This is a genomic window from Pseudomonas sp. ENNP23 (assembly GCF_001728945.1).
Taxonomy (GTDB): domain Bacteria; phylum Pseudomonadota; class Gammaproteobacteria; order Pseudomonadales; family Pseudomonadaceae; genus Metapseudomonas; species Metapseudomonas otitidis.
Window position 1 is genome coordinate 1 of the sequence record NZ_LYSP01000025.1, and the last position, 56871, is coordinate 56871.

50 protein-coding genes (1 of these 50 only partly in view) are annotated in these 56871 nt (G+C 65.9%); 38 read left to right on the forward strand and 12 right to left on the reverse strand.

The features are described from left to right. Positions 1 to 275: 275 nt before the first annotated feature. Together A9G05_RS15000 and A9G05_RS15005 are read right to left on the reverse strand one after the other, a co-directional pair. Complete coding sequence (locus tag A9G05_RS15000) at positions 276 to 1313, reverse strand: AraC family transcriptional regulator (RefSeq protein ID WP_069561743.1); 1038 nt, start codon at positions 1311 to 1313, stop codon at positions 276 to 278. Further along, positions 1310 to 2380 carry a carbon-nitrogen hydrolase family protein gene (locus tag A9G05_RS15005; RefSeq protein WP_069561744.1) on the reverse strand — a complete coding sequence of 357 codons (1071 nt, stop codon included), beginning with the start codon at positions 2378 to 2380 and terminating at the stop codon, positions 1310 to 1312. Before A9G05_RS15005 ends, A9G05_RS15000 begins: the two co-directional genes overlap by 4 nt. 205 nt (positions 2381 to 2585) lie before the next feature. Between A9G05_RS15005 and A9G05_RS15010 the strand changes: the two genes are divergently transcribed. The 5 genes from A9G05_RS15010 (at position 2586) to A9G05_RS15030 (ending at position 8832) form a co-directional block, all read left to right on the forward strand. Beyond that, the gene (locus tag A9G05_RS15010) at positions 2586 to 4616 is read left to right on the forward strand and encodes an NADPH-dependent 2,4-dienoyl-CoA reductase (protein WP_069561745.1); all 2031 of its coding nucleotides are present in this window, start codon (positions 2586 to 2588) and stop codon (positions 4614 to 4616) included. A gap of 66 nt (positions 4617 to 4682) precedes the next feature. Next, the gene (locus tag A9G05_RS15015) at positions 4683 to 5114 is read left to right on the forward strand and encodes a nuclear transport factor 2 family protein (protein WP_069561746.1); all 432 of its coding nucleotides are present in this window, start codon (positions 4683 to 4685) and stop codon (positions 5112 to 5114) included. Between the two features lie 210 nt (positions 5115 to 5324). After that, a complete protein-coding gene (locus A9G05_RS15020; RefSeq protein WP_069561747.1) occupies positions 5325 to 6695 on the forward strand; it encodes a chromosome partitioning protein ParA in 1371 nt (456 codons plus the stop codon). A 62-nt stretch (positions 6696 to 6757) separates the two neighbouring features. Further along, the gene (locus A9G05_RS15025; protein WP_171902719.1) at positions 6758 to 7732 is read left to right on the forward strand and encodes a 1-aminocyclopropane-1-carboxylate deaminase/D-cysteine desulfhydrase; all 975 of its coding nucleotides are present in this window, start codon (positions 6758 to 6760) and stop codon (positions 7730 to 7732) included. Continuing rightward, positions 7729 to 8832: a cyclic nucleotide-binding domain-containing protein gene (locus tag A9G05_RS15030; protein ID WP_069561748.1), complete on the forward strand. Its 1104-nt coding sequence runs from the start codon at positions 7729 to 7731 to the stop codon at positions 8830 to 8832. The genes A9G05_RS15025 and A9G05_RS15030 overlap by 4 nt, the downstream gene beginning before the upstream one ends. Positions 8833 to 8850: 18 nt before the next feature. Here A9G05_RS15030 and A9G05_RS15035 read toward each other — a convergent pair whose 3' ends face one another. Beyond that, positions 8851 to 9789, reverse strand: coding sequence for a DUF1853 family protein (locus A9G05_RS15035; RefSeq protein WP_069561749.1), 939 nt, complete (start codon positions 9787 to 9789; stop codon positions 8851 to 8853). A 96-nt stretch (positions 9790 to 9885) separates the two neighbouring features. On the opposite strand from A9G05_RS15035, the gene A9G05_RS15040 reads away from it, so the two are divergent. The 13 genes from A9G05_RS15040 (at position 9886) to A9G05_RS15100 (ending at position 28442) form a co-directional block, all read left to right on the forward strand. Then, positions 9886 to 10776 carry an NAD(+) kinase gene (locus tag A9G05_RS15040; protein WP_044408577.1) on the forward strand — a complete coding sequence of 297 codons (891 nt, stop codon included), beginning with the start codon at positions 9886 to 9888 and terminating at the stop codon, positions 10774 to 10776. Next, positions 10776 to 11750 (forward strand): metallophosphoesterase, encoded by a 975-nt coding sequence (locus A9G05_RS15045; protein WP_069561750.1) that lies wholly within the window; start codon positions 10776 to 10778, stop codon positions 11748 to 11750. Before A9G05_RS15040 ends, A9G05_RS15045 begins: the two co-directional genes overlap by 1 nt. Further along, positions 11747 to 12610 (forward strand): rhomboid family intramembrane serine protease, encoded by an 864-nt coding sequence (locus tag A9G05_RS15050; RefSeq protein ID WP_069561751.1) that lies wholly within the window; start codon positions 11747 to 11749, stop codon positions 12608 to 12610. The genes A9G05_RS15045 and A9G05_RS15050 overlap by 4 nt, the downstream gene beginning before the upstream one ends. Before the next feature lie 90 nt (positions 12611 to 12700). Then, positions 12701 to 12961, forward strand: a complete 261-nt coding sequence (locus A9G05_RS15055) for a YeaC family protein (protein WP_044408569.1) — start codon at positions 12701 to 12703, stop codon at positions 12959 to 12961. A 14-nt stretch (positions 12962 to 12975) separates the two neighbouring features. Beyond that, positions 12976 to 13812 carry a DUF2797 domain-containing protein gene (locus A9G05_RS15060; protein WP_069561752.1) on the forward strand — a complete coding sequence of 279 codons (837 nt, stop codon included), beginning with the start codon at positions 12976 to 12978 and terminating at the stop codon, positions 13810 to 13812. A gap of 70 nt (positions 13813 to 13882) precedes the next feature. Continuing rightward, positions 13883 to 16543 (forward strand): aminopeptidase N, encoded by a 2661-nt coding sequence (gene pepN / locus A9G05_RS15065; protein WP_069561753.1) that lies wholly within the window; start codon positions 13883 to 13885, stop codon positions 16541 to 16543. A gap of 513 nt (positions 16544 to 17056) precedes the next feature. Beyond that, positions 17057 to 19033 carry a DUF1302 domain-containing protein gene (locus A9G05_RS15070; protein ID WP_069561754.1) on the forward strand — a complete coding sequence of 659 codons (1977 nt, stop codon included), beginning with the start codon at positions 17057 to 17059 and terminating at the stop codon, positions 19031 to 19033. Between the two features lie 61 nt (positions 19034 to 19094). After that, a complete protein-coding gene (locus A9G05_RS15075; RefSeq protein WP_069561755.1) occupies positions 19095 to 20462 on the forward strand; it encodes a DUF1329 domain-containing protein in 1368 nt (455 codons plus the stop codon). Positions 20463 to 20663: 201 nt separating this feature from the next. Next, positions 20664 to 21749 (forward strand): YCF48-related protein, encoded by a 1086-nt coding sequence (locus A9G05_RS15080; RefSeq protein ID WP_069561756.1) that lies wholly within the window; start codon positions 20664 to 20666, stop codon positions 21747 to 21749. 18 nt (positions 21750 to 21767) lie between these two features. Next, positions 21768 to 24143, forward strand: coding sequence for an RND family transporter (locus A9G05_RS15085; RefSeq protein ID WP_069561757.1), 2376 nt, complete (start codon positions 21768 to 21770; stop codon positions 24141 to 24143). A 197-nt stretch (positions 24144 to 24340) separates the two neighbouring features. Continuing rightward, on the forward strand, positions 24341 to 24874 hold the full coding sequence (locus A9G05_RS15090) for a sigma-70 family RNA polymerase sigma factor (RefSeq protein WP_069561758.1): 534 nt from the start codon (positions 24341 to 24343) through the stop codon (positions 24872 to 24874). Next, positions 24871 to 25830, forward strand: coding sequence for a FecR family protein (locus A9G05_RS15095; RefSeq protein WP_069561759.1), 960 nt, complete (start codon positions 24871 to 24873; stop codon positions 25828 to 25830). The genes A9G05_RS15090 and A9G05_RS15095 overlap by 4 nt, the downstream gene beginning before the upstream one ends. A 128-nt stretch (positions 25831 to 25958) precedes the next feature. Next, the gene (locus tag A9G05_RS15100; RefSeq protein WP_069561760.1) at positions 25959 to 28442 is read left to right on the forward strand and encodes a TonB-dependent receptor; all 2484 of its coding nucleotides are present in this window, start codon (positions 25959 to 25961) and stop codon (positions 28440 to 28442) included. A 242-nt stretch (positions 28443 to 28684) separates the two neighbouring features. On the opposite strand, the gene A9G05_RS15105 is transcribed toward A9G05_RS15100, so the two are convergent. After that, on the reverse strand, positions 28685 to 29365 hold the full coding sequence (locus A9G05_RS15105) for a type 1 glutamine amidotransferase domain-containing protein (protein WP_069561761.1): 681 nt from the start codon (positions 29363 to 29365) through the stop codon (positions 28685 to 28687). Positions 29366 to 29462: 97 nt separating this feature from the next. Continuing rightward, positions 29463 to 29933 (reverse strand): DUF1456 family protein, encoded by a 471-nt coding sequence (locus tag A9G05_RS15110; RefSeq protein WP_069561762.1) that lies wholly within the window; start codon positions 29931 to 29933, stop codon positions 29463 to 29465. A gap of 82 nt (positions 29934 to 30015) precedes the next feature. Between A9G05_RS15110 and A9G05_RS15115 the strand changes: the two genes are divergently transcribed. Further along, positions 30016 to 30333 (forward strand): hypothetical protein, encoded by a 318-nt coding sequence (locus tag A9G05_RS15115; RefSeq protein ID WP_069561763.1) that lies wholly within the window; start codon positions 30016 to 30018, stop codon positions 30331 to 30333. Here A9G05_RS15115 and A9G05_RS15120 read toward each other — a convergent pair. Both A9G05_RS15120 and A9G05_RS15125 read right to left on the reverse strand, forming a co-directional pair. Continuing rightward, complete coding sequence (locus A9G05_RS15120; RefSeq protein ID WP_069561764.1) at positions 30330 to 30659, reverse strand: low molecular weight protein tyrosine phosphatase family protein; 330 nt, start codon at positions 30657 to 30659, stop codon at positions 30330 to 30332. The two genes, A9G05_RS15115 and A9G05_RS15120, sit on opposite strands and share 4 nt — an antisense overlap. Further along, complete coding sequence (locus A9G05_RS15125; protein WP_069561765.1) at positions 30656 to 32692, reverse strand: S9 family peptidase; 2037 nt, start codon at positions 32690 to 32692, stop codon at positions 30656 to 30658. The genes A9G05_RS15120 and A9G05_RS15125 overlap by 4 nt, the downstream gene beginning before the upstream one ends. A gap of 99 nt (positions 32693 to 32791) precedes the next feature. Between A9G05_RS15125 and A9G05_RS15130 the strand changes: the two genes are divergently transcribed. From A9G05_RS15130 to A9G05_RS15145, 4 genes are read left to right on the forward strand one after another with little or no spacing between them, the layout of a single operon-like run. Then, the gene (locus tag A9G05_RS15130; protein WP_069561766.1) at positions 32792 to 33283 is read left to right on the forward strand and encodes an MFS transporter; all 492 of its coding nucleotides are present in this window, start codon (positions 32792 to 32794) and stop codon (positions 33281 to 33283) included. A gap of 39 nt (positions 33284 to 33322) precedes the next feature. Beyond that, positions 33323 to 33769, forward strand: coding sequence for an HIT family protein (locus A9G05_RS15135; RefSeq protein WP_069561767.1), 447 nt, complete (start codon positions 33323 to 33325; stop codon positions 33767 to 33769). A gap of 3 nt (positions 33770 to 33772) precedes the next feature. Beyond that, positions 33773 to 34546, forward strand: coding sequence for a class II glutamine amidotransferase (locus tag A9G05_RS15140; protein WP_069561768.1), 774 nt, complete (start codon positions 33773 to 33775; stop codon positions 34544 to 34546). 13 nt (positions 34547 to 34559) lie between these two features. Then, positions 34560 to 35084: a DUF2937 family protein gene (locus A9G05_RS15145; protein WP_069561769.1), complete on the forward strand. Its 525-nt coding sequence runs from the start codon at positions 34560 to 34562 to the stop codon at positions 35082 to 35084. Here the strand turns inward: A9G05_RS15145 and A9G05_RS15150 are convergent, their stop codons facing one another. Beyond that, positions 35085 to 36509: a PLP-dependent aminotransferase family protein gene (locus A9G05_RS15150; RefSeq protein WP_069561770.1), complete on the reverse strand. Its 1425-nt coding sequence runs from the start codon at positions 36507 to 36509 to the stop codon at positions 35085 to 35087. A 98-nt stretch (positions 36510 to 36607) separates the two neighbouring features. On the opposite strand from A9G05_RS15150, the gene A9G05_RS15155 reads away from it, so the two are divergent. From A9G05_RS15155 to A9G05_RS15180, 6 genes are read left to right on the forward strand one after another with little or no spacing between them, the layout of a single operon-like run. Further along, entirely contained in the window at positions 36608 to 37546 is a 939-nt protein-coding gene (locus tag A9G05_RS15155) for a DMT family transporter (RefSeq protein ID WP_044408517.1), read from the forward strand. 3 nt (positions 37547 to 37549) lie between these two features. Next, complete coding sequence (locus tag A9G05_RS28475) at positions 37550 to 38002, forward strand: Mov34/MPN/PAD-1 family protein (RefSeq protein ID WP_044408514.1); 453 nt, start codon at positions 37550 to 37552, stop codon at positions 38000 to 38002. A 26-nt stretch (positions 38003 to 38028) separates the two neighbouring features. Then, on the forward strand, positions 38029 to 39444 hold the full coding sequence (gene moeB / locus A9G05_RS15165; RefSeq protein WP_069561771.1) for a molybdopterin-synthase adenylyltransferase MoeB: 1416 nt from the start codon (positions 38029 to 38031) through the stop codon (positions 39442 to 39444). A gap of 9 nt (positions 39445 to 39453) precedes the next feature. Further along, positions 39454 to 40368, forward strand: a complete 915-nt coding sequence (locus tag A9G05_RS15170) for a PLP-dependent cysteine synthase family protein (protein WP_069561772.1) — start codon at positions 39454 to 39456, stop codon at positions 40366 to 40368. 23 nt (positions 40369 to 40391) lie between these two features. Next, a complete protein-coding gene (locus A9G05_RS15175; protein WP_069561773.1) occupies positions 40392 to 41378 on the forward strand; it encodes a serine O-acetyltransferase in 987 nt (328 codons plus the stop codon). 4 nt (positions 41379 to 41382) lie between these two features. After that, a complete protein-coding gene (locus tag A9G05_RS15180) occupies positions 41383 to 42111 on the forward strand; it encodes an alanyl-tRNA editing protein (protein ID WP_069561774.1) in 729 nt (242 codons plus the stop codon). Between the two features lie 39 nt (positions 42112 to 42150). On the opposite strand, the gene A9G05_RS15185 is transcribed toward A9G05_RS15180, so the two are convergent. Both A9G05_RS15185 and A9G05_RS15190 read right to left on the reverse strand, forming a co-directional pair. Then, complete coding sequence (locus tag A9G05_RS15185) at positions 42151 to 42822, reverse strand: TIGR04211 family SH3 domain-containing protein (protein WP_069561775.1); 672 nt, start codon at positions 42820 to 42822, stop codon at positions 42151 to 42153. Positions 42823 to 43032: 210 nt separating this feature from the next. Beyond that, the gene (locus A9G05_RS15190; RefSeq protein ID WP_044408498.1) at positions 43033 to 43554 is read right to left on the reverse strand and encodes a GNAT family N-acetyltransferase; all 522 of its coding nucleotides are present in this window, start codon (positions 43552 to 43554) and stop codon (positions 43033 to 43035) included. Positions 43555 to 43861: 307 nt separating this feature from the next. Here A9G05_RS15190 and A9G05_RS15195 point away from each other — a divergent pair, with 307 nt between their 5' ends. Next, the gene (locus A9G05_RS15195; RefSeq protein ID WP_069561776.1) at positions 43862 to 44947 is read left to right on the forward strand and encodes a polyamine ABC transporter substrate-binding protein; all 1086 of its coding nucleotides are present in this window, start codon (positions 43862 to 43864) and stop codon (positions 44945 to 44947) included. A gap of 78 nt (positions 44948 to 45025) precedes the next feature. Here the strand turns inward: A9G05_RS15195 and A9G05_RS15200 are convergent, their stop codons facing one another. After that, positions 45026 to 46768 (reverse strand): amidohydrolase, encoded by a 1743-nt coding sequence (locus tag A9G05_RS15200; protein WP_069561777.1) that lies wholly within the window; start codon positions 46766 to 46768, stop codon positions 45026 to 45028. A 106-nt stretch (positions 46769 to 46874) separates the two neighbouring features. Between A9G05_RS15200 and A9G05_RS15205 the strand changes: the two genes are divergently transcribed. Both A9G05_RS15205 and aceK read left to right on the forward strand, forming a co-directional pair. Continuing rightward, the gene (locus A9G05_RS15205) at positions 46875 to 47789 is read left to right on the forward strand and encodes a LysR family transcriptional regulator (protein ID WP_069561778.1); all 915 of its coding nucleotides are present in this window, start codon (positions 46875 to 46877) and stop codon (positions 47787 to 47789) included. Between the two features lie 114 nt (positions 47790 to 47903). After that, the gene (aceK, locus tag A9G05_RS15210; protein WP_069561779.1) at positions 47904 to 49634 is read left to right on the forward strand and encodes a bifunctional isocitrate dehydrogenase kinase/phosphatase; all 1731 of its coding nucleotides are present in this window, start codon (positions 47904 to 47906) and stop codon (positions 49632 to 49634) included. A gap of 426 nt (positions 49635 to 50060) precedes the next feature. Here the strand turns inward: aceK and sohB are convergent, their stop codons facing one another. Further along, positions 50061 to 51086, reverse strand: coding sequence for a protease SohB (gene sohB / locus A9G05_RS15215; protein ID WP_069561780.1), 1026 nt, complete (start codon positions 51084 to 51086; stop codon positions 50061 to 50063). A gap of 210 nt (positions 51087 to 51296) precedes the next feature. Between sohB and A9G05_RS15220 the strand changes: the two genes are divergently transcribed. The 6 genes from A9G05_RS15220 to A9G05_RS15245 form a co-directional block, all read left to right on the forward strand. After that, the gene (locus tag A9G05_RS15220) at positions 51297 to 52007 is read left to right on the forward strand and encodes a histidine phosphatase family protein (RefSeq protein WP_069561781.1); all 711 of its coding nucleotides are present in this window, start codon (positions 51297 to 51299) and stop codon (positions 52005 to 52007) included. A 56-nt stretch (positions 52008 to 52063) separates the two neighbouring features. Then, positions 52064 to 52378, forward strand: coding sequence for an SCP2 sterol-binding domain-containing protein (locus A9G05_RS15225; protein ID WP_021221784.1), 315 nt, complete (start codon positions 52064 to 52066; stop codon positions 52376 to 52378). Positions 52379 to 52587: 209 nt separating this feature from the next. Beyond that, positions 52588 to 53658, forward strand: coding sequence for a phosphotransferase family protein (locus tag A9G05_RS15230; protein ID WP_069561782.1), 1071 nt, complete (start codon positions 52588 to 52590; stop codon positions 53656 to 53658). 24 nt (positions 53659 to 53682) lie between these two features. Further along, a complete protein-coding gene (locus tag A9G05_RS15235; RefSeq protein ID WP_069561783.1) occupies positions 53683 to 54450 on the forward strand; it encodes an SDR family oxidoreductase in 768 nt (255 codons plus the stop codon). Positions 54451 to 54603: 153 nt separating this feature from the next. Next, entirely contained in the window at positions 54604 to 55623 is a 1020-nt protein-coding gene (locus A9G05_RS15240; protein WP_044408452.1) for an AraC family transcriptional regulator, read from the forward strand. 447 nt (positions 55624 to 56070) lie between these two features. After that, a protein-coding gene (locus tag A9G05_RS15245) for a histone deacetylase family protein (RefSeq protein ID WP_069561784.1) crosses the window boundary here: on the forward strand, positions 56071 to 56871 show its 5' portion. 240 nt of this gene lie beyond the right edge of the window; the window shows 801 of its 1041 coding nt (coding positions 1–801); it begins with the start codon at positions 56071 to 56073; its stop codon lies beyond the right edge, outside the window.

Consider the following 56871-nt stretch of genomic DNA (forward strand, 5'->3'; position numbering starts at 1 on the left):
TTTTCTTTGCCTTCCTTTTTATAGGCCTGCCGGGGGCCTGGCCGGTTGGCCTGGGCTCCCTTGCTTTCCCGAACCGCTGCACGGCCCCGGTGCCATGGTGTGCGCTGGATGGGGGATTCCTGGATTTCGCTTCAGCCGGTTCGTTACCTCCCAAAGGGGCCCGCACGGGGCCGTCTGGAGGGTGAGAGATGGACGATTACCAAGAGGAGTTGCTCGACCTGCATGCCTGCGAGCGCGACCTGCCCGAGCCCGCCGATGACGCCACCGAACTGTGATCAGCCGACCTGGCGTTGGGCGCGGCGGAATTCGCCGGGGGTGTTGCCGCTCCAGCGCTTGAACGCGCGCTGGAAGGCCTCGGCGGAGGCGAAACCCAGCAGGTAGGCGATCTCGCCGAAGGCCAGTTCGGTGTCGCGTATGTAGGCCATGGCCAGGTCGCGGCGGGTGTCGTTGAGAATGCTGCGGAACTGAGTGCCTTCCTCGGCGAGCTTGCGCCGCAGGGTCCAGGTGGGCAGTTGCAGGCGCGCCGCGACCTCTTCCAGGTCGGGTTCGCGCCCGTGGAGCAGGGGGCCGAGCAACTGGGCGATGCGCTCGCGCAGGCTCCGGGTGCGGGTCAGTTGCTCCAGCTCGCGCTCGCACAGTTCCAGCAATTGGCGCCAGGTGCTGGGGCAGTGGGCCGGGTTGCGCAGGGCCAGGGTGTCCCTCGACAGGCGCAACTGGTTGGTGGCGGCGCCGAACTCCACCGGGCAGCCGAACAGCTCGCCGTAGCGCTCGGCGTAAGTCGGGGCGGGGAATTCGATCTCGACTCGTTCCGGCTGCAGCGCTCGGCCCGCGAGATGGCCGAGCTGGCAGGCCCAGCTTGCCAGCACCGAATCCACCACGAAGCGGTTGTAGGCGTTATACGGGCTGATGGAATAGAAGCGCAGCCAGACCCCGCTGGCGTCCTCGTGGAAGCTCGATTGGCCCCGGTAGTTCTGTGCATAGAGCGGCTCGAAGCGGGTCAGCGTGCGGGCCGCCTCGCGCACGTTGGGCGCTTGTTCAGCCGTGACGCCGGCCAGCCCCAACTGGCTGAAGCGCCCCAGGCGGCCCATGGCCAGGCCCAGGGCGGGTTCGTCCAGCAACTGGCTGGCGGCGTGGCCCAGGCGCATGTAGCGGGGGATGGACAGCCGGCCACGGGGTTCGGCCAGGCGCGCGGCGTCCAGGCCGTACTGGTCCAGCAGCGGCACCGGGTCATGCCCGTGGGCGCGCAGGGTTTCCGCCAGGTTCTGCACGAAGCCGACGGACAGGTCCCCCAGTTTGACCCGGGGCGCCTTCATAGCCAGATGTTCACCAGCTTGGCGCCGCGCCCGGTATCGGCCACCGCCGTGTCCGTGGCGGTGCCCACCAGGCTGCGACCATCGCTGCCCAGGTCCCACAACTGACCACGCAGGAATACCGCCAGCGTCGCGCGGGCATGGGGGGCGTGCAGCTGTTCACGCCAGAGATCCAAGGCGTGTGCGCCGCCGGCCAGTGGACGATCCCAACTGCCGTTGCCGGGAGCGAAGGCCGGGTAGGCCAGCAGCTCCGCACCCTGTTCCGCGAGGGCCTCCCGGCCTTCGGGGCTGCGGCCGTCTTCTCCGAGGAGGACGCCCAGGCGGCCGGTGGGAGTGTCAACGGCGCTCAGCCTGGCGATCGGGCCGGCCTGGGTGTAGGCGCGCTCATGGTGGTCGGGGTGCAGCTTCGGCTGCGGCTGGCCGATGGGCAGGCCGTGGCTGTCGAAGACCAGGCTGACGTTGTAAAGCGGGCCGTCGCTGGCCTGCAGGGCGCCGCCTTCGACTCGGGGCGCGGGTAGCAGGATGGAGCCGGCCACCAGGGTCACGCCGAAATCCTTGGCCAGGCCGCCGAACAGCGCCTGGTAGTCGTCGGCCATGCGCCGGGCCTTCATGCGGAAGACCGCGTCGGTGAAGCGGTCGTCACCGTGGCCGCCGGCCAGGGCGCGGACCAGGCGCAGGGGGTTGGCGGCGGCCAGCCAGAGCATCGCCTCATCGAGGTGGTGGGCCTGGTAGACCTGGGGTTTCTCACCGGCGGCCACTAGCCAGGTGCCGATATGCTCGGGCAGCACGACGATGGTGCGCTCGTTGAGCAGGCCCTGGTCACGGGCCTTGCCCAGGTAGGCGGCCAGTTTCAGGCGCAGGCGCTCCACGCTCTGGTAGTCGGCGGCGAAGAGTTCGGGCTGGATGCCCAGCAGGTTGCCGCGCTCGCCGGGCTGCCCCTGGTTGATCGCCACTTCGCTGCGCAGGTCCGACAGGTAATGGCCGACAGGGCGCTGGTCGGTCCACAGCGAGTAGGCCACCAGCAGGCCGGCCAGCAGGGCACAGGCGAGGGTGTAGAGCAGTTTGCGCATGTCGGCTCGGTCATCGTGAAGGTGCCGGCCAGGGTAGGGGAGCGGGCTCGGATTGCCAAGGGCCGCTGCGCGCTTGGATCAGTAAGTTGTCACTTTCGATCATTGAGCGGCTTCGTATCGCTGACTATCGTCTGGCCCATAACCGACCACAGCCAGTGAGGCCGTGGCACCCGTGATAGAAAAAGTCTGCTGGAGATCCCACCCCATGGCCGCTTACCCGCACCTGCTCGCGCCCCTCGATCTGGGCTTCACCACCCTGCGCAACCGTACCCTGATGGGGTCGATGCACACCGGCCTGGAGGAGAAGCCCAACGGCTTCGAGCGCATGGCCGCCTATTTCGCCGAGCGCGCCCGTGGCGGCGTCGGCCTGATGGTGACCGGCGGCATCGGCCCGAACGAGGAGGGCGGCGTCTACTCCGGTGCGGCCAAGCTGACCACCGAGGAGGAGGCCGAGAAGCACCGCATCGTCACCCGCGCCGTGCACGAGGCGGGCGGTAAGATCTGCATGCAGATCCTCCACGCCGGCCGCTATGCCTACAGCCCCAAGTCCGTCGCGCCGTCCGCCATCCAGGCGCCGATAAACCCCTTCAAGCCCCACGAGCTGGATGAGGCGGGTATTGAGAAGCAGATCCAGGACTTCGTGAGCTGCTCCGTACTGGCGCAGAAGGCCGAGTACGACGGCGTCGAGGTGATGGGCTCCGAAGGCTATTTCATCAACCAGTTCCTCGCCGCCCACACCAACCAGCGCACCGACCGCTGGGGTGGGAGCTACGAGAACCGCATGCGCCTGCCGGTGGAGATCGTCCGCCGCGTGCGCGAGGCCGTGGGCCCGAACTTCATCATCATCTACCGCCTGTCCATGCTGGACCTGGTGGAAGGCGGCAGCACCTGGGACGAGATCGTCACCCTGGCCAAGGCCATCGAGGCTGCCGGTGCCACCCTCATCAACACCGGCATCGGCTGGCACGAGGCGCGCATCCCCACCATCGCCACCAAGGTGCCGCGCGCGGCCTTCACCAAGGTCACCGCCAAGCTCCGCGGCGAGGTGAAGATCCCGCTGATCACCACCAACCGCATCAACACCCCGGAAGTGGCCGAGCAGGTGCTGGCCGAAGGCGACGCCGACATGGTGTCCATGGCCCGTCCGTTCCTCGCCGACCCTGACTTCGTCAACAAGGCCGCCGAAGGCCGCAGCGACGAGATCAACACCTGCATCGGCTGCAACCAGGCCTGCCTGGACCACACCTTCGGCGGCAAGCTGACCAGTTGCCTGGTGAACCCGCGTGCCTGCCACGAAACCGAGCTGAACTACATCCCCACCACCCAGGTGAAGAAGATCGCCGTGGTCGGTGCCGGCCCGGCGGGCCTGGCCAGTGCCACCGTCGCCGCCGAGCGCGGCCACAGCGTGACCCTGTTCGACGCGGCCGCCGAGATCGGCGGCCAGTTCAACGTGGCCAAGCGCGTGCCGGGCAAGGAGGAGTTCTACGAGACCCTGCGCTACTTCAAGCGCAAGCTGGAAACCACCGGTGTCGACCTGCGCCTGAACACCCGCGTCAGCGTCGAGGACCTGGTCAAGGGCGGTTTCGACGAGATCATCCTGGCCACCGGCATCGCTCCGCGCACCCCGGCCATTCCGGGCATCGACCATCCGAAGGTGATCGGCTACCTGGACGCCATCCTCGAGCGCAAGCCGGTGGGGCAGACCGTGGCGGTGATCGGCGCTGGCGGCATCGGCTTCGACGTCTCCGAGTTCATCACCCACCAGGGCACCTCCACCAGCCTCGACCGCGAGGCGTTCTGGAAGGAGTGGGGCATCGACGGCGCGCTGGAAGCCCGTGGCGGCATCGCCGGCGTCAAACCGCAGCCCCATGCGGCGGCCCGCCAGGTGTTCCTGCTGCAGCGCAAGAAATCCAAGGTGGGCGACGGCCTGGGCAAGACCACCGGCTGGATTCACCGCACCGGCCTGAAGAACAAGCAGGTGCAGATGCTCAACTCGGTGGAGTACCTCAAGGTCGATGACGCCGGCCTGCACATCCGCATCGCCGAGGGTGAGCCCCAGGTGCTGCCGGTGGACACCGTCATCGTCTGCGCCGGCCAGGACCCGCTGCGCGAGCTGCACGAGGGCCTGGTGGCTGCCGGGCAGTCCGTGCACCTGGTGGGCGGGGCCGACGTGGCCGCCGAGCTGGACGCCAAGCGCGCCATCAACCAGGGTTCGCGCCTCGCCGCCGAACTCTGATCGACAGACGCCCCGCCTCGTGCGGGGCGCTCTCTTTAATAGGCTGATAAAAACAAGGAGAAGCCGATGTCCCACGACGCCCGACTCAACCCTGCCGCGGCCGCCAGCCTGCAGCGCTGGCACCAGTTCATCGCCAGCCAGGACCTCAGCCGCCTGCCCGAACTGCTGCACCCCGAGGCGGTGTTCCGCTCGCCCATGGCCCACACGCCCTACCCGGGCGCGCAGGCGGTCAACCTCATCCTCAATACCGTGCTGCAGGTGTTCCAGGACTTCGCCTACCACCGCGAACTGGTCAGCGACGATGGCCTCAACGTGGTGCTGGAGTTCAGTGCGCGGGTGGGCGGGCGTGACCTCAAGGGCATCGACATGATCCGCTTCGACGAGCAGGGCCTGATCCGCGAATTCGAGGTGATGGTGCGCCCGATGAGCGGCCTGGCGGCCCTCGGCGAGGAGATGGGGCGGCGCCTGGCACCCTATCTCGCCACCCTGAAAGGCTGAAACTCTCCAACCCCATCACAAAACAGCCGTGCACTTCGTCCGCCTCTCGCCAGGGGCCGGACGAGTGCCAACCCAGTCACATTGCCCGCCTCGGCTTTTACCCTAGACTCCGACGATCAGCCGGTGCGCCTGTCAAAAAGGCCCCGTTTTACCGACAAGGAAGTCGCCCGTCCCACCTGGGACTCACCGCGTTGGCCAGAGGTAAACCCGATGAGCATGCAGAACAAGCCGCAGATGGTTGAGGCCGTGCTGTTCTTCAATGAACGGGGCATCTGCAAGGAAATGCTCTTCCCCGAGTTCGAGGCGATGCTCGATGGCGTGGTGAACATGCCCGAGTTCGCCGACCAGCAGATGCGCCTGGTCTACGTCCTGATCAACCCGCGCCTGATGGTCCGCTCGCTGGTCTTCTTCTACCTCGACTTTGACGAAAAAGGGCAGGCCGACACCGGCTGGAACATGCCCCTGCGCCACCTGGCCGAACGCGCCGGGCGCGGCCCCGATCTGGGCGCCGGCCCCATCCGCCTCGCCTGCCGCAGCCAGTGCCCGGTCTCCTGGCACCAGATGCACATGTGGGACCCGAGCCTCGCCCCCGGCCAGAACGATCTGGCCCTGGTTCGCGACACCGTGCGCCGCAACGCCCTCGGCCTGATGGTGGAAGAGGACGCGCCCCAGGTGGTCGAGCCCCAGCGCCTGCAGATGGCGCCGGAGGACAAGTGGTACGCACCGCCGGATGCCGCCGCCGAAATGGCCGAGAAGCTGGCGCAGCAACTGGAGCAGGAGCACCGCCTCAAGACCGCGCAACTGATCAAGCAGCAGCGCCTGCGCATCGCCAGCCTCGGCCAGCAGAACGAAGAGGCCCTGGCCAAGTACCGCCTGGCCGCCGAGGAGAAGGCGCGCGAACAGCAGCAGACCATCGAGTCCCTGCAGTTGGAGCTGCGCCAGCAGCAGGAGATGAACGCCGACCTCAAGCGTCAGTTGCAGGTCCAGGCCGAAGGCTTCCAGAAGTCCCGCGAGGAGATGAGCCAGCAACTGCGTGCATTGGAACGCCACGGGCGCACCGAGGTGGACATTCTCCGCTCCCAGTTCGAAGGCGAGCTGCAGGCCAAGGTGGCCGCGGCCGTCATGGACTACAAGGAACAGATCGCCATCCGCGACGTCGAGCTGGCCTACCGCAACGAGCTGGATACCCAGCTGCAGCAGGAAATCGACCGCCTCAAGCAGGAGCGCGAGCAACTGGTGAACCAGGGCGGCGACCAGATCCTCGAACGCCTGGCCCGCCTGGGCGTTGTGTTCGTGGTCTACCATCCGGGCGCCGGCCACCTGACCATCCCGCTGCAGGATATTGCCCGCTACCAGGACAACCCCTACGCCTACGCGGCGGCCAAGTGCTTCGTCTCCGAGGCGCAGTACCGCCAGTGGCTGGCCCACTACCAGCAGCCCACCTGCGAAGCGTCCCTGCCCAGCGGCGAGCGCTGCGGCATGCCCATCGACCGGGTGGACACGCCCAGCCGCTTCGTGGTGGGCGATTCCAACTGTTGTGCCCGCCACAAGGCCACGGCCCGTCTGCGCACGGTGAGCTGATCGCCATGGCGTGGCGCTTGCCGTAAGCTCCGCGCCTTTTCCGAGCGAGCCCTGCCGTGCCATTGCCGCCTCCCGACTGGAACCCGCAAGCCCTCCTCGAACCCTTGCGCCTGGGCTGGCTGGAGCGTGCGGGCGTCGAGGTGGCCATGTTGCGCCTCGACCGCATCGACCCGCTGGTGAGCGGCAACAAGTGGTTCAAGCTGGCGCCCCATTTGCAGCGGGCGGCGGCTGCCGGCTGCAATGGAGTGATGACCCTGGGCGGGGCCCATTCCAATCATCTGCATGCGGTGGCGGCGGCTGGCCAGCGCTTCGGCTTCGACACCGTGGGCCTGCTGCGTGGCACCCCCCAGGACACCCCGACCGTCGCGGACCTGCGCCGTTTCGGCATGACCCTGCACTGGCTGGGCTATGGCGGCTATCGGGCCCGCCATGCGCCGGGCTTCTGGGACGATTGGCAGGCCCGCTACCCCGCGCTGATGCCGGTACCCGAGGGCGGTGGCGGATTACCGGGCGCCCTCGGCTGCGCGCCATTGGTGGCGATGATCCAACGGCAGTTGCCGGTACTGGGCTGGGCCGACTACGACGCGCTGTGGACCGCTGTCGGCACCGGCACCACCCTGGCCGGGCTGGTGCTCGGCGAGACTGGCCACCACCCAGTGGTGGGGGCCCTGGCGGTGCCGGCGGACCACGGCGTGGCGGAGCAGGTCTGCGCGCTGCTGAACGAGGTGGGTGTGGCCGATGGCGGGTACCGCCTGCTGGACGCCAGCCGAGGCGGTTTCGGCCGGGTCGACGCCGAGCTGGCCCGCGCCATGCTCGCCTGGGAGGCCGAGGGTGGCATCGAGCTGGACCCGCTCTACACCGTCAAGGCATTGCTGGCGTTGCGCCAGCAGATCGAGGCCGGTTACCTTGCTGCCGGCAGTCGGATCGTCCTGCTGCACACCGGTGGACTGCAGGGGCGTCGCGCCCTTTCAACGCGCCTGCATCTCCTGGCTGGCTACACTTCCACCTCCGCCGACGCTCTGGAAATCAATCGATGACCGAACCGCTCAATCCGGATCAGTTGCGCAGCCTGACACCGCTCAATGCGCTTTCCGAGCAGCAGTGGCGGGAGCTGCGTGGGCAACTGGTGCCCCAGCCCCTGCTGGCGGGTCAGGTGCTGTTCCGGCGTGGTGACCAGGCCCGGCTGACCTATTACCTGCTGGCCGGCGAGCTGCTGCTGCGGGACGCTTCGGGGGCGGAAATCCGCCTGGTGGCCGGCAGCGAAGCCAGTTGCCACCCGCTCTCGCCAAGCCTGCCGCGTCTGCAGGAGGCTGTGGCACTCACCGAGGTCAGCGTGCTGGCGATCGACAGCGCCACCCTCGCGCGCCTCATCACCTGGCGTTCCGCCTACCAGGACCTGTTGCTGCAGATGGACAGCGATGACGTCGAATGGCTGGAGCGCCTGCTGGAGAACCCGCTGTTCAGCAAGGTACCGCCGGCCAACGTCCAACGTATGGTCGGGCGGCTGCAGCGGATCGAATTGCCGGCGGGCAGCGAGGTGCTGCACGAAGGCGAGGCAGGGGATTGCTGCTACTTCCTCCGCGAGGGCCGCGCGGAGGTGATCCGTGGGACCGGCAGTGATCACCAGGTGCTGGCGGAGCTGGAGGTGGGGGCCTGCTTCGGTGAGGAGGCGCTGCTGTCCGACCGGCCGCGCAACGCCAGTGTCACCCTGCTGGAGGACGGGGTGGTGATGCGCCTGGACCGCCAGGATTTCTTCGCCCTCCTGCGTGCCCCCGTGGTGGACGAGGTGTCCCTCGGTGAGGCGTCGCGCCTGCTGGCGGCAGGTGGCCAATGGCTGGATGTGCGCCTGCAGGACGAATACGAGCGGGCCCATGCCCCCGAAGCGCTGAACATGCCGCTGCATCTGCTGCGGCTGAAGACGCGCCTGCTTGATCCATCACGGGACTACCTCTGCTATTGCGACAGCGGCAAGCGCAGCGCAAGCGCAGTGTTCCTGCTGTCCCAGTTGGGGTTCCGCGCCTACGCCCTGCGGGATGGCCTGGACGCGCTGCCGGCGGTGCAACGCGATGCGCTGTTGTGCGAGAGCGGTGCCGGTTACCTGGCCCGTTCCGGTGGGCGCACCGAGCGCAGTCGCTGACCGGTCGCTGCGGCGGGCTCAGCCCGTCGCGGGCCAGTCGTCGTTCACCACCAACCCTCTTTCCACCTCCCGCCAGTGGGAGCCCTCCGGCGCCAGCCTTGTCAGTATCCAGGGCGGCCCGCCGGGTGGCTGTGCAGCCAGCCATTGCATCAGTTGTGTCCGTGGCCAGGCCTGCTCGGTCGCTACCTGCGCCGGGCCCAGCCAGTCCGGGCGGGGCAGGGGGTACCAGCGGGCGTGGGGATGCTGGTCGATGAGGGCCTGGCAGTGGCGGCGATGCAGCCACAGGCCGCGGTTGTGGCCAGGGCTGGCGATGGTCGGCGCTGCGCACCCTTCAGGCCAGGGGTAGAACAGGTAGCCGCCCAGCCAGGCCGATGCCTGGGCCGGCCAGGCGCCGACGCTCTCCAGGGCAGAGCGGCTGACAGCAAGGCTGGAAAGGGGCAACTGGCGCTCGCGCAGGTGGGCGAGCTTGAGGTCGAGGCGGTCGCTGATATCGGTGCCGCACCAGTGCTCCGCGTCATGCCCGCCCCCTGCCTGGGGGCCGAGGTAGAGCTTGATGGCCAGCTCCACATGGTGGATGCCGTGGTCGTCCTGCAGCAGCAGGTCCATTTCCCCTAGCGTCTTGCCTTGCTGGCGCACCGGCAGGTTGCTGGCCAGCAGGCGCACGCCCGGTGCCTGCGCCAGGGCGTACTGCCAAAGCCGCTCGAAGCGAAGCCCCAGGCGGCTGGAGGTCAGGCCGGCGAGCCATGCTTCCAGCGGTTGCGGCGCCTGCTCAAGGTTTTGCAACCAGGCTTCCAGCCGGTGGGGCGCGGCGGCCCACTCGGAGGCGCTCAGCGGGTGCCGCTGGGTCAGCCCCGGGCGCGCCAGCAGGGGTGGGGCGAGCAGTGCCCAGGCGAGGTCACGCACGGCGGGGTGGTGCAGGTGACGGGGCAGGTCGGTGAGGGTGGGGAGGGGCGTCATGCAGGCAGCATAGTCGAGCAGCGGTTTGCCGCTGCCAGGGGCTTTCGCCCATAATCGCCGGCATTTCCTCCCGTCGTAGAGCCTTGCTGGAGCCCCATGGAGCAATTCCGCAATATCGGCATCATCGGACGCCTGGGGAGCCCCCATGTGCTCGATACCATCCGCCGCCTGAAGCGATTCCTGCTGGATCGCCACCTCCACGTGATCCTCGAGGACACCATTGCCGAGGTGCTGCCTGGCCACGGCCTGCAGACGTCGTCGCGGAAGATCCTTGGCGAGGTCTGCGACCTGGTGATCGTGGTCGGCGGTGACGGCAGCATGCTCGGCGCCGCCCGCGCCCTGGCTCGCCACAACATCCCGGTGCTGGGCATCAACCGTGGCAGCCTGGGCTTTCTCACCGACATCAAGCCCGATGAGCTGGAGGTGAAGGTGGCCGAGGTGCTGGACGGCCACTACAGCGTCGAGACGCGCTTCCTGCTGGAGGCCGAGGTGCGCCGCCAGCACGGCGAGGCCATCGGCCAGGGCGACGCGCTGAACGACGTGGTGCTGCACCCGGGCAAGTCGACCCGGATGATCGAGTTCGAGTTGCACATCGACGGCCAGTTCGTCTGCACCCAGAAGGCCGACGGCCTGATCATCGCCACGCCCACCGGTTCCACGGCCTACGCGCTGTCCGCCGGGGGGCCGATCATGCACCCGAAGCTCGATGCCATCGTTGTCGTGCCCATGTACCCGCACACCCTGTCCAGCCGGCCCATCGTGGTGGACAGCACCAGTGAGCTGAAGATCGTGGTCTCGCCCAACCTGCAGATCTATCCGCTGGTGTCCTGCGATGGCCAGAACCACTTCACCTGCGCCCCCGGCGACACCATCACGGTGCGCAAGAAGCCGCAGAAGCTGCGCCTGATCCACCCGCTCGACCACAACTATTACGAGGTGTGCCGCACCAAGCTCGGCTGGGGAAGCCGCCTGGGTGGTGGCGACTGATGGAACTGGACGCCGGGCGTGGCTACGACCTGATCGGCGACATCCATGGGTGTGCGCACACCCTGGAGCGCCTGCTGGATCGGCTGGGCTATCGCAAGCAGGGCGATGTCTGGCGCCACCCGTGGCGCATGGCCCTGTTCCTCGGTGACCTCATTGATCGTGGGCCGCGCATCCGCGAGGCGCTGCACCTGGTCCACGCCATGGTCGAGGCGGGCCAGGCCCGCTGCATCATGGGCAACCATGAATACAACGCCCTCGGCTGGGTGACGCCGGCGCCGGCCGGCAGTGGCCGGGCCTTCGTACACGACCACACGCAACGGCATACCCGTCTGTTGAAGGAGACCCTCGAGCAGTTCGAGGGCCACCCCGGCGATTGGCAGGATTTCCTCCGCTGGTTCCAGGACCTGCCGCTGTTCATCGACGGTGGCCGCTTCCGCCTGGTGCATGCCTGCTGGGACCACGACCTGATCGAGGCGGTGCGCCGCGACTACCCGGATGGACGGATCGACGCCGCCTTCATCCGGGCCTCGGCCGAGCGCGGTGGCTTCGCCGAGCGGGTGTTCAAGCGCCTGCTGCGGGGGACCGACCTGCCACTGCCCGGCGGCATGACCCTGACCGGCAGCGATGGCTTCACCCGCTCGGTGTTCCGCACCAAGTTCTGGGAAGACAACCCGCGTACATACGGCGACGTGGTCTTCCAGCCCGATGCGCTGCCGGAAGACGTGGCGCGGCAGCCGCTCTCCGACGCCCACCGCTCGGCGCTGCTCAGCTACGGCGTCAACGAGCCGCTGCTGTTCGTCGGGCATTACTGGCGCCGTGGGCGCCCGGCGCCGCTGCGCCCCAACCTGGCCTGCCTGGACTACAGCGCCGTGATGTACGGCAAGCTGGTGGCCTACCGGCTGGACGATGAATTGCACCTGGACCCCGCGAAGTTCGTGTGGGTCGAGGTGGAACGCCCGGAGGAGCCCCGATGACGGTGGTGGCCGCGATGCGTCTGCCGGCCTCGGTGGACTTGAGTGGATTCGTCACCCTGCTGCAGCGCCTGGAGGTGCCGCACCGGGTCAGCGAGGAGCGCGAGGAGCAGGTGCTCTGGGTGCCCGGCGAAGACTGGGCGGAGCAGGTGCGTAGCCTGTATGCGCGCTTCCCCCAGGGTGATCCTCAGTTCGTGCTGGGGCACGCGCTGGCCGAGCCGGTACGCGAGTCCTGGGGGGCGCGGCTCAAGGCCACGCCTTTCACCGTGGCCCTGCTGCTGGTGACCCTGGTCTGTGCCGGTGTGACGGCGCTGGGTGACAACCTCCAGGCCGTCAGCTGGCTGACCTTCCTCGACTTCCGCGTGGAAGGCGATTACGTGTTCTTCACCCCGCTGGCCGACAGCCTGCAGGCCGGCCAATGGTGGCGCCTGGTGACGCCCATGCTGGTGCACTTCGGCATTCTGCATCTGGCCATGAACGGCATGTGGGTGTGGGAGCTGGGGCGGCGCATCGAATACCGCCAGGGCGGCTGGATGCTGCTGGGGCTCACCTTTCTGCTGAGCCTGGTGTCCAACCTGGTGCAGTACGGGGTGAGCGGGCCGAGCCTGTTCGGTGGCCTGTCGGGTGTGCTCTATGGCTTGCTCGGGCACTGCTGGCTGTTCCAGCGCCTGGCGCCGTGCCCGGCCTACCGGCTGCCGCCGGGGGTGATGGTGATGATGCTGGTGTGGCTGGTGGTGTGCCTGTCTGGCGTGGTCAGCCTGCTGGGATTCGGCGCAATCGCTAACGGTGCCCACGTGGGCGGCCTGCTGGCGGGCTGCGCCACCGGCCTGATCGGCGGCCTGCTGGCCCGCTTGCGCCGCTAGATCGGGACTCGGGCGGCCTCGCCTGGCGCTCGCTGCGAGCTGCTAGAATGCCGCTCCTTGTTCCCCCGAACGAATGCAGCGAGTCATGCCATGTCGTCTTTCGCCCAACTGATCAGCAACATCACCGAAGATGTCTACCAGAGCCTCAAGCTCGCCGTTGAAATCGGCAAGTGGGCCGATGGTCGCAAGCTCACCGAGGAGCAGAAGGAGCTGAGCCTGCAGGCCATCATCGCCTGGGAGGCCAAGAATCTGCCGGAAGACCAGCGCACCGGGTACATGGGCCCGCAGGTCTGCAGCTCCAAGTCCGAGCCCGTGCCGAACATCCTCTTCAAATCCGACTCCATCCACTGATGGGGGCTGAAACCATGCTGGAGCTGGGGCGCGGTGCGCTGAGCAAGATGTCGGTGCAACTGGGCGACCCGGTGGTGCAGTACGCCTTCCGCCTGGGCGATGAGCAGGTGTCGGTGAACCCGCTGTTGGGCAAGCGCATCCGCCTGGAATACCTCGGCGGCATCCATTGCAGCCATTGCGGGCGAAAGACCAGCAAGAGTTTCAGTCAGGGCTACTGCTACCCCTGCTTCACCTCGCTGGCCCAGTGCGACACCTGCATCATGAGCCCGGAGCGCTGCCACTACGACGCCGGCACCTGCCGCGAGCCGAGCTGGGGCGAGTCGTTCTGCATGACCGACCACATCGTCTACCTGGCCAACTCTTCGGGCATCAAGGTTGGCATCACCCGCGCCAGCCAGGTGCCCACCCGCTGGATCGACCAGGGCGCCCGCCAGGCGCTGCCCATCCTGCGGGTCGCCACGCGCCAGCAGTCCGGCCTGGTGGAGGACCTGCTGCGCACCCAGGTGGCGGACCGCACCAACTGGCGCGCGCTGCTCAAGGGTGAGGCCGAGGCGCTCGACCTGCTCGCAGTGCGCGAGGCACTGTTCGACACCTGTGGCGAGGGCCTCCAGGCCCTGCAATCGCGCTTCGGCCTCCAGGCCATCCAGCCGCTCGATGACGTCGAGCCGCTGGAAATCCGTTACCCCGTCGAGGCCTACCCGACCAAGGTGGTGAGCCTCGACCTGGACAAGACGCCAGTGGTGGAAGGGACCTTGCGCGGCATCAAGGGGCAGTACCTGATCCTCGACACCGGCGTCATCAACATCCGCAAGTTCACGTCCTACCAGGTCGCGGCCAGCTGCGAAGGCTGAGCCACTGGCAGGCAGCAATCCAACCATGCGCAGGCGGGCCACGAGCCCGCGCTGAACCGGAGAGGCAAGCATGCGAACCGAGCAACCGAACGTCATCCACCTCAAGGACTACCAGGCGCCGGACTACCTGATCGACGAGACCGCCCTGACCTTCGAGCTGCACGAGGACCACACCCTGGTCCATGCCCAACTGGTGATGCGCCGGAACCCCGAGCGTGCCGATGGCACCCTGCCGGCGCTGGTGCTGGACGGCCAGCAACTGGAACTGCTGTCGCTGTCCATGGATGACCGCGAGCTGGGCGCCGCCGACTACCAGTTGACCGACAGCCACCTGACCCTGCAGCCGGTTGCCGAGCAGTTCACCCTGGACAGCACCGTGCGCATCCACCCGGAGAGCAACACCGCGCTGGAAGGCCTGTACAAGTCCGGGAAGATGTTCTGCACCCAGTGCGAGGCCGAAGGTTTCCGCAAGATCACCTACTACCTCGACCGCCCCGATGTGATGAGCCGCTTCACCACCACCGTGAGTGCCGAGCAGCATCGCTACCCGGTGCTGCTGTCCAACGGCAACCCGGTGGCCAGCGGGGCCGGGGAGGGCGGGCGCCATTGGGCGACCTGGGAGGACCCGTTCAAGAAGCCGGCCTACCTGTTCGCCCTGGTAGCGGGCGACCTGTGGTGTGTGGAAGACGTGTTCACCACCATGAGCCAGCGCAACGTGACCCTGCGCATCTATGTCGAGCCGGAAAACATCGACAAGGTTCAGCACGCCATGGACAGCCTGAAGAGGTCCATGCGCTGGGACGAGGAGGTCTACGGCCGCGAGTACGACCTGGACATCTTCATGATCGTCGCGGTCAACGACTTCAACATGGGCGCCATGGAGAACAAGGGGCTCAACATCTTCAACTCCAGTTGCGTGCTGGCCCGTGCCGAAACTGCCACCGATGCTGCCCACCAGCGCGTCGAGGCGGTGGTGGCCCACGAGTACTTCCACAACTGGTCGGGTAACCGCGTGACCTGCCGCGACTGGTTCCAGCTGTCGCTCAAGGAAGGCTTCACCGTGTTCCGCGATGCGGAATTCTCCGCCGACATGAATTCGCGCACGGTCAAGCGCATCGAGGACGTGGCCTTCCTGCGTACCAACCAGTTCGCCGAGGACGCGGGCCCCATGGCCCACCCGGTGCGCCCGGACTCCTTCATCGAGATCTCCAACTTCTACACCCTGACCGTCTACGAGAAGGGTTCGGAAGTGGTGCGCATGATCCACACCCTGTTGGGCGCCGAGGGCTTCCGCAAGGGCACCGACCTGTACTTCGAGCGCCATGACGGCCAGGCCGTGACCTGTGACGATTTCGTCAAGGCCATGGAGGACGCCAATGGCGTCGACCTCACCCAGTTCAAGCGCTGGTACAGCCAGGCCGGCACCCCGCGCCTGGTGGTCGAGGACGCCTACGATGCCGCCGCCAGGACCTACAGCCTGACCTTCCGCCAGAGCTGCCCGGCCACCCCCGGTCAGACCGAGAAGCTGCCCTTCGTCATCCCCGTGGAGCTGGGGCTGCTGGACGCCGCCGGAAACGACCTGCCATTGCGCCTGGCGGGCGAGGCGAAGGCCGAGGGCGCCAACCGGGTGGTCGCCGTCACTGAGGCCGAGCAGACCTTCACCTTCGTCGACGTGGCGGAAAAGCCGCTGCCATCCCTGCTCCGCGGTTTTTCCGCGCCGGTGAAGCTGAGCTTCCCGTACAGCCGCGATCAACTGATGTTCCTCATGCAGCACGACAGCGACGGCTTCAACCGCTGGGATGCCGGCCAGCAGCTTTCCGTGCAGGTGCTGCAGGAGCTGATCGGGCAGCACCAGCGTGGCGAACAACTGGCACTGGACAGCCGCCTGCTGGATGCCTTCCGTACCTTGCTGGAGGACCAGGCCCTGGACCAGGCGATGGTGGCGGAGATGCTGTCGCTGCCCAGCGAGGCCTACCTGACCGAGATCAGCGAGGTGGCGGATGTGGACGCCATCCACGCGGCCCGCGAGTTCGCCCGTCGTTCGATCAGTGATGCCCTGTTCCCGCAGCTGCTGGCGCGTTACCAGGCCAATCGCGCCCTCTCGCGCGAGACGCCCTATGTCGCCTTCGCTGAACATTTTGCCCGCCGCACCCTGCAGAACATCGCGCTGTCCTACCTGATGCTCAGTGGCAAGGCCGAGGTTCTCCAGGCCTGCCTGGAGCAGTTCGAGGCTTGCGACAACATGACCGAACGCCTGACGGCACTCTCGGTGCTGGTCAACTCCAGCTTCGAGGACGAGAAGGCCAAGGCGCTGGCGAGCTTCGCCGACTACTTCAAGGACAATCCGCTGGTGATGGACCAGTGGTTCAGCGTCCAGGCCGGCTGCACCCTGCCGGGCGGGCTGGAGCGGGTGCAGGCGCTGATGGCCCACCCGGCCTTCACCCTGAAGAACCCCAACAAGGTGCGTGCGTTGATCGGGGCGTTCGCCAACCAGAACCTGGTGAACTTCCACCGGGCCGACGGTGCGGGTTATCGCTTCCTTGCCGACCACGTCATCACCCTCAACGCGCTCAACCCGCAGATCGCCTCGCGTCAACTGGCGCCGCTGACCCGCTGGCGCAAGTACGACGTGGCCCGGCAGGCCCTGATGCGTGCCGAGCTGGAGCGCATCCTCGCCTCTGGCGAGCTGTCCAGCGATGTCTTCGAGGTGGTCAGCAAGAGCCTCGCCTGATCCGAGGAGGGCTTGCCCCTCCGTGTCGGATTCCTCCCTCTGGAAAGTGTTACTGGCAAACTGCCGGTAACACTTTTTTGTTACTCATGGGAATAATTGGTCCCCTTCTTAGGCGTAAAAAGCGTGAAGGGCGTCGTATTTTCCTTGACCGTACGGAGAAGGTGTGAGTTGGCCATCGCTCAAGGTGTGGTTTTGAGTGACAAATCGAGCCAGCTTGTAGGACAAAATCGGCCGAATTTTCCGATTTGATCAGTGGATGATCAGTCACACGTTTGAATGATAGTTGCCCGGGTGATCAAGTCGGGTTTTCGACTTCAGTCGTACGGATTTGGCACCTTGGTTGCACGTGCGCAATCCGATCCAGGTTCGTCCGACCGGCAGTTGATCGCTGGAAAGTGCGAGCCAGACGCGTTGGGGCTTCGAAGTGCCAACGCCGGAGCCGCCCCAGGCGGCCGAAACAGCTCCCATGACGGGAGCCATAACAAATGATCTGTCCACGGAGTAGACACCTCGATGGAACTCAAGTCCCGCAAGCCCCAATTGCGTTTCGCACCGGCCAAGGCCGGTTTCGCCCTCGCCGGCCTCCTGCCCCTGATGTGCGCCGTCCAGGCCCAGGCGGTTGAATTCAGCTTCGCCGACGACGAGATCAGCGGCTCCATCGACACCACCGTCTCCTACGGCCAACTGTGGCGTGTCCAGGGCCAGGACAAGACCAACAACGACATCAACACCAACGACGGCAACCGCAACTTCGACACCGGCCTGGTTTCCGAGGTGTACAAGATCACTTCCGATCTGGAAGCGACCTACAAGAACTACGGTGTGTTCGTCCGCGGCACCGCTTTCTATGACACCCAGATCATGGACAAGCGCAACGACTACTACGACAACAACAACCCGCGTCAGCCGAGCCAGAGCTACCCGAACGACAGCAGCTTCACCCGCGAGACCCGCCACAAGGCCGGTCGCGATGCGCAGATCCTCGACGCCTACCTGTATGGCAACTGGGATATTGCTGACATGCCGGTCACTGGTCGTATCGGTAAGCAAGTATTCAACTGGGGGGAGGGCATCTTCTATCGTGGTGGCGTCAACACCACCAACCCGGTCAACGCTGCGCAGTTCCGCCTGCCGGGTTCCGAGCTGAAGGAGGTGCTGGTGCCGGTTGAAGCCCTGAGCTTCAGCATCGGCCTGACCGACAACCTGTCGATGGAAACCTTCTACCAGTTCAACTGGAAGGAAAGTGCTATTGACCCGGCAGGTACCTATTTCTCTGAGACCGACCTGTTTGCTGATGGCGGTAACAGGGCATACACCACTAGCTCCGGATTTGCTAACCCGTTGATTTCTACTCCGACCGTAGGGCTTTACGACCAACTGGTCGCGGGTGGTCTCCTGAAGGGGACGCAGTACTACGACCGGCAAGCCGGGGTCGTAAAAGTCGCCCAGGTTGGTCCTGATCTGAATGCGAAGAACGACGGCCAGTTTGGTGTCGCCTTCCGCTATATCGCTGAAGAGCTGAACTCCACCGAATTCGGGGCTTACTTCGTCAACTACCATTCGAAAGAGCCAACTATTTACGCGGATCTCAACTCGTCCTACACCGGGCTGAACGCGAATGCCATTTGCAGCACCATTGGCGGCACCACCTGTGCCAACCTTCAAGCTGCAGCAGCAGGCGGTAGTGCTGCCGCTGCCGATGCCTTGGCTGCTGCTGGTGGTGTCGCAGCCATCGACGTAGCAAATCAGGTCAACGCCCGCCGCGAGTACGCCGAAGATATCCGCATGTACGGATTTAGCTTCAACACCACTGTCGGCGATGCTTCAGTCTTTGGTGAATTGGCTTATCGCCCCAATCTCCCCATTGGCGTGGCGACCACCAACGACTTGCTGGGTGATCTGTTGAATCAGGCCCTGACCCTTGGCGGTGGCGGTACTACCAACATTGGTGGTCAGAGCGTCCGGCTGGGTGATCAGATCCACAACTACGAGCGTGTTGAGGCTTACAACACCTCGTTGGGCACCATCTACAACTTTGGGCCTGCGTTGGGCTTCGACTCGCTCTTCGGCGTAGCCGAACTCGCCTCCGAACACCTGCGTGGTTCCGATCTGAAGTACACCGCCTATGACGGTTCCACTCGCTACTACTCCGGCCGTGGTAACAACTCCTATGTGTCCGGTGGTGATCGTGACGATCAGGTCAACAAGAACGCCTATGGCTACACCCTGGTGCTGAACGGTACCTGGAACGACGTGATTGCCGGCGTAAACGTCTCCCCGTTCGTCGTCTACAAGGATGACTTCGAAGGTAACTCCTACCAGACCGGTAACTTCATCGAAGGGCGCAAGGCCTACACCCTGGGCTTGAAGGCGAACTACCTGAACAGCCTGGAAGGCGAGATCCAGTACACCGAGTTCTTCGGTGGTGGCCAGAACAACTCCATCCGCGACCGCGACAACATCGGCGTCAACGTCAAGTACTCCTTCTAACTAGAAAAGAACGCGGGGGCCTTCATGGGCTCCCGCCGCTGAACCCTCACGGAGATTCAACATGCTGAAAAAGCTTTCGCTGATTGGCGCAGCAGTCGCGTTTGCGCTGTCCGCCGGTAGCGCGCTGGCGACAGTGTCTGCACAGGAAGCCGCCAAGCTGGGCGCCAGCCTGACCCCCTTCGGCGCCGAGAAGGCCGGCAACGCTGCCGGTACCATCCCCGAGTGGACCGGTGGCATCACCCAGGCCCCGGCCGGCTACAAGCCGGGCCAGCACCATGTCGATCCGTTCCCGGGCGACAAGCCGCTGTTCACCATCACCAAGGCCAATCTGGACCAGTACAAGGCCAACCTGACCCCCGGTCAGATCGCCCTGTTCAATGCCTACCCGGACACCTTCCAGATGCCGGTTTACCCGACCCGTCGCTCCGGCTCCGCACCACAGTGGGTCTATGACAACACCGTCAAGAACGCCACCACTGCCAAGCTGCTGGATGGTGGTAACGGTTTCGCCGATGCCTACGGTGGCATTCCGTTCCCGATCCCGCAGAACGGTGTCGAGGCCCTGTGGAACCACATCGTTCGCTACCGCGGTTCCTACATCGTGCGTCGCGCCTCCGAAGTGGCCGTGCAGCGCAACGGCGACTACTCCCTGGTCACCTCGCAGCAGGAAGCCCTGTTCAAGTACTACAACCCGAAGGGGTCGTACGCTGACCTGAACAACATCCTGTTCTACTACCTGTCCTTCACCAAGAGCCCGGCTCGCCTGGCTGGCGGCGCCGTGCTGGTGCACGAAACCCTGGACCAGGTGAAGGAGCCGCGTCAGGCCTGGGGCTACAACGCCGGTCAGCGCCGCGTTCGCCGCGCGCCGAACCTGGCCTACGACACCCCCATCGCTGCCGCCGACGGCCTGCGTACCGCTGATGACACCGACATGTTCAACGGTGCGCCGGATCGCTACGACTGGAAGCTGGTGGGCAAGAAGGAAATCTACATCCCGTACAACAACTACAAGGTCTCCAGCCCTGAGGTTAAGTACAAGGACCTGCTCAAGCCTGGCCACCTGAATCCGGCCGTCACCCGTAACGAACTGCACCGCGTGTGGGTCGTGGAAGGCACCCTGAAGTCGGGTGCCCGCCACATCTACTCCAAGCGCACCCTGTTCCTCGATGAGGACAGCTGGCAAGCTGCCGTGGTCGACCAGTACGACGGTCGCGGCGAGCTGTGGCGTGTCTCGGTGGCCTACCTGAAGAACTACTACGACCTGCCGACCACCTGGTCCGCGCTGGACGTGTTCCATGATCTGCAGGCCCGCCGCTACCACGTGCAGAACCTCGACAACGAGGAGTCGAGCACCATCGACTTCACCCAGCCGATCCCGGATGACGGCTACTTCAAGCCGTCTGCCCTGCGTCGTCGCGGTACTCGCTGATCGATTCGCAGGACAGAAAAAGGCCGCTACTCTGGTAGCGGCCTTTTTCATTCATCAGAGGCCCTGATAAGGGCTCAATCACGCGGGTTTGGCTTAACAAAACATAACGTCCCGCCGATTGTCAGCGCTTTCCAAAGCTGGATAGCATAAGCCGCCTGCCCGTGGGGCAGGACCACCTATAACAATAAGGGGGAAAGGTGTATGAGTGAGCCCGTCATGCGGCGCACCCAGTCCGGTCGTGGCGCGCGTCATTCCGCCCAGCCGGCGTTCCGCTTCCACTCGCCGCTGGCCAAAGCGCTCTCGCTGTTCAGTGTGCTGTCCATCCTGACTTCCGCCATGGTGCCCACCGTGCATGCTGCCGAGGCAGCGCCGGTCTACTCCATCGAATCACCCAAGGCCATCACCAGCCTGCTGCTGGACGTCGTCCACGCCGGCAAGCGCCTGGTTGTCGTGGGGGATCGTGGCCACATCCTCTATTCCGACGACGACGGCAAGAGCTGGACCCAGGCCAAGGTGCCTACCCGGCAGATGCTGACCGCCGTCTACTTCGTCGACGACAAGAAAGGTTGGGCCGTTGGCCACGACGCGCAGATTCTCGCCAGTGAGGATGGCGGGGCGACCTGGATACTCCAGTTCGAAGACCTGCAGCGTGAAGCCCCGCTCCTGGATGTCTGGTTCAAGGACGCCAGCACCGGCTTCGCCGTTGGCTCCTACGGCGCCCTGCTGGCCACCGAGGACGGTGGTAAGAACTGGGAAGACGTCAGCGACCGCCTCGACAACGAAGACCAGTACCACATCAATGCCATCGCAGCGGTGAAGGACTCCGGCCTGTTCATCGTCGGCGAGATGGGCAGCATGTTCCGCTCCCCCGACTGGGGCCAGACCTGGGAACGCCTCGAAGGGCCCTACGAGGGCTCGCTGTTCGGCGTTTCCGGTACCGCAGAGCCCGGCGTCGTGATTGCCTACGGCCTGCGTGGCCACCTGTTCCGCTCTGCCGATTTCGGACAGACCTGGGAAACCATCTCGCTCAAGAACGCCCGTGGCGGTGAGCTGGAATTTGGTCTTTCCGGCGGCAGCCTGCTTGCTGATGGCACCCTGCTGGTCGTCGGCCACGGTGGCACTGTGCTGAAAAGCACCGACGCCGGTCGCACCTTCAGCGTGGTCAACCGCGCCGATCGCCTGTCGCTGGCCAGTGTCACGGTCGACAGCAAGGGCAACCTGATCCTGGTGGGACAGGGTGGGGCGCGCGTCGCCTCGCCGACTGGCGCCGAGCTGGGCCAACAATAACAAGGTGGGGGAGTTTCGATGAGTAACCATCACCAGGACAAGGCGACCTTCCTGGAGCGCCTGATCTTCAACAACCGGCCGGCGGTGATCGTCATCTGCCTGCTGGTCAGCATCTTCCTCTTCTGGCAGGCCACCCAGGTGCGCCCGTCCACCAGCTTCGAGAAGATGATTCCGCTGCACCACCCCTTCATCCAGAAGATGATGGAGCACCGCAACGACCTGGCGAACCTGGGCAACACCGTGCGCATCTCGGTGGAAGCCAAGGACGGGGACATCTTCAGCAAGGACTACATGGAGACCCTGCGCCAGATCCACGACGAGGTCTTCTACATTCCCGGTGTCGACCGTTCCGGCCTGAAGTCCCTGTGGAGTCCCAGCGTCCGTTGGACCGAAGTGACCGAGGAAGGCTTCGCCGGCGGCGAGGTCATCCCGCAGACCTACGACGGTTCTGCCGACAGCCTGGAAGAGCTGCGCAACAACGTGCTCAAGTCCGGCCAGATCGGTCGCCTGGTGGCCAACAACTTCAAGTCCAGCATCATCGACGTGCCGCTGCTCGAGTCCTACCCGGACCCGAACGATCAGGGCAAGCTGCTGAAGCTCGACTATCGCCAGTTCTCCCATGAGCTGGAAGATAAGATCCGCGACAAGTACCAGGCCCAGAACCCGAACGTCCAGGTGCACATCGTCGGTTTCGCCAAGAAGGTCGGTGACCTGATCGACGGCCTGATCATGGTCGTGGCCTTCTTCGGCATCGCTTTCCTCACCACCCTGGTGCTGCTCTACTGGTTCACCTGGTGCATCCGCAGCACCATCGCCGTGCTCTCCACCACCCTGGTGGCGGTGATCTGGCAGTTGGGTCTGATGCACTCGGTGGGCTTCGGGCTCGACCCGTACTCCATGCTGGTGCCGTTCCTGATCTTCGCCATCGGCATCTCTCACGGGGTGCAGAAGATCAACGGCATCGCCCTGCAATCCAGTGACGCCGACAATGCCCTGACTGCGGCCCGGCGCACCTTCCGCCAGTTGTTCCTGCCGGGGATGATCGCCATCCTGGCCGACGCCGTGGGCTTCATCACCCTGCTGATCATCGACATCGGCGTGATTCGCGAACTGGCCATCGGGGCCTCCATCGGTGTGGCGGTGATTGTCTTCACCAACCTGATCCTGCTGCCGGTCGCCATCTCCTATGTCGGCATCAGCAAGAAAGCCATCCAGCGCAGCAAGAAGGACGCCACCCGCGAGCACCCGTTCTGGCGCCTGCTGTCCAACTTCGCCCACCCCACCGTGGCACCCATCTCCGTGGTCATCGCCATCATGGCCTTCGGTGGCGGCCTCTGGTACGGCAAGAACCTGAAGATCGGCGACCTTGACCAGGGCGCACCGGAGTTGCGTCCGGACTCGCGCTACAACAAGGACAACAACTTCATCATCAGCAACTACTCCACCAGCTCCGACGTGCTCGTGGTGATGGTCAAGACCAAGCCTGAAGGGTGCTCCACCCATGAAGCGCTGGCCCCCATCGACGAGCTGATGTGGACGATGGAGAACACTCAGGGCGTGCAGTCCGCCATCTCCATGGTCACCGTCTCCAAGCAGGTGATCAAAGGGATGAACGAAGGCAACCTGAAGTGGGAAACCCTCTCCCGCAACCAGGACGTGCTGAACAACTCCATCAGCCGCGCCGATGGGCTGTACAACACCGACTGCTCCCTGGCACCGGTGCTGGTGTTCCTCAACGACCACAAGGCCGAGACCTTGCAGCGCGTGGTCAAGGCAGTCCAGGGCTTTGCCGAGGAGCACAATAAGGACGGGCTGGAGTTCATGCTCGCCGCCGGTAACGCCGGCATCGAAGCGGCTACCAACGAGGTGATCGCCCAGACCGAGCTGACCATCCTGATCCTGGTGTACATCTGCGTTGCGGCCATGTGCCTGATCACCTTCCGCTCGATCCCGGCGACCATCTGTATCGTCATCCCGCTGATCCTCACCTCGGTGCTGGGCAACGCCCTGATGGCCTTCCTCGGCATCGGCGTGAAGGTGGCGACACTGCCGGTAATTGCACTGGGCGTGGGCATCGGTGTCGACTATGGCATCTACATCTACAGCCGCCTGGAAAGCTTCCTGCGCGCCGGTCTGACCCTGCAAGAGGCCTACTACCAGACGCTGAAGTCCACCGGCAAAGCGGTGCTCTTCACCGGCCTGTGCCTGGCCATCGGCGTGGCGACCTGGATGTTCTCGGCAATCAAGTTTCAGGCCGACATGGGCCTGATGCTGACCTTCATGTTCATCGTCAACATGTTCGGCGCGCTCTGGCTGCTGCCGGCCCTGGCCCGCTTCCTGATCAAGCCCGAGAAGCTTGCCGGCAAGACCGGGGGCTCACTCCTCGCGCACTGATCGGTGCTCTTCGAAACCGCGGCCTCGGCCGCGGTTTTTCGTTTCAGGAGACTGATCTTGACGCCGGGAAAAGTCTGACATCTAATGATATGCATTCTCATTTGTTGCTTTCCGTTATCTGTCAGCCTTGACCGGGCGGGAAGCACTTGCAGTCGGGGGTGTCGTGAAGTCAGGTCTGGCCGGTGGGGAAGCCCGCCATGGATGAGCAGTTCCGTGGCACCGTCTCGGGCGCCTACCGGGCCTTCCATGCCGAACTGCTGAAGTTCCTCGGCAAACGCTTGGGCAGCCAGGCCGATGCGGCTGATCTCGCCCAGGACGCCTTCGCCCAGTGGCTGGGTTCACGCGATCGCGCCCGCGTGGCCCAGCCCCGCGCCTTCCTGTTCCAGATCGCCCGCAACCTCCTGCGTGACCACTGGCGACGCCAGCAGGTGAGGGGTGGGACGGAGCCAGTCTCTGTCGAGCACGATGGGGCGTTGTTCGAGCACGCCGCCCCAGGCCCCCAGGACAAGGCCGAACAGCACCAGCGCTTGCATCACCTGGCCCGGGCGCTGGATGATCTGCCGCCGCGCCGGCGGGAGGCCTTCGTTCTGCACAAGTTCGACGGGCTTTCCCAGGCCGAAGTCGCCGAGCGCATGGGGATTTCCCTCAGCATGGTGGAGAAGCACGTCGCCTGTGCCCTCCTGCATTGCAGGCAGCGCCTGCTCGATGCGGGACAGGAGGATGTGTCATGAACGAGAACACGTGGATGGAAGCACGCCCCTCGATCGACGAGCAGGCCGCGACCTGGCAGGCGCGGCGCTCCGGCAGCCAGTTCAGCGCACGGGATGAAGCCGAGTTGCAGGCCTGGCTGGCCGCCAGCCCTGCTCATGCCCGCGCCTTTTCCGAGATGCAGCAGATCTGGGCTGAACTTGATCGCGTACCGCGCCCGAGCCTTTCAGCACCGGTAGTGCCGCTGCGTCCGCGCCGCTGGCGCCTGCCCCTGGCTGCCGTTGCTTCCTTGCTGCTCGCGTGTGTCCTGATACTGGTCTCCCGGGGCGGGCCCGAGGTCGACGAGACCTTTGCCAGCCCCCGTAGCGCCACGCAGCAGGTGACCCTGGCCGATGGCACCCGCATCGACCTCAACCGCGCCACGCGCTTGCGCGTTCGCCTGTATGACGATCACCGGGAGGTGGACCTGCTGGAAGGTGAAGCCTTCTTCGCCGTTGCCCGTGATGAAGCTCGTCCCTTCGACGTCATCGCCGGAGAAGGGCGGGTGAGGGTACTGGGCACCCGCTTCAACGTAAGGCGCAGCGAGCAGCGGCTGGATGTGGCGGTGGAGAGCGGCCATGTGGCCGTCGAGCCTCATCCAGGAACGGCGCAGCCGCTGGAACTGCTGGCAGGGGACAGCCTCGATTACGACTACCGCACCGCCACCCTCGAACAAGGCCAACGCCGGCCCGAGGAGATCGCCAGCTGGCGCAGGGGGCAACTGGTCTTCCGGGATCGCCCCTTGGCGCAGCTACTCGACGAGGTGTCGCTCTATCGCCCGGCCCCGGTGGGCCTGGCAGACCCGAGGCTGGCCCAGCGGCGTGTCTCCGGCAGCCTCAACCTCGCCAACCCGGATGCCTTCCTCGCTGCCTTGCCGCAATTGCTGCCGGTCCAGGTCGAGCGTCTGGCGGATGGGCGAGCGTTGATCCATCCGCGCTGAAGGCCTGGTTGATTCGCTACAAATAAAAATATTTTTCATTCGCATATGTGGGTTTTTCTCGTCTGTGCGTCTTCCTCCCGGTAACCGCCAGTTGCCGTGGCGGTCCTGCAGCACAAGGGGAGACCTGCATGAACACCCGTACCACCCGCTTCGCCCTGCGCCGGCTCGTTGCCGGCAGCGCTCTGGCGGCCTGGCTGGCCAGCGCCTCGGCCCTGGCACAGGACCACGACTTCGACCTGCCGGCCCAACCCATGGCCAGCGCCCTGACCAGCCTCGCCCAGCAGGGGCAACTTCAGGTGCTGTTCGATGAAGCCCAATTGCGCGATGTGCGTGCGCCGGCGCTGAAGGGCCGCTACAGCCCGCGCCTGGCCCTGGAGCGGTTGCTGTCGGGGACGGGGCTGGAGCTGGTGGAAGCAGGGGATGGGTTCGTGGTGCGGCGCTTGCCGGGGAATGATCAGGCACCTGCTAATGACAACGTCCTCAACCTGGGCAGCACCAGCATCATGGGGGATGCCATCGATAGCAGCACTGTGGGGCGCTCGGTGCTGACCCAGGAAGACATCGACCGCAAGCAGGCCGACAACATTGGCGAACTATTGGATACGTTGCCTGGGGTCAGCTCCAGTGGCTCACCCAGGCCAGGTGGGCAAACTCTGAATATCTGGGGCATGGGGGATGTCGAGGACGTCAAGGTTATCCTCGATGGCGCCCCAAAGGGCTTCGAGAAGTACCGCCAGGGCTCGGTGTTCATCGAGCCGGAGTTGATCAAGAACGTCGAGGTCGACAAGGGGCCACACAATTCGCTCTACGGAAACGGTGGCTTCGGCGGCGTGATCAAGGTCGACACCAAGGACCCGGCCGACCTTCTCCAGGACGGGCGTGATGTAGGGGCATTCGTCAAGTACGGCTACCACACCAATGACCGCCAGGAGATATACAGCGGAGCCGTCTACGGTCAGACCGAAGACAAGATGCTCGACGGCCTGCTGTTCATGAACTGGCGTGACGGTGGGAATATCAAGCGTCCCGATGGCACGCGCTTCGTATACTCCGAGAATCAGCTCGATGCCTTTCTGTTCAAGAGCAACCTGCGCCTCAATGAGGAGCATGTGCTCACCCTGTCTGCGATGCAGTCCGGAAGCCAGGCCTGGGAGCCGTTCGCAGCCAAGCGCGATGAAATGGCCGCGCCCACGGCGGCTGAGATCGCTCGCTACGGGTTGGACGGTGCGTGGAAGCGCAAGCTGGTCTACCGCGACCAGGACGATGAGAACTACTCCCTCAAATGGAACTACGCACCGCTCGACAATCCCTGGGTCAACGTTACAGCCAGCTACGCCTATTCCAAGACCGATCAGCACGACAAGCGGCCGGACAATGCCTCGACCGGGCTGTCTGGTTCATTGGGCAACGAGAGTTGGGTGAACTACACCGACCGCTTGGCGGAACTGAAGAATGAAAGCCGCTTTGACACCGGGCCGTTTGCCCATGTGGCAACGGTGGGTGTGCAGTGGCACGGACATGAGCGCGACACTCTGATGAAGGACCTCGGGAAGTCCCGTGATGCGAATTACAACTTTGGCCTTTATCAGCCCTACTACATGCCATCAGGCGAGCAGGAGACGCGTAGCGGCTTCTTGCAGGACGCCATCACCTTCGGCTCGGTGACCATCACACCGGCCCTTCGCTACGATCAGGTAATCAGCAAGGGAGAGCCCAACCTGGCTCCTCGCTTCAACAACCCGGACCCCGCAGTTGGGCATGACTACAGTCAGGTCCGCTATACCGGGTGGTCGCCTCGCCTGGGTATATTCTGGACCGCGACGGAGAATCTGGCGTTCTTCGCGGATTACAGCAAGACCTGGCGCGCGCCCCTGATCGACGAGCTGTACGAGGTGCAGAGTGCGCTCAGCAGTGTTCCGGGCACCAGTCGCAATCTCGATCCCGAACGCATCACGGGCATTCGTCTGGGGAGCATCTTAAACGTGGACCGGTTGCTGGTTGACAGCGACAGCCTGCAGATCCGTACCACCCTGTTCCGCAACCGTGGCAAGGATGAGATCTTCAAGCGCACAGGTGTCTACTGCGCCGAGAAGCTCAGCAGCAGTACCGATTGCCCGGGCACTCTCTCGAACAACCGCAACCTGCCGGGCTACACCATCGAAGGACTGGAGGTGGAGTCGTTCTATGACAGCGCACGGGTGTTCGGCAGCCTGTCGATCTCCTACGTCCGCGGACGTCGTGATGCATCTCCGGCGAACCCCTGGGGACAACCGACCTGGATTGCCGAGATACCGCCTCGCAAGGCAGTGGCCACGCTGGGCGTGAAGGTGCCGGAAGTGGACATGGCCATGGGCTGGACCGGGCAGTTTGTGCGCAAACAGGACCGTTCGCCGGTAGATGATGACCCTCGGATGGCGTTCTGGAGCTACACGCAGAGCCAGGGCTATGCCTTGCACGGTGTGTTTGCCAGCTGGAAGCCTCAATTCGCCAAAGGTTTCGAAGCGCGGTTGGCGGTCGACAACCTGTTCAACCGTGAGTACTACCCCTATCTCGGCGACGCCGTCTCCGGTGTGGGGCGGAACGTGAAACTGAGCGTTTCGCAGTTCTTCTGAAAACACAGGGCATGGACAACGACGAGCTGACAGGGATGCGTCCAGAGCTCTGAGATGGTTGGTTTGTGGACGTGATGTGGCTACGGGCCTACCGCTGTCCATCTCATCCATGAGTCGCCTGGATGCGGTGGGCTGAGGCCCACCTACGGCCCGTCCCTTCCCTTAGGAGCCGGCGCTGCTCGCGAAGCGCCTGATGATCGGCCCGGGCGGGAAGGGCTCTAGCTGGCCCACCGGGCACCACTTCACTCCCCGAGCAACTGCAACAACGCGGCGGCAGTGGGCTCCGAGGAGGCCGGGTTCTGCCCGGTGATCAGGTGGCCGTCGGCGACCACATGGGGTTGCCAGTCGGCCACCTTGGAGTAGTGGGCGCCGAGGTCGCGGAGCATGTCCTCCACCAGGAAGGGCACCACCTCGCTGAGGCCCACCGCCGCTTCCTCCGAATTGGAGAAGCCAGTCACCGCGCAGCCCTGCACCAGTGGGTTGCCATCGGCGGCGCGGGCGTTCTTCAGCACGGCAGGGGCGTGGCACACCGCCGCCACCGGCTTGCCGGCGTTGTGCAGGTCTTCGATCAGAAGGATGGAGAAGGGGTCGTCCACCAGGTCCCACAGCGGACCATGGCCGCCGGGGTAGAAGAGGGCGTCGTAGTCGGCCGAGACCAGCCCCGCCAGCGGCAGGGTGTTGGCCAGCGCCTGCTGGGCCTGCGGGTCGCTGCGAAAGCGGCGGGTGGCTTCGGTCTGCGCGGCCGGGTCGTCACTCTTCGGGTCCAGCGGCGGCTGCCCACCCCGGGGAGAGGCCAGTACCACTTCGGCCCCGGCATCACGGAAGGCGAAATAGGGCGCGGCGAACTCCTCCAGCCAGAAGCCGGTCGGCTGGCCGGTATCGCCCAGGCGGTCATGCGAGGTCAGCACCATGAGGATTTTCATCGGCTACTCCTTGAGGTCATCGAGGGGTGTGACTGGCGCCGTTACGGCAAGGTTCCGGTGGCCGGCCGATGAATTCTAGACGCGCCGATGAAGGTTCTCAGCCTTGAGGCGGGCGCCGTCTGGCGGTGAGGCCGCGGAGGAAGTTGCGCAGCACCTGGTCGCCGCAAGGGCGGTAGTTCTTGTGGTCCTTCTTGCGGAACAGCGCCCCCACCTCGGCACGGGTCATGGGCAGGTCGGCTTCGCGGAGGATGTCGAGGATGTCGTCCTCGCGCAGCTCCAGGGCCACGCGCAGCTTCTTCAGCACCTGGTTGTTGCTCATCGGCAGTTCGAGGGGGAAGGGCGGGCGGCTCTCGTCCCTGCCGCGCATGGCGTAGACCAGCCCGTCGAGAAAGCCGGCCAGGCGCCGGTCGCTGCAGGCGTGGTAGCCCTCCTCATCTTCGCGGGTCAGCCAGGCCGCGACTTCCTGCAGGCTCACTTCCTGGTCGGCCAGGCCGATGATTTCCACCACCCGTGCGTCGCTGATGTCCAGCAGGTAGCGCAGGCTGCGCAGTATGTCGTTGTTGGTCATGGGGCATTCCGTCGGAGTGGTCGGGCAGCCGTGAGCTGGCCGTTAGACTGGGAACGTCGATGCCGAAAGGCAGGAGGTCCAGATGAAGCGCGCCATTGTGCTCGCATTTTCCGCGCTGGTCGCGATCAGTTGCGCCGCCCAGGCCCAGCAGCCGCCCTTGTTGCGCTCGCCCGGCACGCCGGCACCCGGTTCGCCCGGTACCGCCACGCCACAGCCCTATTCCCAACCCAGTCCGCCGAGCCTTCCGTCTGCCGCCCCGCCGGGCAGTCCGCCGTTGCTGGTGAACCCGCCGACCACGCGCCAGGCAGACCCGCGTGACGAACGCATTCCGCTGCTGCAGGAACAGCTCGACCGTAACAGCAGGGGGCTGGGCAACGGTGAGAAGACGCCGGCGCCCTAGCGCAGCAGCGGCGGTACCCGGGCCTGGAGCAGCGCCACCAGGGCCGGGTCCATGTAGTCGTACTCGTCGGGGATATCCAGGCTGACCACGCGCTTGCCCTTGAGCGCGGCGGGGAAGCGTGCCGCCAGCTTGCGCCGATGGCTGCCCTCCATAACCAGGATCAGGTCCGCCCAGGCCAGGGCCTCGGGCGTTACCGGGGTCTCCGCCTCGGCCTTGAGGCCGGCCGAGTCGGTCTCGATCCCTGGCCAGCTGGCGAACAGTTGCTCGGCGGTGGGGCTGCGCAGCCGATTCTGGCCGCAGATGAACAGCAGGCGCTGGACCTTCACGCGGCAGCCAGCCCCAGCACCTTGAACAGAAAGGCGTATTCCAGGGCGACGTCGCGCAGCGCCTGGTAGCGCCCGCTCATGCCGCCGTGGCCGGCACCGAGGTCGGTCTTGAGCAGCAGCAGGTGGTCGTCGGTGCGGGTCGCCCGCAGCTTCGCCACCCATTTGGCGGCTTCCCAGTACTGCACCCGCGAGTCGTTGTAGCCGGCCACCACCAGCAGCGCCGGGTAGGCCTGGGGCTTCACGTTTTCGTAGGGGGCATAGCTGCGGATGCGTTCGAACACTTCGGGCTGGTTCGGGTCGCCCCACTCGTCGTACTCGGTGACGGTGAGCGGCAGGTCGGGATTCTGCATGGTGTTGAGCACGTCGACGAAGGGCACTTCGGCGATGGCCGCTGCGAACAGCTCTGGGCGCTGGTTGAGCACGGCGCCGATCAGCAGTCCGCCGGCACTGCCGCCGCTGATGACGAGCTGTTCGCGGGTCGTCAGGCCCTCCGCCAGCAGGTGCTCGGCACAGGCGATGAAGTCGCCGAAGGTGTTGGCCTTGTGCTCCAGCTTGCCGGCGCGGTACCAGGCTTCGCCCAGCTCACCGCCGCCGCGTACGTGGGCGATGGCGAAGACGAAGCCACGGTCCAGCAAACTCAGGCGGGCATGGGAAAACCAGGGGTCGAGGCTCGCGCCGTAGGCGCCATAGCCATAGAGGTAGAGCGGCGCCGGGTGGCCCAGGGTTTCGCGGCGGGCGACCAGGCTGATGGGGATGCGCGTGCCGTCCGCTGCCGTGGCCCAGAGGCGCTGGCTGACGTAGGCATCGGCGTCGAACGGGCCTTCCACCGGCGTCTGCTTGAGCACTCGCTGCTCACCGTCGGCCAGGCGCAGCTCGCGGACCTGGGCAGGGCGGTTGAGGGCTTCGTAGCGCAGACGGATCACCGGGCTGTCGAACTCCAGGCTGTCCTGCACGTAGAGGCTGTAGGCCGCATCCGGCAGTTGCACGCGGTAGGCGGTGCCGCTGGCAGGGTGCACTTCGATCACCGGCAGGCCGCCTTCGCGCAGGCTGAGGGTGAGGGCGCTGCTGTTGAGGCTGAGATCCTCCAGCATGCGCTCGGGGTCGTGGGGGATACGCTCCTGCCAGTGCTCGCGGCTCGGGTCCGCCTCCTCGGCCAGGTAGAGGGCGAAGTTGATGCCGGCCTGGTTGCTGCGGATCAGCCAGCACCAGTGTCCATCGACCTGGCCGTGGTCGACGTAGTACTCGTGGCCTTCCTCGCGAGGGGCGATGCAGCGGAAGTCGGCATCGGGCGTCCCGGCGTCCAGCACCCAGGTTTCGCTGGTGGTCTTGCTGGACAGGTCCAGCAGCAACTGGCGCTCGGAGCTGGCACGGTGGCAGCCGAGGAAGAAGCGCCCGTCCGGTTCCTCGAAGACCTGTTCCGCACGGGCCTCGCCCAGGCGGTAACGGTGCAGGCGGAAGGGGCGGTGGGTCTCGTCCAGCTCGCCGAAGAACAGCGTGCGGCTGTCGTTGGCCCAGGTCATGCTGCCGTCGCAGTCGTCGAAGGGGAGGGCATGCAGGGTGCCGTCCACAAGGTCGCGGACGAACAGCTCGTAGACCTCGTCGCCGCTGGTGTCGAGGCTGTAGGCCAGCAGGCGGTGGTCGGGGCTGACGCTGAAGGCACCGACCGAGAGGAAGCCGTCGCTCGCCAGCGCGTTCGGGTCCAGCAGCAACTGCTCGGTGGCCGGGTCGATGTCCAGGGAGCCGTCCTGCGGGCGCGCACAGCGGTAGTGGCGCGGGTATTCATCGCCGGCGGTGGTGCGCTGGTAATAAAGGTAGGGACCCCAGGGCGTGGCGAGGGACAGGTCGGTCTCGCGGATGCGGCCGCGGATTTCCTGGAACAGGCGCTCGCGCAGGTCGGACTGGTCGGCCAGTTGCTCGTCCAGCCAGGCGTTCTCGGCCTTCAGGTAATCCAGCACCTCGGGGGCGTCGCGTTCTTCCAGCCAGCGGTAGGGATCGGCGCCATCCTGGGCTCGGGCGATGGGGGCGTATGACATGAGGTCCTCTCGGGGGCGGCGGGCGACGGCGGGGGGACGCCGGAGCGGGGAAAAGTCGCTATCATAAGCGCCCCTTTGCCCGCCATGCCACGGAAGCCAATGAACGAACACGACTACCTACTTGCCTGGGGTGCCTACGCCGTGGCGGCCCTTGGCTGCCTGCTGGTGTGCTTCCGTGCGACCGGCTGGATGTGGCGCTGGCTGCGCGAGCCGGTGCGCCTGGTAGTGGCGGTGCTGCTGCTGACCCCTACGCCGGTGGATCCGGGCCGTGACCTGTACGCCCCCGCCGTGGCGGTGACGGCGCTGGACATGGTGTTCAAGGTGGGCAACAACGCCTGGAAGGCGGTCTCCGACCTGGCCATGTACGGCATGATCGGCTTGGTGCTGTACCTGGTCTTCGTGGCCATCCGTTGGCCCATCGAGCGGGCGATCAAGGCTCGCCGTGCGGCCCGCGAGCGGCCGGCCGAGGAGCCCGTGGACGATGAGGAGCCCACCCTGCGCCAGTTGATGGAGCGCGAGGGGGATGCCCGCTTCGACACCCGCACCGATGCCCGCGGCGACCGCCGCCTGCGGATCGAACCGCGCCTCTAGCCACGCAGCAGGACCCTTTCATTCGCCAGGGAGTGCCCGATGGATTGCGTGTTCTGCGCCATCGCCGGTGGCCATGCACCGGCTCATGTGCTGCACGAGGAGGCGGATTTCCTGGTGCTGCTGGACATCTTCCCCCTGCGCCCGGCCCACGTCCTGGTGGTCGCCCGGCAACATGCGCCGTATCTCCATGACCTGCCCGAGAGCGCCCGCGCGCGCCTGCTGCCCCTGGCCGATGAGCTGATGGCGGCGATGCGCAGGGCTGGCCTTGGCGAACAGGGCATCAACATGCTGGTGAACGACGGGCCGGATGCGAACCAGCACGTGCCCCACCTGCATCTCCACCTGATTCCAAGACGCCGGGGTGACCTGGCGGGCCTGTTGTGGCGGGCGCTGACCCGTTTCCTGCCCCTGGGGCGCACTGCGCTCCAGGCGCGCCTGGAACGGGAAGCCGACCTGTTGCGGCGGGCCATGAAACGAGAGCCTTGATCCATGTGCGAACTGCTCGGCATGAGTGCCAACGTCCCCACCGACATCGTGTTCAGCTTCACCGGCCTGATGCAGCGTGGCGGCGGTACGGGCCCCCACCGTGACGGTTGGGGCATCGGCTTCTACGAGGGGCGGGGGCTGCGCCTGTTCCAGGACCCGTCGGCCAGTGTCGAGTCCGAGGTGGCGCGCCTGGTGCAGCGCTACCCGATCAAGAGCGAGACCGTCATCGGCCATATCCGCCAGGCCAACGTCGGCAAGGTCTGTCTGGCCAATACCCACCCCTTCGTGCGGGAGCTCTGGGGGCGCAACTGGTGCTTTGCCCACAACGGCCAGTTGGCGGACTTCCAGCCCGTTCCCAGCTTCTACCGCCCGGTGGGCGACACCGACAGCGAGGCGGCCTTCTGCGACCTGCTCAACCGGGTGCGCCAGGGCTTCCCGGAACCGGTGCCGGTGGAGGTGCTGCTGCCGGTGCTGGTGCAGGCCTGTTCCGAGTACCGTACCCGGGGCGTGTTCAATGCCCTGGTCAGTGACGGTGACTGGCTGTTCTGCTTCTGTTCCACCAAGCTGGCCCACATCACCCGCCGTGCGCCCTTCGGCCCGGCGCGGTTGAAGGACGCCGACCTGACGGTGGACTTCCAGGCCGAGACCACCCCGGATGACGTGGTGACGGTGATCGCCACCGAGCCGCTCACCGACAACGAAACCTGGACGCGCTACCAGCCCGGGGCCTGGGCCCTGTGGCGACGCGGCGAATGCCTGGCCTCGGGCCAGACCTGAGAGGAGAGGGGCGATGCTGAGAAGCTACCTGAGGCTGGTGCTGTTCACCCTGGGGCTGCTGGTTGGCGTCCAGGTTCCCGGCTTCGTCGATGACTACGCCAAGCGCGTGGAGGCCCATCGACTGGAAGCCGAACGCGCCCTGGCAGGGTTCCGCGAGACGGCCAAGCGCTTCTTCGACGGCAACCTCGACGCCCTGGTGGCGCATTACCGCCAGAGCGACGACCCGGTGATGCGCAGCGACGCCGACAGCGTCGCCACCCTGGTCAACCGCGATACCTTGCTGCAGCTGGAATGGCAGGCCATGCAGGGTGCCTGGTACGCACGCACCTGGCACGTGCTGAGCGCGGCCGACCGCGAGCTGCTGCTGGAGACCGCCAACGCCTACAGCTACCAGGTGCTGCTGGTGCCCGAGGCCATCGGCTGGGGCCTGGCCTGGGCTTTCCTCCTGGCCTGGCTGCTGGAGAGCCTGGCGCTGGGCCTGGCGCGCCTGGCCGGTGTCGGCCGTGCTCGCAAGGTTCAGCAGCGCCACTGGCGCTGATCAGGCTTCGAAACGTTCCGCCCCGTGGCGCAGGGTGCTGGCGAGGGCGAGGAAGCCGTCGTACAGCAACTGGTCACTGGTGGAGGCATTGCTGACGCTGGCGCGTACGTACTGGGGCACCGCCGCCCGGCCGACGGCGAAGGTTTCGGCGGCGGTGATCAGGTAGTTGCGCAGCTTCAGGTCGGCCTCCACGTCGGAGGCGCGCCAGGCCTCCGGCACCTCGATCCAGAAGTGCGGGCTTTGCGGGTGGGTGCGGTACTGCAACCCGTCCAGCAAGCCCTCCACGAGCGCCTTGCGCCGGCCGATCTCGGCGATCTGCTGGTGCAGCAACTTGCTCGCCGTGCCGTTCTCGATCCACTGGGTAGACAGCTCCAGCGCCAGGGGTGTGGCCATCCAGCAGGTGGCGCGCAACGCGGCGGCGATGCGGCTGACCAGCGTAGTCGGTGCATGCAGGTAGCCCACCCGCAGCCCGGCCGCCACCGCCTTGCTCAGGCTGCTGATGAGGATGCAGCGCTCCGGCGCGTAGTGGGTCATCGGTGGCGGGCGGTCTTCCACCAGCACCGCGTGGGCCTCGTCCTCGATGATTAGCAGGTTGTGTTCGCGGCACAGCCGCGCAATGGCCTCCCGCCGCTGCGACGAGAGTACGGCCGTGGTGGGGTTCTGGATGGTTGGTGTGCAGTACAGTGCCGACACCCGGTTGCTGCGGCATAGCTCGTCGAGGGATTCCGGGACCAGTCCTTCCTCGTCCATGTCCACGCCCAGCAGCTTGATGCCGAGCATCCGCGCCACGGTGATCAGTCCGGGATAGGTGAGCTGCTCGGTGACGATGGTGTCTCCGGCCCGCAACAGTGCCATCAGCGTGCAGAGCAGGCCGTGCTGGCCGCCGTTGACGCACAGCACCTGGTCCGCCTGGGGCTGGAACTCGCCATGGGCGAGCCATGCAGCGCCGGCCTGGCGGTAGCGTGGCAAACCGGCGTCCGGCGTATAGAGCGCCAGTTCCCGCAGGGTCTGCGGGTCTCGTGCCAGGTCCATCAGGCTCTGGGCGAGGAAGGCGGTTTCAGGGCCGGGGATATGCATGTTCCGGCTCATGTCGTAGAGCTCCGGCGCCTCCTCGATGAAGTTGCGGAAGCCCTCGTCGCGCTTGCGCTCCAGGCCGCGACGCCGCACGAAGGTGCCGTCGCCGACCCGCGCCACCACCAGCCCCATCCGCTCCAGCTCGGCATAGGCACGGCTCACCGTACCGATGGTGACCCCCAGCCGGTCCGCCAGGTTACGGTGGGGGGGCAGCTTCGAGCCGCCTTCGATCGTCCCTTCCAGGATCCTGATCTCCATCGCTCCGGCGAGGCGCTTGTACTTGGCGCCCTGCCCGGAATTCAGTGCGTCTTTCAGGATTGACACCGTGTCAATAATTGGTTTGACAGCCATTTTTCGTCCTAATAGCCTGATTGAGCCGTGTCAATCAGTGATTGATACCTGGTATTTGAGGGTCAATTTAGCAGCTACGAAGGATTGTCATCATGCCAATGTCCGCGGTAATTGAAAACACCAGCAAATCCAGGAAGCAATGGCTGGGGGCATTGGTCACCAGCCTGCTGTTCCTGACTGTGTGCCTCAGTTGGGGCACCACCTGGCTGGGCATCAAGATCGCCGTGGAAACCGTGCCACCGCTCACCGCTTCCGGCCTGCGCTTCCTCATCGCTTTCCCGCTGTTCCTCTGCTTCGCCCTGATCCGTGGCGACTCGATCTTCTTCCCTCGGGGCAGCTTCGGTTTCTTCGTGTTCGTCACCCTGTGCTACTTCAGCGTGCCGTACTACCTGCTCAACTACGGGGAGACCCACGTCTCCTCCGGGCTCACTGCACTGCTGTTCAGTTGCATGCCGGTGTTCATCCTGATCTTCTCCTCGCTGTTCCTGCAGGAGCGCATCTACCTCTCCCAAGTGGTCGGCATCGCCATCGGCTTCGGCAGCCTGTTCATGATCCTGCGCGGGCAGGGGCTGAGCCTGGAGCACTCCGAGGCCGTCGGCGTGCTCGCCATCCTCGCGGCGGCCGTGATGCATGCGCTGTGCTACGTGGTGACCAAGAAGAAGGGCGCGGAGATCAGCGTCATCACCTACAACACCCTGCCCATCGGCCTGGCCGGCCTGATGCTGTTCCTCGTGGGGTTGGGCGTGGAGCAGCCGGATTTCGGCGCCATCAGCGGCCGTTCCTGGGGGGCGCTGGCCTACCTGGGGCTGTGCGCATCGGTGGGCGGCTTCATCGTGTACTTCTTCCTGCTCAAGCGCCTCAATCCGGTGATCCTGTCCTTCGTCTTCATCATCTTCCCGGTGTTCGCTGTGATCATCGGGGCCTGGTACGAAGGCCACACCATCTCCCGTGACCTGGCGTTCTATTCCTCGCTGCTGTTGATCGGCTTCGCCATCACCAAGGTGCCCATGGAAAAGTTCCTGGCGAAGAAGGACTGACCCATGGCTGACCAGGACGTCTTCAGCGCCGAAGTCCTCGGCGCCATCTACCGCCATGCCGCCGAGACCTACCCCGAAGAGTGCTGCGGCTTCGTGTTCGCCGATGCCCGGGTACACCGTGGCGAGAACATTCAGAACCAGCTCAACGAACGCAGCCCCGAGGTGTACCGACGCAGCGCCGCCAACGGCTACACCTTCGCCGTCGCCGACACGCTGCTGCTCAACCGCAGCCTGCGCGGGGACAACCCGGTGCGCGTCATCTACCACTCCCACCCGGACGTGGGGGCCTATTTCAGCCGTGAGGACGAGGACAAGGCGCTGTTCATGGGACAGCCCATCCACCCCGTGACCTACCTCGTGGTGGACGTCCGCGCCGGCGAGGCGATGGGCGCCAAGCTATTCGAATGGAACGGCGAAGGATTCGTCTGCAGCCGGGAATTCCCCGGCAACCCATAACGACCTGCAAGAAAAGGAGTTTGGCTATGAATGTGGTGATCTTCCCCGACGTACTGGCGCGGGTCGCCAAGTTGCCCGCCGCGCGGGTGGAAGGCGAAGGCCGGACGGTGCGCGAGCTGGTGGAAGGCATCTGCGAACGGCATGCCGCCCTGCGCGAGCACCTGTTCTACGGCAACGCCCAGATCAAGGAGCACTTCCTGCTCACCGCCAACGGCGAGCTGGTGGACGTGGACAGCGAACTGGCCCCGGGCGTCGAGCTGGACATCATGCTCGCCACCTCCGGCGGGCTGGATGTCGACGAACTGAGCAACGATGAAGTGCGGCGCTACGTGCGCCACATCACCCTGCCGGATGTCGGGCGTCAGGGCCAGTTGCGACTGAAGAAGTCTCGCGTGCTGGTGGTCGGTACCGGTGGCCTGGGCTCCCCGGTGAGCCTCTACCTCGCGGCAGCCGGCGTCGGCACCCTGGGGCTGGTGGATTTCGACCGGGTGGAAAGCAGCAACCTGCAGCGCCAGGTGGTGCATGGCACCTCCACCCTCGGGTTGCCGAAGGTGGAATCCGCCCGGCGCCGCCTGGAGGACCTCAACCCCGGCATCCAGATCCACGCCCACGACTGCGCCATCACCCCCGACAACGCCATGCGCCTCGTTGGTGATTACGACCTGGTGGTGGATGGCACTGACAACTTCGGCACCCGCTACCTGCTCAACGATGCCTGCGCGCTGTTGCGCCGGCCGCTGGTGTACGGTGCCCTGCATCGCTTCGACGGACAGATGAGCGTGTTCAACCACCAGGACGGTCCCTGCTACCGCTGCCTGTTTCCCAAGAGCCCGCCTGCCGAACTCGCCCCCAACTGCAATGCCGGCGGCGTCATAGGCGTACTGCCGGGCGTGGTCGGACTGATCCAGGCCACCGAGGCAATCAAGCTAATCCTCGGTATCGGCGAACCCCTGGTGGGGCGCCTGATGCGCTTCGACGCGCTGTCGATGAAGTTCTCCGAGATCCGCTTCAAGCGCCGCGCGGACTGCCCCACCTGCTCGCCAAGTCGTACCGACCGCGAGCTGCAGGTGGAGGAGCCGGTGGTCTGTGCCTCCAGCCAGATGAGCGAATCGACCCTGCCCGCCGACTTCTTCGTCAGCCCGCGCGAGCTGCAGCTGAGTCTGGCCCGAGGCGAGAAGCTGCAACTGCTCGACGTGCGCGAGCCGAACGAGCTGGAGGTATGTCGCCTGCCCGGCAGTCTCAACCTGCCCCTGGGCGAGTTGGATGCCCGCCTCGCTGAACTCGATCGCGAACGTCCACTGTGCATCGTCTGCTACGGCGGCACGCGCGCCGAGCGCGCCGCCCAGTTGCTGCTGAGTGCCGGCTTCACCGGCTTGCGGGTGCTGCAAGGCGGCATCAAGGCCTGGGCCCGGGATGTCGACCACGACATGCCGCTGTACTGAGGGACCGAGATGATCCACGAATCGCTGCTTCAGGCTATCGGCGAGACGCCAGTGGTCCGCCTCGCCGCCTTCAGTGCCGAAACCGGCCTGGAGGTCTACGCCAAGCTGGAGTCCCTCAACCCGGGTGGCAGCCACAAGGCCCGCATCGCCCTGGCCATGGTCCGTGACGCCGAGGCGCGCGGCATCCTCGTGCCAGGCAGCGGGCAGACCATCATCGAACCCAGCGGCGGCAACACCGGCATCGGCCTGGCCATGGCCGGCAGCCTGCTCGGCTACCGCGTGGTGCTGGTCATCCCCGACAACTACAGCCCCGAAAAGCAGAAGCTGCTGCGGCTGTATGGCGCCGAGGTGGTGCTCTCCGACAGTCGCCGTGGCAACAACTCCCACGGCGAGAAGGCCATGGAGCTGCAGTTGGAAAACCCCGGCTACGTGATGCTCAACCAGCAACGCAACCCGGCCAACCCGGAGATCCACCGGCGCACCACCGCGCAGGAAATCCTCCGGGACTTCGACGACCGGCCGCTGGATTGCCTGGTGGCCGGCATCGGCACCGGTGGGCACATCACCGGCCTGGGGGAAATCCTCAAGGCACGCTGGCCGCACCTGCGGGTGTTCGGCGTCGAGCCGGAGCAATGCGACCTGCTCAACGACCGCCACGCCCCGCACGAGATCCAGGGCCTGTCCATCGGCCTGGTGCCGCGCATCCTCAACCTCGGCGTGCTGGACGGCATGCTCAAGGTCTCCAAGGCCGCCTGCCTGGATCGGGTGCGCCACACCATGCGCACCGATGCCATCAGCCTGGGGTTGTCCTCGGCGGCCAACCTCGTGGCCATCGCCGAGCTGGCCCATGAGCTGCCCACCGGAACCCGGGTGCTGACCCTGGTGTACGACGGCGTCGACAGCTACCTGCCACATTTCGAATGACCAGCCAGGGGAGGGCTAACAGCATGTGGGGATATCTCGATCGGTTGAAACTCTACGACAGGCTGCTGGACCACCTGGTCCGCATCCTGTCTTCCGATGACTTGGGCATGCTCATGCCGCACCTCGACGGCATCATGGAAGCAACCGTGCAGCAGGTGGCCGAGGACCTCCAGGCCTATGCCGCGCGCGATCCCGCGTCCTGCGGACGTACCGGGCTGATCCTCGAGACCTATGCGTCGTTCAAGGCCATCCTCTTCCATCGTCTGGCCCATCAGGTGTGGCTGCATGGCGGGCTGGCGGAGCGCGAGATCATCGCCCACAAGCTCGCCAGCGCCGGCAAGCTGCAGTCTGGCGCTGAGATCCACCCGGCCGCGCGCATCGGGCGGCGCTTCGTGCTGGATCATGGCTTCGGCACCGTCATCGGCGAAACCTGCGAGATCGGCGACGACTGCTACCTGCTGGCGGGCGTCACTCTCGGCGCCAGCGGCATCGCCGACAACCCCGGCGGCAAGCGCCACCCTCGGCTTGGCAACGGTGTGGAAGTCGGCGCTGGAGCGCGCATCCTCGGCGCGGTGAGCATCGGCGACAACGTGTTCATCAGTCCCGCCTGCGTCATCACCCGGGACGTGCCCGCCAACACCCGGGTGAGCATCGTCAACCAGTTGCAGATGCAGCGGGCCAGCATGTCGTCCAACTGCGGCTTCCTCGGTGCGTTCGTTCTCGGCGAGCGCCTGCACCTGGTGGGTGAGCTGCCCGAGTCGGGCGAGGTGATGGTGCTGGACGCCGACCACCGTCGCCTCGGCTGCCTGTCCCTGGAATGCACCCTCAGCGAGCAACACCACCGCCAGTACCGCCTGCGCAACCTCGGTGCCGTGGTACCGGCCCCGCGCTACCCCCTGAACCTGCGCATCGTCGGGCCGGTCCAGGACATCACCCTGCTGGACCCGCCGGGCCTCTGTGCCCTGGTCAGGTCCGTGCTGCAACCCCACCTCATCAGCATAGGAGGCTGACCTCATGTCGGTATTCACCCTGCATACCCATGCCCTGTTCGACGAGGCGCCTTACCAGCGCACCTTCACCGCCCGCGTCCTCGCCGTCAGCGAGCAGGGCGTGGCCCTCGATCAGACCCTGTTCTATCCCACCGGTGGTGGCCAGCCGGGTGACCAGGGGCACTTCCTGCTGCCCGATGGCTCGGTGGCGACGGTGATCGGCACCCAGCGCGACCCGCTGCTCAAATCGATCATCTGGCACCAGTTGGAGGAGGGCGCACCGGTGGTCACCACCGGCATGGAGTTGCAGGGCTGCCTCGACTGGGAGCGTCGCTACCAGCACATGCGCATGCACACCTGCCTGCACCTGCTCTGCTCGATCATCGATGCGCCGGTCACCGGCTGCAGCATCGGTGCGGAGAAGGGCCGCCTGGACTTCGACCTGCCCGAGTCCACCCTCGACAAGGAGGTGATCACCCAGAGCCTCAACGAGCTGGTCAATGGAGCCCTGGACGTGCGCGTCCACATGCTGCCGTCCAGCGAGTACCAGACCGTGCTGGAGATGACCCGCACCCAGGCCGTGGCACCGCCGGTCATGCAGGGCATGGTGCGGGTGGTGGACATTCCCGGTGTCGACATCCAGCCCTGTGGCGGCACCCATGTGAAGAACACCGCCGAGGTCGGCCAGGTGGTCTGCGACAAGATCGAGAAGAAGAGCCGGCACAACCGGCGCGTCACCCTGCGCTTCGCGTGAAGCGCGATCGGCCCGGATGGACTCGGGCCAGCACCCGCCTCAGATCCACTGGTCGTTGCGCTTGCGCCTGACCCGCAGCAGCGTCGGCAGCGCCAGCCCGGCTAGCAGGCCGGCGCCGGCAATGCTGCCGCCGTACACCATGTAGCGCATCAGCACCTGCTTGTTCTCATCTCCCAGCTGCGCCTGGGCCTCGCGCAGGTCCGAACGGGCCTGGCTCAGCTCGCTGTCCAGCAAGGCGCGGGCGGCCTGGAGTTCGTCGATCAACGCCTTGCGCGAGTCCAGCGTCTCCTGCATGCCTTGCACCCGCTGCTTCCAGGTGTCGTCGATGCTGGCCAGTTGCGTGCTCAACTCTGCCACCTCCTGTTCCAGTTGCGGCAGCCGCTCGGCCTGGCCGGGCACCTCCTGCAGGTCGCGGCTGGGAATCCACACGGCGCTGCCGTTCTCCCCGCGTACCTGGCTGTAGTCGCCCTGGGTCGAGAGCAGCTTCACCTTCTGACCCGAGGTCAGCGTACCGACGATGCGGTAGCCATCGGTAGGCCCGCTGCGGACGTAAGTGGTCAGGCTGTCGCTGATCCAGCGGACGTTGCCGGCTTTCTCCTCCTCGGCCAGGGCGGCGCTGCCAGCCAGCAGCAGGCCGGTGGCCAGGCTGGCGCCGAGCAGGCGCGGGGAGAGCAGGGAGCGGAAGGCGAACGGGGGACGGGGTCGGGACATGGCGCAATCTTCATAGGGTGATGGACGGGCCCGCCGGGCGGGCATGACGGAAGCCGGCTCCCTGTCGCGGGAGTGTCTCGCCCGGATGGCCCATGGCCATGCCGTCCACCCGGCGAGCCGACAGCGAACTGACAGCTCGTCACCCACCGGAGTTCACTCGTGGCCGGAAAGCGAGACGGGTGGCCCCATCGTTCCAGCCCCGTCCGTGACTCAATGAGTGGCCTGCACCACCCGGTAGTTCAGCAGCAGCGGCTCGTCCGCCAGCTCGATCTGCTGCACCGCACGGGGCAGGTCCTGCAGCACCGCCTGCCAGAAGGCCAGGGCGGTGGCATCGTCCTGGTAGAAACGCACCAGCCAATCGCGTTCTCCGCTGGTCAGCACCTGGGTGACCAGCGCGCGCCCCAGGCCCTGGCGCCGGTACTTCTTGAGGATGAACAGGTCCGCCAGCTCCAGCGCGTCCATTCCCGGCAGCTCGCTGGCCTCCACCAGCAGGAACCCGGCGATGAAGCCGTCCACCAGCAGCAGGTTGGCGCTCCAGTCGGGCTCCTGCCAGTAGCGCACCAGGTGCTCCTCATGCAGGTAGAAACGGCCGTCGGCCTCCACGTCCTCCTGCTCCCAGTCCGAGGACTCATAGGCATAGAACTGGTAGAGATTGCGGATCAGGTCGGCCTGGTCCGGGCCGGTCTGGACCAGCTCGACGACAGGAGCGGAGAAGGGAGGCAGGTCGCGCATCGGGCACTCGTGGCAGTGAAGGCGGGGTGCGTATTTTCGTCGCGGTCGGGCCGGCGGTAAACGCCCGAATCGCCGCAGGGCGCGGCGTCGGCCCTGGCAAAGCGTCGCGGCCCGCGCGCCAGAGCACCGGCAAGTACTTGTAGGCCGCCCGCGCCAGTCGCATTCTTGCCAGCGGGCCCGCAGGGAAGGATGGGCCCCGCGCAGACATTGTCTCGTCCCATCCTGCGGATGAAGCTGGCGACACGCCGGTATCGTTCTACGCTTGCGGTGCCTCGTTCACCCTTTCTACAGCCAGGAAACAACCACAATGAGACGTTCCTTCGCGCCCATGCTCCTGACCCTCGCCGTATCCGGTGTGGCCCAGGCAGCGGATACGGTGAAGATCTACAACTGGACCGACTACATCGCCCCCGACACTGTCGCCAACTTCACCAAGGAGACCGGCATCAAGGCCGTCTACGACGTGTACGACAGCAACGAGACGCTCGACGGCAAGTTGATGACCGGCAAATCCGGCTACGACATCGTGGTGCCTTCCAACCACTTCATGGCCAAGCAGATCCAGGCCGGCGCCCTGAAGAAGCTGGACAAGTCCCAGCTACCCAACTGGAAGAACCTCAACCCGGTGCTGATGAAGGCGCTGGAAGTGAACGACCCGGGCAACGAGCACGGCTTCCCCTACATGTGGGGCAGCACCGGCATCGGCTACAACCCCGCCAAGGTCAAGGCCGTGCTGGGCGACAACGCCCCGCTGGACTCCTGGGACCTGATCTTCAAGCCCGAGTACATGGAGAAGCTCGCCAAGTGCGGCGTCGCCATCCTCGACAACGGCCCCGAGCTGCTGCCCATCACCCTCAACTACCTGGGCCTGCCGCACCACAGCCAGAAGGCTGATGATTACAAGACCGCCCAGGCTGCGCTGCTCAAAGTGCGCCCCTACGTGCGCTACTTCCACTCCTCCAAGTACGTGGGCGACCTGGCCAACGGCGAGATCTGCGTGGCCGTCGGTTTCTCCGGCGACATCCTCCAGGCCGCCACCCGCGCCAAGGAGGCCGGCAACGGCGTCGAGGTGAAGTACTCGATTCCCAAGGAAGGTTCGCCCATGTGGTTCGACATGGTGGCCATGCCTGCCGATGCTCCGAATGAGAAGGCCGGTTACGCCTTCATGAACTACCTGCTGCGCCCCGAGGTGATCGCTGGCGTGAGCAACTACGTGAAGTACGCCAACGGCAACAGCGCCTCCGACGTCCAGGTGAACCCGGACATCAAGGCCGATCCGACCATCTACCCGCCGGAAGAGGTCATGGCCAAGCTGTTCGCCCTCGAAGCCGTGCCCATGAAGCTCGACCGCGTCCGTACCCGCGTGTGGAGCACGGTAAAGACCGGCAAGTAAGTCGCACCCGAACCCGAAACGCCCCGGCTTGCCGGGGCGTTTTTGTTGGCCCGGCCCGTTCTGCGGGCGTTGCTGTAGCTAGAGGCCAGCCTCGTACACCGCGCGGCCACCGAACCAGGTCTTCAGTACCCGGGTTTCGGCCAGGGCCTTGGCGTCCACGGTGAACACGTCGCGGTCGAGGAGGATGAAGTCGGCCTGCTTGCCGGCGGCCAGCGAGCCGATGCGTTGTTCCTGGCCGATGGCCCGGGCGGCGTTGAGGGTGTAGGCGTAGAACATCGTCTCCCGGTCCAGACGCTCGTCGGCATTGAGCACGCCTTTCTCTCCCTCGCGGGTCATGGCCTGGGCCATGGCGGCCCACGGATTGGGCGAGGACACCGGCCAGTCGCTGGCGCCGGCGAGGGTTGCTCCCTGCTTCAACAGCGAATGGGCCGGGTACTGGTAGCGGAAGGCGAAGGCGCTGACGTAGGGCTTGACCATGTCCAGCGTGTAGTCGTCCCCGGCAGCCCAGAGCAGTTGCATCGAGGCGCTCACGTCGAGCGGCTTGAAGCGCGCGAACTCCTTGGGGTTCACCAGTTGCAGGTGGGTGATGGAGTGGGTGATGCCGCTCTGCCGGTCTCGGCGTGCCTGCGCGATGCCATTGAGCGCCTCGCGCACGGCCCGGTCACCGATGGCGTGGATGTGTACGAGCCAGCCGCGTGCATCCGCCGCACTGACCAGTTCGCCGAAGTGCGCCGGGTCGATCAGCAGTTCGCCCTGCTTGTGGCTGTTGCTGTACGGGTCGATCAGTGCCGCGCTCTGCGCCGGGTACTCCAGCACGCCGTCGGCGAAGATCTTGATCCCCGGCAGGCTCAGGTTGTCGATGCCCTGGAACTGCTGGCGCACCTTCTCCAGGGTGTCCAGGTCGGCGGGGCGGCTCTTCGGGTGGGCCACCAGCAGCGCGGCGACATGGGCGGTCAGCTCGCCCTTGTCCGCCAGGGCCTTGTACACCGGCAGCACGCCGACGGACTTCTCCGTGGGCTTCAGGGCGAACAGCGGCTCACCCGGTGCACCGTTGGCGGCCGGGTCCATCCAGGCGGTCACGCCCAGGCTGTTGAAGGTGTTCACGGCGTTTTCGCCCGCCCGCAGCAGGGTCGCGGCCTCCAGCGGTGGCAGTACGGCGGCCACGCGGTCCCAGCCGGCATCCACCAGGAAGCCGTTGGGCGTGCTGTCCTTGCCCAGGCCGATGGTGCCGCGCTCGGCCTCGGGCAGGCTGGCCAGCAGCTTGGCGTCGATGCCGGCGCGCTGGCGCATGGCGGCGTTGGCCCAGGCGGTGTGGTGGTCGCTGCCGACGAAGACGATGGGCACCCCGGCCCACTCGCCCTGGTCGAAGCGCTGGCCCAACGCTTCGGCCTGGGCCCAGTAGACCGAGGTCATCCCGCCTACGTAGAGCGCATCGCCCCGGCGCGCGGTGCCATCGTCACGCCAGGCCCGCAGGCGTTTCTCCAGCTCGTCCAGGCTCACCTGCTCATCGCCCATGTTGGCGGTGGACATCTCCAGGCCGCCGAAGATGGCGTGGGCGTGGGTGTCGATCAGCCCCGGCATCAGTGCCTTGCCGCCCAGGTCGATGCGCTGGGTGCCGGCGTCCGCCAGGGCGCTGATTTCCGCATCGCTGCCCACCGCCAGCACCTTGCCGTCCGCCACGGCCAGGGCTTGCGCCATCGGCCGGGCCTTGTCGGCGGTGAAGACCTTGCCGTTGAGCAGCACCATGTCGGCGCCGGCCATGGCTTCCCACGAGGCAAAAGCCAGTGCCGTGGCCAGGAGTCGAGGAACGAAAGTTTTCACGGGAGCCCCCTTGTTTTTGTAGGTGTGGCGGCGAGACTAGCGGCTCGTTCCGCCGTGGATAACGGCGAGGTCACGCAAAACGCTTTTGCCCCGTTGGAAAAGTCCCATGGATAAGCTCGGTGCCATCACGATGTTCGTCGCCACCGCCGACCACGGCAGTTTCAGCCGGGCGGCCGAGCATCTGGGCAAGACCCCCTCGGCCCTGACCAAGGCCGTCAGCCACCTGGAAGCGGAACTGGGCGCGCGCCTGTTCGAGCGCAGCACCCGGCGCATCGTGCTCACCGAGGCCGGGCGGCTCTACCTGGAAACGGCGCGGCAACTGCTGCAGCGCCTGCACGATGTCGGCGAAGAGATCGGTCAACTGCAGCACGGGCTCAAGGGCAGCCTGCGGATGACCGCACCACTGGCCTTCAGTCGCGCTTTCCTCGATGAAGTGTGCACCGGCTTCCTCGCCACCTACCCACAGATCACCCTGCGGGTGGACCTGACCGACACCTTCGTCGATCTGGTGGAGGCCGGCTACGACCTCGCCCTGCGTGAAGGCCCCTGCGACCTGCCGGGGCTCATCGCCCGCCCGGTCGGGCGCAACCGCATCGCCCTCTGCGCCAGCCCCGCCTACGTCGCCCGGCGCGGCCCCTTCAGCCTGGACGCCATCGACGCCCACGACTGGCTCAGCTACCGCCACCCGGCCCTGAGCCGGCAGTTCTGGTGGGTCGAGCGCGATGGCCAGCGCACCCGCCTGCTGCACCCGAGCGTGTCGCGGCTGGAGAGCGACAACTACGACCTGCTGCTGGCCAACGCCCTGGCAGGCATGGGAGTGATCCACGCGCCGCTGTGGAGCGCCGCTCCCTACCTGACCGACGGGCGCCTGGTGAACCTGCTGCCGGATCACGAGATTGACCCGGATGCCTTCGGCGACCGCATCCTCGCCGTCTACCCCAGCCACCGCCGGGCCACCGGCAAGGTGCTGGCCTTCATCGACTACCTGGCAGCCCACCTGCGTGACCGCGGGTTGGCCTGAGGCCCCCTTGACCCGGCTGCAACGCGACCCGTGAGTCAGTCCGGGACGGCGCTTTTTTTCGGCCCGACCTGTGGCTAAGCTCGCTGTTCCGACACCACAGCCGAGTGTGAGTCCATGACGCAGCAATGGCCGGCCGCCGACATCGCGCGCCTGATCCTCGAAGGGTTCGACGACTACCGGGAGCACTTCCGCCAGATCACCGACGGCGCGCGCAGCCGCTTCGAGCAGGCCCAGTGGCAGGAGATCCAGGGCGCCGCCGCAGCGCGCATCGCCCTCTACGAAGACAAGGTCGGCGAAGTCAGCGAACGCCTGCGCAGCACCTTCGACGACGAGGTGCTGCTGGACGTGCAGCTCTGGCCGCTGGTCAAGAGCGCCTACATCAAGCAGATCGACCTGCGCCTGGACGACGAACTGGCCGAGACCTGGTTCAACTCCATCTTCTGCAGCCTCTTCAGCCACGACCTGATCAGCGACGGTTGCATGTTCATCCACACCACCCGGCCCTCCCTGCGCAGCCAGGAACGTGCCCCGCAGACCCGCAGCTACCACCCGCGCGGCGATCTGCGCGACGTGCTGCGCGAGGTCTTTGCCGACTACCGCTTCGATGTGCCCTTCGAGGACATGGAGCGCGACCTCGACCGCCTGGTGGAGCAGTTGCGCGAAAGCCTGCCCGACTGGGTCATCAAGGACCCGGCGCTGTGCATCGAGCTGTTCTCCTCCACCCTCTACCGCAACAAGGGCGCCTACCTGGTGGGGCGCATCTACAACCGTGATGAGCAGTGGCCGCTGGTGGTGGCGCTGCTGCACCGCGAGGGGAGGGGCATCCAGGCCGATGCGCTGATCACCGACGAGGCGGAGGTGTCGATCATCTTCTCCTTCACCCGCTCCTACTTCATGGTGGACGTGGCCGTGCCGGCGGAGTTCGTCGGCTTCCTCAAGCGCATCCTGCCGGGCAAGCACATCGCCGAGCTGTACACCTCCATCGGCTTCTACAAGCACGGCAAGTCGGAGTTCTACCGCGCGCTGATCAACCACCTGGCCAGCACCGACGACCGCTTCGTGATGGCGCCGGGTGTGCGCGGCATGGTCATGAGCGTGTTCACGCTGCCGGGCTTCAACACGGTGTTCAAGATCATCAAGGACCGCTTCGCCCACGCCAAGACGGTGGACCGCAACACCGTGATCGAAAAGTACCGGCTGGTGAAGAACGTCGACCGCGTCGGGCGCATGGCCGACACCCAGGAGTTCGCCGACTTCCGCTTCCCCCGCGCCAAGTTCGACCCGGATTGCCTTGCCGAACTGCTGGAGGTGGCGCCCTCCACCGTCGCGCTGGAAGGCGACACCGTGCTCATCCGCCACTGCTGGACCGAGCGCCGCATGACCCCGCTGAACATCTACCTGGAGAACGCCAGCGAACCCCAGGTGCTGGAAGCGCTGGACGACTACGGCCTGGCCATCAAGCAACTGGCCGCGGCCAACATCTTCCCCGGCGACATGCTGCTGAAGAACTTCGGCGTCACCCGTCACGGACGGGTGGTGTTCTACGACTACGACGAGATCGGCTACCTGACGGAGATGAACTTCCGTGTCATCCCGCCGCCGCGCTACCCCGAGGACGAGATGGCCGCCGAGCCCTGGTACTCCGTGGCTCCGAACGACGTCTTCCCCGAGGAGTTCCCGCGCTTCCTGTTCGCCGACATCGGCCAGCGGCGGCTGTTCAACAAGCTGCATGGCGAGCTGTATGACGCGGCGTACTGGAAGTCCCTGCAGGAGGCCATCCAGGCGGGCAAGGTGATCGACGTGTTCCCGTACCGGCGCAAGGGGCGGGATGACACGATCCAGTGATCTGCTGGGCGGCGGCAGTCGCTTAGCCAAGTTGATTGCCGCGTTTTGCTGACAGCCTTTGTTTCGCCTTGCCTGGCGAGTTTCTTTTTTCAGTCGCCAAAAAAGAAACCAAAAAGGCTCGCCCCTGCATGCGGGTTTGGCTGCGCCAAACTTCCCTCGCTTCATCATCGCGTCGGGGAACGTCGCGACAGGCCATCCATGGCCTGGCGCTCCTTTCGCGGCATCCATGCCGCTCAATCCCCTTTGCAATGACTCCGCTCGGCCTCCTGAAGGGGCAATTTTCCCCGCCCCACCCAATGTGAGCACCCAGCGCAATGCTAAGCGCAGCCACCACGGTGAAGGAGGTGTGCCACTTAGATGATGCAGGCGCTTACAAAAACGCCGCGATCAACGCGGCGTTCTTCATTCAGGCGGGGAGGGCAGGGCTCATTGCCAGAAGCGCTGCTGCTGCAGGCGGCTCCACCCGTTCATCAGCAGGCGATCCACGCTGGCGCTGGCGGCGATGCCGAAACGCTCCGGCAGGCTTTTCTTCTCCACGTAGCTGAGCAGGAACAGCTCCGAGTCGCGGGCGCGCTCGGCCAGGTACTCGTCGCTGGTGCGCAGGTCGTCCACCAGCGCCTTCTCGCGGGCGGCGGTGCCCAGCCAGACCTCGCCGGTCGCCACTTCCTCGATGGCCAGTTGCGGGCGGTACTGCGCCACGTAGTCCTTGAAGCGGTCGTGGATGCTCTCCAGGTCTTCCTGGAACTTCTCCCGGCCCTTCTCGGTGTTCTCGCCGAACACGGTGAGGGTGCGCTTGTACTCGCCGGCAGTGAGCACTTCGAAGTCCACGTCGTGCTTCTTCAGCAGGCGGTGCACGTTGGGCAACTGAGCCACCACGCCGATGGAGCCCACCAGCGCAAAGGGCGCCGCCAGGATGCGGTCCCCCACGCAGGCCATCATGTAGCCACCGCTGGCCGCCACCTTGTCCACGCACACCGTCAGCGGTACGCCGGCCTGGCGGATGCGCGCCAGTTGCGAGGCGGCCAGGCCGTAGCTGTGCACCATGCCGCCGCCGCTTTCCAGGCGCAGCACCACCTCGTCCTTGGGTGTGGCCAGGGTCAGCAGGGCGGTGATCTCGTGGCGCAGCTGGTCGGCGGCGGAGGCTTTGATGTCGCCGTCGAAGTCCAGCACGAACACCCGGGGCTTGGCCTCGGGGTTCTTGCGTGCGGCCTTCTCCGCCTTGGCTTCGGCCTTGCGTTTTGCCTTGAGCGCGTCCTTGTCCAGCAGGCTCTGCTCCAGGCGCTCGCGTAGGCCCTTATAGAAGTCGTTGAGCTTGGTCACTTCCAGGCGGCCACCGCCACCACGACGGCCCCGGCCACGCAGCGCGGCTAGCATCACCAGAACGATCAGGATGGCCACCACCACGGTGACCGTCTTGGCGAGAAAGCCCGCGTAATCGGCTAGGAACTCCACATAACCCCCTTCAGGAATCGACACGCGCCCTGTCTGCGGGCGCGAAAACCGGCCAAGCATACCCGCCCCGCGCAGGGCTCCACCAGCAACGGAAAAACCCCGTCATAAACAGCGGGAATGCATTCAAACAAGCGTATGTTTTTTCGTTGACAGCCCCTGTGCTTCCCCATAACCTCGCGAAACTTTCAACGTCCCGGGACGGCAGCGTACGTGGGCAGCATCTACCTGATCCGACATGGCCAGGCCTCTTTCGGCGCCGATAACTACGACGTGCTTTCCAGCGTCGGAGTTCGCCAGGCCGAAGTCCTCGGCGAGCACTTCGCCCGCCTCGGCATGCGCCTGGATCGATGCGTCGCCGGCAGCCTCCAGCGCCAGCGCCACACGGCCGAGTCCGCCCTGGAGCGCCTGCGGGCCGCCGGCCTGGCCGCGCCCGAGGTGGACGTCGACCCCGCCTTCAATGAATTCGATGCCGATGCGGTGATCCGCGCCCTGCTGCCCAGCGTGCTGGAGCAGGAGCCCGAGGCGCTGCACATCATGCGCAACGCCGCGCAGAACCGTGCCGAGTTCCAGCGGCTATTCTCCAGCCTGGTATTGCGCTGGGTGGCCGGTGACTACGACGCCCCGCAGTTGCAGAGCTGGGTCGATTTCGTCGACCAGGTGCGCGGCGGCCTGGAGCGGGTGCTGGAGCGCGCGGACAGCAAGCAGAACGTCGCCGTGTTCACCTCCGGCGGGACCATCACCGCGTTGCTTCACCTGGTGGCCGGCGTGCCGGCCGACCGGGCGTTCGAACTCAACTGGCAGATCGTCAATACTTCCCTCTCGCGCCTGAAGTTCCGGGGGCGGGATGTGGCGCTGGCTTCCTTCAACAGTCATGTGCACCTGGAGCTGTTGGGGGCGCCGGAACTCATCACCTACCGATGAGCCCGGCCCACCGGCCGCAAGGCCGTTATAAAACCTGAAAAACAAAGGATCGAACCATGACCACCGTTGCTGACATCGTCAAAAACATGCAGTCCAAGTTCAACGCCGGTGCTGCCGCTGGCCTGGACCTGGTATTCCAGTTCAACATCGAAGACGGCGACAACCACTACCTGGTCGTCAAGGATGGCACCTGCGACGTACAGCAGGGCGATGCCCCGAACCCCAACGTCACCCTGATCATGAGCACCGAGACCCTGGTCGGCATCATGACCGGTGAAACCGACGGCATGCAGGCCTTCATGGGCGGCAAGCTGCGCGCCGAAGGCGACATGATGCTCGCCATGAAGCTCGGCGAGCTGTTCCCGGTCTGATCGGCGAGGCCGAACCGGAAACACCTGAAACCGGAGTCCCTGGACTCCGGTTTTTTTTCGCCCGGAAGGCTCTGCACCGGGCCAATCAGGCAGCCTGATCGAGTGGCAACACGCCTGCCTATAACGGTTGTTCGTGCTTGAGGCGCCCCCTCGGCGGCATTAGGCTTGCGAATAATCATGGGTCCTAATCATAAGTAGAAGGGATAAGCATGACGCTTACAGATCAGTCCACCCGCATCCGCGACGGCGAAGAGCTCGATGCCGCGGCCATCGACCCGTATCTCAAGGCGCATATCCCCGGGCTCAGCGGCACCCCGCGCATCAGCCAGTTCCCCGGCGGCGCCTCGAACCTGACCTACCTGCTGGAGTACCCCGAACAGGAATTCGTCCTGCGTCGCCCGCCGTTCGGGCACAAGGCCAAGTCCGCCCATGACATGGGCCGCGAATTCCGCATCCTCAACCAGCTCAATGCCGGCTTCCCGTACTGCCCGAAGGCCTACGTGCACTGCACCGACGACTCGGTGATCGGCGCCGAGTTCTACGTCATGGAGCGGGTCAAGGGCGTGATCCTGCGGGCGGATGCACCGGCCGAGCTGGGCCTGTACGAAACCCGTGCCCGCGCCCTGTGCAAGACCTTCATCGACCGCTTCGTCGAACTGCACAACGTCGACTACAACGCCTGCGGCCTGGGCGACCTCGGCAAGCCCGACGGCTACGTGCGCCGCCAGATCGAAGGCTGGAGCGACCGCTACGAGAAGGCCATGACCCCCGACGCGCCCACCTGGGAAGCGGTTCGCGCCTGGCTCAAGGACAAGATGCCCGCCGACCACGGCAAGCCCGGCATCGTCCACAACGACTACCGCTTCGACAACGTCATCCTCGACCCCAGCGACCCGCTGAAGATCATCGGCGTGCTGGACTGGGAGCTGACCACCATCGGCGACCCGCTGATGGACCTGGGCAACACCCTGGCCTACTGGATCGAAGCCAAGGACCCGGCCCCGGTGCAGCTCATGCGCCGCCAGCCCAGCCACCTGCCGGGCATGCTCACCCGCCGCGAGTTCGCCGACTACTACGCCGAGCGCGCCGGCCTGCCGCCCATCGACAACCTGGACTTCTACTACACCTACGGGCTGTTCCGCCTGGCCGGCATCGTCCAGCAGATCTACTACCGCTTCTTCCACGGCCAGACCCAGGACAAGCGCTTCGCCCAGTTCATCCACATGAACAAGCTGCTGGAGCAGATGAGCCTCCAGGTGATCGGCCAATCCCGGCTGTAACCGGACCACTACAAGGGGAACCCCATGTCCAAGACCCAACTGTTCGACCTCGACGGCAAGATCGCCTTCGTTTCCGGCGCCAGCCGCGGCATCGGCGAAGCCATCGCCAAGCTGCTGGCCCAGCAGGGCGCCCACGTGATCGTCTCCAGCCGCAAGATCGACGGCTGCCAGGCCGTGGCCGATGCCATCGTCGCCGAAGGTGGCAAGGCCACCGCCATGGCCTGCCACATCGGCGAAATGGAGCAGATCCAGAACGTCTTCGCGCAGATCCGCGAGCAGTTCGGTCGCCTGGACATCCTCGTCAACAACGCCGCCACCAACCCGCAGTTCTGCAACGTCCTGGACACCGACCTGTCGGCCTTCCAGAAGACCGTCGACGTCAACATCCGCGGCTACTACTTCATGTCCATCGAAGGCGGCAAGCTGATGAAGCAGAACGGCGGCGGCAGCATCATCAACGTCGCCTCCATCAACGGCGTGTCTCCCGGCGAGTTCCAGGGCATCTACTCCGTCACCAAGGCCGCCGTCATCAGCATGACCAAGGTGTTCGCCAAGGAATGCGCCCAGTACGGCATCCGCTGCAACGCCCTGCTGCCGGGCCTGACCGACACCAAGTTCGCCTCGGCGCTGACCAAGAACGACGCCATCCTCAACGTCGCCCTGCAGCGCATCCCGCTCAAGCGCGTGGCCGACCCGAGCGAAATGGCCGGCGCCGTGCTCTACCTCGCCAGCGCAGCCTCCAGCTACACCACCGGCGTGGCCCTGAACGTGGACGGCGGCTTCCTGTCCTGAGCCCCGCTCGGTCCGCCAGAAGAGGGAGCCGCCAGGCTCCCTTTTTCGTGGCCAGCCCTTTGACTTGCCCGGCGAAAACACATACAGAACAGCGCCAGCCCACCTGGAATGCCTGCATGCCGTACGCCCACCCGCCCCGCGAAACCTGATGCCATGGCTGAGACCCTCTTCTCCCGCGCCAGTTGGCTCAACTCCCTGCACATGTCCACCCTCACCGTCGCCTGCATGGCCGAGCGCGGCGTGGCGGCCGATGCCGTGCTGGAGGGCAGCGGCATCACCGTCGACGACCTGCGCGACCTGCGGCGGCTGATCAACCCCGGGCAGGAGCAACAGGTCTTCGCCAACGCCGTGCGCCTGGCCGGCTCGCCCGCCCTCGGGCTGGAGCTGGGGCAGCGCACCCGCATCTCCGCCTATGGCCTGCTGGGCTACGCGCTGCTCTCCGCACCGACCCTCGGCGACGCCCTGCGCATCGGCCTCGGTTACCCCGTGCTGCTCGGCACTTACTTCCACCTGCGGCTGGAGCGCGAAGGCGAGCTGGCCTGGCTGCTGGCCAGCGGCTACGGCGAGGACGAAGCCCTGCGCCCGTTCAACACCGAGCTGTGCCTGGGCTCGTTGCGGGTCATCTGCGCCGACCTGCTCGGGCAGCCGCTGCCCGTGTCCGCCCTGGAGCTGGACTACCCCGAACCGGCTGGAGCCGCGCCCTATTACCGCCGCGTATTCGAGCGCGCCCCGCGCTTCGCCCGTGGCCGCAGCGGGTTCGGCTTCCCCGCCGCTTGGCTCGACCGGCCGTTGCCCCTGGCCGACCCGGTCACCCACAGCGAAATGCTCGAACAGTGTCGCCGGCAGAACGCCGAATTCGCCGCCCGCCGCGCCTGGCTGGAGCGGGTGCGCGACCTCCTGGCCCAGCGCCTCGCCACCCCGCCCGGGCTCGACGAACTCGCCCGCGCCATGAACACCTCCACCCGCAGCCTGCGCCGCCACCTCGCCCAGCAGCAGACCAGCTACCAGCAACTGCTCGACGAATTGCGCTTCGAACGGGCCAAGGCCCTGTTGCGCGAAGGCGACCTGCCCATCTACCGCATCGCCGAAATCCTCGGCTTCAGCGAAACCGCCAGCCTCCGCCACGCCTTCCAGCGCTGGAGCGGCCAGCCACCCAGTCACTTTCGAGGCTGACGATTCACCACCCGGCCAGCGGTGGAGGCTACGGCGGCAACCGTAGGATGGGCTGAGCTGTGCGAAGCCCATCGTTGTCCGGGCGACGCGGGTTCGATGCGGTTCGCCGAGCTCACCGCATCCTACGGACGGAGCCCAGGAGGGCGGGTGTGATGGCGGTTTACATCCTCCCAGCCCCGAGACGGGTATTACGGCGGCAACCGTAGGATGAGCTGAGCTGTGCGAAGCCCATCGTTGTCCGGGCGACGCGGGTTCGATGCGGTACCGGTGGGCGTAGGGTGGATCGCGCTTCATCGATCCACGCGGTGACGATATATCCGACCTGACGTGGCCAGCCATGTTGGCCATTTCGATCCCCTATTGGCCGTTACCCCCACTGCTCAAAGCCGGGGCGGCGGCCGAGAATCGGGCTCACCAACAACAAGAACCCCGATGAGGTACGCCCCCATGCTGACCGTGTACAGCGACGATCATCGCCTCCACTTCGGCCAGTCCGAACTGGTGGACGGCAAGCTCCAGCCCTGTTTCGAAATGCCCAGCCGCGCCGACACCGTGCTCGCCCGCGTGCGCCAGCAGGCGCTGGGCGAGGTGATCGAGCCGCGCGACTTCGGCCTCGACTCCATCCTCCGTGTGCATGACGCCGGCTACGTGAAATTCCTCCAGGGCGCCTGGGCCCGCTGGGAGGCCGAAGGCCACAGCGGCGACCTGGTCTCCACCACCTTCCCGGCCCGTCGCCTGCGTCGCGCCGGCCCCATCCCCACCGCACTGATGGGCGAGCTGGGCCACTACAGCTTCGACACCGAAGCGCCCATCACCCCCGGCACCTGGCAGGCCGTGTACAGCTCCGCCCAGGTGGCGCTGACCGCCCAGGACCACATGCGCCAGGGCGCCCGCACCGCCTTCGCCCTGTGCCGTCCGCCGGGCCACCACGCCGGCAGCGACTTCATGGGGGGCTACTGCTTCTTCAACAACGCCGCCATCGTCACCCAGGCCTTCCTCGACCAGGGCGCCAAGCGGGTCGCCATCCTCGACGTGGACTACCACCACGGCAACGGCACCCAGGAGCTGTTCTACACCCGCAACGACGTGCTGTTCGCCTCCATCCACGGCGACCCGCTGGTGGAGTACCCCTACTTCCTCGGCCATGCCGACGAGCGCGGCGAGGGTGCGGGGGAGGGCTTCAACGTCAACTACCCGCTGCCCCATGGCACCGCCTGGGACGGCTGGTCCGCCGCGCTGGAGGATGCC

Excerpts from the sequence above, each read along its gene's own strand:
- A9G05_RS15000 (WP_069561743.1), bottom strand. The coding sequence starts at position 1,313 with ATGAAGGCGCCCCGGGTCAAACTGGGGGACCTGTCCGTCGGCTTCGTG.
- A9G05_RS15005 (WP_069561744.1), bottom strand. The coding sequence starts at position 2,380 with ATGCGCAAACTGCTCTACACCCTCGCCTGTGCCCTGCTGGCCGGCCTG.
- A9G05_RS15010 (WP_069561745.1), top strand. The coding sequence starts at position 2,586 with ATGGCCGCTTACCCGCACCTGCTCGCGCCCCTCGATCTGGGCTTCACC.
- A9G05_RS15015 (WP_069561746.1), top strand. The coding sequence starts at position 4,683 with ATGTCCCACGACGCCCGACTCAACCCTGCCGCGGCCGCCAGCCTGCAG.
- A9G05_RS15020 (WP_069561747.1), top strand. The coding sequence starts at position 5,325 with ATGAGCATGCAGAACAAGCCGCAGATGGTTGAGGCCGTGCTGTTCTTC.
- A9G05_RS15030 (WP_069561748.1), top strand. The coding sequence starts at position 7,729 with ATGACCGAACCGCTCAATCCGGATCAGTTGCGCAGCCTGACACCGCTC.
- A9G05_RS15035 (WP_069561749.1), bottom strand. The coding sequence starts at position 9,789 with ATGACGCCCCTCCCCACCCTCACCGACCTGCCCCGTCACCTGCACCAC.
- A9G05_RS15040 (WP_044408577.1), top strand. The coding sequence starts at position 9,886 with ATGGAGCAATTCCGCAATATCGGCATCATCGGACGCCTGGGGAGCCCC.
- A9G05_RS15045 (WP_069561750.1), top strand. The coding sequence starts at position 10,776 with ATGGAACTGGACGCCGGGCGTGGCTACGACCTGATCGGCGACATCCAT.
- A9G05_RS15050 (WP_069561751.1), top strand. The coding sequence starts at position 11,747 with ATGACGGTGGTGGCCGCGATGCGTCTGCCGGCCTCGGTGGACTTGAGT.
- A9G05_RS15055 (WP_044408569.1), top strand. The coding sequence starts at position 12,701 with ATGTCGTCTTTCGCCCAACTGATCAGCAACATCACCGAAGATGTCTAC.
- A9G05_RS15060 (WP_069561752.1), top strand. The coding sequence starts at position 12,976 with ATGCTGGAGCTGGGGCGCGGTGCGCTGAGCAAGATGTCGGTGCAACTG.
- pepN (WP_069561753.1), top strand. The coding sequence starts at position 13,883 with ATGCGAACCGAGCAACCGAACGTCATCCACCTCAAGGACTACCAGGCG.
- A9G05_RS15070 (WP_069561754.1), top strand. The coding sequence starts at position 17,057 with ATGGAACTCAAGTCCCGCAAGCCCCAATTGCGTTTCGCACCGGCCAAG.
- A9G05_RS15075 (WP_069561755.1), top strand. The coding sequence starts at position 19,095 with ATGCTGAAAAAGCTTTCGCTGATTGGCGCAGCAGTCGCGTTTGCGCTG.
- A9G05_RS15080 (WP_069561756.1), top strand. The coding sequence starts at position 20,664 with ATGAGTGAGCCCGTCATGCGGCGCACCCAGTCCGGTCGTGGCGCGCGT.
- A9G05_RS15085 (WP_069561757.1), top strand. The coding sequence starts at position 21,768 with ATGAGTAACCATCACCAGGACAAGGCGACCTTCCTGGAGCGCCTGATC.
- A9G05_RS15090 (WP_069561758.1), top strand. The coding sequence starts at position 24,341 with ATGGATGAGCAGTTCCGTGGCACCGTCTCGGGCGCCTACCGGGCCTTC.
- A9G05_RS15095 (WP_069561759.1), top strand. The coding sequence starts at position 24,871 with ATGAACGAGAACACGTGGATGGAAGCACGCCCCTCGATCGACGAGCAG.
- A9G05_RS15100 (WP_069561760.1), top strand. The coding sequence starts at position 25,959 with ATGAACACCCGTACCACCCGCTTCGCCCTGCGCCGGCTCGTTGCCGGC.
- A9G05_RS15105 (WP_069561761.1), bottom strand. The coding sequence starts at position 29,365 with ATGAAAATCCTCATGGTGCTGACCTCGCATGACCGCCTGGGCGATACC.
- A9G05_RS15110 (WP_069561762.1), bottom strand. The coding sequence starts at position 29,933 with ATGACCAACAACGACATACTGCGCAGCCTGCGCTACCTGCTGGACATC.
- A9G05_RS15115 (WP_069561763.1), top strand. The coding sequence starts at position 30,016 with ATGAAGCGCGCCATTGTGCTCGCATTTTCCGCGCTGGTCGCGATCAGT.
- A9G05_RS15125 (WP_069561765.1), bottom strand. The coding sequence starts at position 32,692 with ATGTCATACGCCCCCATCGCCCGAGCCCAGGATGGCGCCGATCCCTAC.
- A9G05_RS15130 (WP_069561766.1), top strand. The coding sequence starts at position 32,792 with ATGAACGAACACGACTACCTACTTGCCTGGGGTGCCTACGCCGTGGCG.
- A9G05_RS15135 (WP_069561767.1), top strand. The coding sequence starts at position 33,323 with ATGGATTGCGTGTTCTGCGCCATCGCCGGTGGCCATGCACCGGCTCAT.
- A9G05_RS15140 (WP_069561768.1), top strand. The coding sequence starts at position 33,773 with ATGTGCGAACTGCTCGGCATGAGTGCCAACGTCCCCACCGACATCGTG.
- A9G05_RS15145 (WP_069561769.1), top strand. The coding sequence starts at position 34,560 with ATGCTGAGAAGCTACCTGAGGCTGGTGCTGTTCACCCTGGGGCTGCTG.
- A9G05_RS15150 (WP_069561770.1), bottom strand. The coding sequence starts at position 36,509 with ATGGCTGTCAAACCAATTATTGACACGGTGTCAATCCTGAAAGACGCA.
- A9G05_RS15155 (WP_044408517.1), top strand. The coding sequence starts at position 36,608 with ATGTCCGCGGTAATTGAAAACACCAGCAAATCCAGGAAGCAATGGCTG.
- A9G05_RS28475 (WP_044408514.1), top strand. The coding sequence starts at position 37,550 with ATGGCTGACCAGGACGTCTTCAGCGCCGAAGTCCTCGGCGCCATCTAC.
- moeB (WP_069561771.1), top strand. The coding sequence starts at position 38,029 with ATGAATGTGGTGATCTTCCCCGACGTACTGGCGCGGGTCGCCAAGTTG.
- A9G05_RS15170 (WP_069561772.1), top strand. The coding sequence starts at position 39,454 with ATGATCCACGAATCGCTGCTTCAGGCTATCGGCGAGACGCCAGTGGTC.
- A9G05_RS15175 (WP_069561773.1), top strand. The coding sequence starts at position 40,392 with ATGTGGGGATATCTCGATCGGTTGAAACTCTACGACAGGCTGCTGGAC.
- A9G05_RS15180 (WP_069561774.1), top strand. The coding sequence starts at position 41,383 with ATGTCGGTATTCACCCTGCATACCCATGCCCTGTTCGACGAGGCGCCT.
- A9G05_RS15185 (WP_069561775.1), bottom strand. The coding sequence starts at position 42,822 with ATGTCCCGACCCCGTCCCCCGTTCGCCTTCCGCTCCCTGCTCTCCCCG.
- A9G05_RS15190 (WP_044408498.1), bottom strand. The coding sequence starts at position 43,554 with ATGCGCGACCTGCCTCCCTTCTCCGCTCCTGTCGTCGAGCTGGTCCAG.
- A9G05_RS15195 (WP_069561776.1), top strand. The coding sequence starts at position 43,862 with ATGAGACGTTCCTTCGCGCCCATGCTCCTGACCCTCGCCGTATCCGGT.
- A9G05_RS15205 (WP_069561778.1), top strand. The coding sequence starts at position 46,875 with ATGGATAAGCTCGGTGCCATCACGATGTTCGTCGCCACCGCCGACCAC.
- aceK (WP_069561779.1), top strand. The coding sequence starts at position 47,904 with ATGACGCAGCAATGGCCGGCCGCCGACATCGCGCGCCTGATCCTCGAA.
- A9G05_RS15225 (WP_021221784.1), top strand. The coding sequence starts at position 52,064 with ATGACCACCGTTGCTGACATCGTCAAAAACATGCAGTCCAAGTTCAAC.
- A9G05_RS15230 (WP_069561782.1), top strand. The coding sequence starts at position 52,588 with ATGACGCTTACAGATCAGTCCACCCGCATCCGCGACGGCGAAGAGCTC.
- A9G05_RS15235 (WP_069561783.1), top strand. The coding sequence starts at position 53,683 with ATGTCCAAGACCCAACTGTTCGACCTCGACGGCAAGATCGCCTTCGTT.
- A9G05_RS15240 (WP_044408452.1), top strand. The coding sequence starts at position 54,604 with ATGGCTGAGACCCTCTTCTCCCGCGCCAGTTGGCTCAACTCCCTGCAC.